Source organism: Psychrobacter sp. UBA3480, from assembly GCF_002377945.1.
Taxonomy (GTDB): Bacteria; Pseudomonadota; Gammaproteobacteria; order Pseudomonadales; family Moraxellaceae; genus Psychrobacter.
In genome coordinates this window covers 1-41,344 of record NZ_DFQV01000013.1, presented here as the reverse complement: position 1 = coordinate 41,344, position 41,344 = coordinate 1, and the positions used below count along the sequence as shown (strand labels likewise).

Sequence of the window (41,344 nt, the reverse complement as noted above, 5' to 3'; positions counted from 1 at the left end):
TTTTTGATACGTTTGCTGACAGCAGGCTGCGTGATAAACAGCTTTTCTGCGGCGCCTGAGATACTGCCAGTGTGCATAACGGTAACGAATGTCGTCAAGTTTGTGGTGTTCAAACGAATGTCCTTAGCTACTTTACGAGCTATAAATAAAAGTTGGCTGACCCAATCACAACGTATTAGAAATAAAAGTTTGCGTCTGGTTAAAAATCATCAATTATTATTATAGGATTTGCCTGCTATAATCACAAGACATCGAGGCGTATTGTGACATATTTATTCTAAAAAATTGGTTATTTACCTTTTAAAACGTATTTTAAGCGTTAATTTTAGGCATATGTTGGGTCTCATAAAGAAATAATATTTAAGTTTTAGATACGACAGTAATTATTAGACATTATAGATAGACATAGCATTTACATAGAATCTTAGCTTGGCAATTTGCAAGTAAGTAAAAATTAAGTAATTAGTAACCTATAAAGGATAGCAACATGGCTGGTCAAACGTTATATGACAAACTTTGGAACGCTCACGAAGTCACCAAGCGCGACGATGGTTCGAGCCTGATTTATATCGACCGCCATCTGTTGCACGAAGTGACGAGTCCACAAGCATTTGAAGGATTAGAGTTGGCAAATAGAGCGCCATGGCGTTTATCGGCTAACATTGCCAGTCCAGATCATAATGTGCCGACCGTCACTAAAGAGCGCCTAGAAGGGGTGCCTGGGATTAAAGACAAGGTATCACGCTTGCAGGTTGTCACTTTGGACGATAACTGCACCAAGTTTGATATTGCTGAATTTACTATCAATGATGCGCGTCAAGGTATTTTGCACGTGGTCGGTCCAGAGCAAGGTTTGGTCTTGCCGGGTATGACAGTTGTTTGCGGTGACTCGCATACAGCGACCCACGGAGCACTTGGCTGCTTGGCTCATGGTATCGGGACCTCTGAAGTTGAGCATGTATTGGCAACGCAGTGTTTGATTCAAAAGAAATCAAAAAATATGCAGATTCGCGTCACTGGTCAACTTGGTGCTGGCGTCACTTCAAAAGATGTGGTGTTAGCTATTATTGCAAAGATCGGCACAGCAGGTGGAACAGGACACGCGATTGAATTTGCAGGTCAAGTGTTCGAAGACATGAGTATGGAAGGTCGCATGACCGTCTGTAACATGGCGATTGAAGCAGGCGCGCGCGTCGGTATGGTTGCGGTCGATGACACGACGATTGATTATGTCAAAGGTCGTCCATATGCGCCAAGCGAAGCACAATGGGAACAAGCGGAAGCCTACTGGCGTACACTATATTCAGACGATGACGCGGTATTTGATACTGTGGTAGAAATCGACGGTAGTCAGATCGCACCACAGGTATCTTGGGGTACATCGCCTGAGATGGTGGTAGATATCACGCAATCTGTACCGACACCAGATCAAGCCATTGATGAAGCTCAAGAAGAAGGCTGGTTACGCGCTTATACTTATATGGGGCTAGAAGCTGGTCAGAAAATTACGGATATCCAACTTGATCGTATATTTATCGGTTCATGTACCAATTCACGAATCGAAGATTTACGTGATGCGGCAGCGGTAATCAAAGGTCGCAAAGTTGCTGATAACGTAAAAGAAGCGATCGTTGTTGCAGGTTCTGGACAGGTGAAGTTGCAAGCAGAGGCTGAAGGATTGGATACGTTATTTACCGAAGCTGGTTTTGAATGGCGTGAGCCGGGTTGCTCAATGTGTCTGGCAATGAATGCAGACAAACTTGAGCCGCAAGAGCACTGTGCCTCAACGTCGAATCGTAATTTTGAAGGTCGTCAGGGTAATGGTGGTCGTACGCATTTGGTAAGCCCAGCAATGGCAGCTGCCGCCGCGTTGGCAGGACATTTTGTGGATGTTCGTACGTTTTAAGACTGATAGTAAGTAGCTGACATCATGCTTGTATGAACGATAAATATATGAGCATGGTGTCAAAGATGGTAAAAAATTATTTACTGTTTAATACGCTTATCAAAATCATCAGCCAGCAAAAATATAATTGATAGGAAATTTTATGCAAGCTTATAACACCCAAACAGGTATCGTTTGCCCGTTAGATCGCGCAAACGTCGATACCGACCAAATTATCGCAAAACAGTTTTTAAAGTCTATTAAACGTACAGGTTTTGGCGTAAATCTATTTGATGATTGGCGCTATCTTGACGAAGGTTATCCTGGTCAAGACAACAGTACACGAGTCATCAATCCAGACTTTGTATTGAATAAGCCACGTTATCAAGGCGCTACTATCTTGTTGGCACGCAGAAACTTTGGCTGTGGCTCTAGTCGTGAGCATGCACCTTGGGCGTTATCAGAGTATGGTTTCCGTACGGTAATTGCGCCTAGCTTTGCAGATATTTTCTATAATAACTGTTTCAAAAATGGCATGTTGCCGATTGTGTTGGATGAAGCGATTGTAGATACGTTAATGAAAGCAACGTTCGATAACGAAGGCTATGAGTTGACCGCGGATCTTGAGCGTCAAGTCGTTATCACACCAACTGGCGAAGAGTATGCCTTTGAAGTAGATGCCTTTCGCAAACATTGCTTATTAAACGGACTTGATGATATTGGTCTAACCTTGCAACAAAGTGATGCTATCAAAGATTACGAGCAACAAATGATGCAAAAAACACCGTGGATATTTAACGACGTAAGAGCGTAGAAGGTCATTTTATAATCTACTGCTCATAAAACTATGAGTAGTCGCAACGCAGCGTTGAGTTATGGCGGTGAACTGTCTAAAATGAAGGGTAGTTTTTCACTACATTTTATTATCTCTCTTGAATAGTAGCCGCCATTATGAATACAAAACGTTATGCTCTATGGACAAGTACAATTGTTGCTGCAAGCTTATTATTGTCAGGCTGTCAGCTATTGACGGGCTATCAAAAAATAAATGAGGCAGAGAGTGCTGAAGCATGGGTGGGTAAAATCAAACCTATCGTTGGTGAAGTAAATATTGCATGTGTGGGTACATATCATTGCGAAATTGTGCAGATAGATAAAACGCTCATTATTGCGCCCAACAGTCACGAGCCAATCAATCCTCAGATTATGACAGCCTTACCACGTCAAGAAGGTATGGCAAAAACATCGATGAATATGGATATGACACCACTCGTCAATAAAAATGCCATAAAAGTTGTGCCGTTAGCACCTTCGAGTATGCCAGGATTGACCAACTATTATGCACGGGTCATGCCTGCCAAACACGAGGTACATGTGAATTTTTATCCAGAGAATAACATGGGCTATGTTGAGCGTTTTGCGATGATTCATGATTTCACTGAAGCAGGTACCTATCAGTTACGTGCTTATCAAAAGAAGAGCAGCGAAAAATCAGGCAGTCTATTGGACACAGCATCACCTGAGCCTTTATGTATTGAGCTATTGCAAGGTACTCAAGTACAGCGCCGATTCTGTAAGCAACTAGACGCTGAGCATCAAGGCGAGTTTGTAGAGACGGGTATGGCCAAAGCAGTGACATCAGCACCTAAAGTCAAAAAAATGGCAGTATAAAATATGAGTATAAAAAGCTCGAAAATATAATCAACCAATAAAAATATTTCCAAAAGGATCAGTATGGCAACGATTTTAACATTAGCGGGTGATGGTATTGGCCCTGAAATTATGACCCAAGCCATTGACGTGCTCAAGGCTGTCAATGATAAGTTTTCACTTGATTTAACGCTTGAGTCTGGATTGATTGGCGGTATAGCTATTGATGCAACTGGTGAGCCTTTGCCAGATGAGACATTGGCTCGTGCTCGCGCCGCAGATGCCGTATTGCTAGGTGCAGTTGGTGGTCCTAAATGGGATGCAATCGAGCGTAGTAAACGCCCTGAACGTGGTCTATTGAAAATCCGTGGTGAGCTTGGTTTATTTGCCAACCTACGCGTAGCCAAGCTCTATCCACAGTTGGCTAATGCCTCAAGTATCAAACCTGAAATTATCTCAGGTTTAGATCTATTGATCGTTCGTGAGCTAACAGGCGGTATCTATTTTGGTGAGCCTCGTGGTATCCGCACATTAGAAAACGGTGAGCAGCAGGGCTATAACACGATGGTGTATAGCACAAGTGAGATTCAGCGCATTGGTAAAGTTGCCTTTGAATTAGCAAAAACGCGTGCGCAAGCAGCAGGCACAGCAGCTAAGGTATGTTCAGTTGATAAAGCTAATGTGTTAGAAGTCACCGAGCTGTGGAAACAGACGATGATCGAGATGCAGCAAGCTGACTATAGCGATGTGGCGCTATCACATATGTATGCTGACAATGCTTGCATGCAGTTGATTAAAGATCCTAAGCAGTTCGATGTCATGGTGACGGGAAATATGTTTGGCGATATCCTATCTGATGAAGCTGCGATGTTAACAGGATCAATCGGGATGTTGCCATCAGCGAGCTTAGATGAGTCAGGTAATGGCATGTATGAGCCGTGTCATGGTTCAGCACCTGATATCGCAGGACAAGATAAAGCCAACCCATTAGCGACTATCTTATCTGTTGCTATGATGCTGCGTTATACCTTTAAGCAAGAAGATGTGGCACAAGCAATTGAGCAGGCAGTCAGTGATGTGCTTGATGATGGTTTACGTACGCTTGATATTTTAGATAGCAGTGAAGCTGGACTTAAGCAGGTAGGCTGCAAAGAAATGGGTCAAGCGGTCTTGGCCAAACTGATTTAAACTAACTTGCGCTTAAAGGCTATTCCTATATAGCATTCCACAGTCTTATTTTGCATGTTATATACCCATAAGCTATCAAGTGGCTTATGGGTTTTTTATCATTTATCTATTAGCAAAGCTTATCTACAAGCACCTTATTAACAGAGACGCTGTACAACGAAGCTCCTTTTAACACAAAGCTGTTATATGCTCACAAGGTAATATGACAATATTGATGACTCGTAAAAAACTCAAAATCTTTTGCTTTTAGCAGAAGCATAAGAGTAAACGTAAGATTAACGAAATCAAGTTATATAGAATTTAAAGACTGTAGTATTTGAAAACTGAAAATAAAAATAGAATTTCTTAAATTAGGAGCGTTACATGTATCAATTAACAAGAATCAGTAAAGCATTGACAGTGGTTAGTCTCTCTAGCTTACTATTCATGGGGCAAAGTATTGCAGCAGAACCAACGAACAGTGTGAGCGTAAGTAATAGCGTCAAGTCTCCGGCAGAAGTCAGTCCAGTGACTAATGGCGTAAGTCAAAAATTAACAGGAGATAGTAAAGCCGCGACTTCATTGAATAAGCTACTGCCTACTATTAAATACACAACTGAGAACCTATCTGACAATTCAAAAAAAGTAAACAATGTCACTTGGACGGCAGATGCAGAGATCGATCGTAATATAGGAACAAAGCTGCAGGCTCTATTAAACTGGCATCACAACGGAGTAGGGCCTGTTGATGGGTACTGGGGCAAAAATACTCGCAAAGCCATGCAGGCGTTCCAAAAAGTAAATGGTTTAGACGTAACCGATACGTTGAACAATGAGACGTGGCAAGCGCTGACCAAGAATGAGAAGCTCACAACTCAACCAGTGCTAGTCAGCTATCAGCTCACTGAAGCAGATGTGAATGTCAAAACCACAACCATACCTGCTGATTCTGTTGCCAAATCCAAACTTGAGGGGATGTACTACGAAAGCATTACTGAGGCGTTGGCAGAGAAGTTTCATATTAGTGAGAAATATTTAAAGTCGCTTAATCCTGATGCTAGTTTTACTGCTGGTGAAATTATCACGGTATATAACCCTGGCAATCCTAACACTAAGCCTGTGCATCGCGTTGTCGCTGATAAAGCCACTGAAACACTCTACGCATATGATGAGAACAACAATTTGATCGCTAGCTATCCGACGACAGTGGGCAGTACAGCGACACCATCCCCAACAGGTACGCATACTGTCAAGGTAAAGGTGCACGAGCCCAACTATACTTATACGGCCAATGACGGTAGCAAGTTGATCATTCCGCCAGGTCCTAACAATCCAGTGGGTTCGGTATGGATTGGGCTTAGCAAACCGACTTATGGCATTCATGGATCACCAGATCCTGCTCGTATCAGTCGTCAAGCATCAGCAGGTTGTGTGCGTTTGACCAACTGGGATGCGCTTAGTCTGCTTGGAGTAATAAAAAACAGCGCAACTGTCGAGTTTAGTTAGACACGGCAGTACTAAATCATAAAAAATGGACAAAAAAATACCGCTAAAATCTAGCGGTATTTTTTGTGGTAAGTAGAAACAGTCAATACTAAATAACTAAAATATTGATAGGCAATAATGAGCAGATTAGCATTTTCATTATTATTATCAGTTTCACTACCCAAGCGTCATATCAGCTATCAGCGATAACGTAGCTATTCGGCTATTGGCTGTATCTTACCAATGCTAATACTTTCATAACCATATTGGTCAGTCAGTATTTAGTTTTTACCACGGTAGGTGATACGGCCTTTAGATAGGTCATAAGGTGTCATTTCAACTTTAACCTTATCACCTGTCAAGATACGAATATAATGCTTACGCATCTTACCAGAAATATGCGCAATGATTTCGTGCCCGTTTTCTAAACGAACTTTGAACAAAGTATTAGGAAGGGTATCAATGACTTCGCCTTCAAATTCAATAATATCGTCTTTTGCCATAATTTGTATCAATCAATTAAAAAATAAGCCCATATTATACGTAAGTTAGTGGATTAAAGCAATACGAACCTGCTTTTGACTTGACAGCATGTAAGTGATATGTATGCCAAATGATATTGATTTAATCAGGTAGATTTAACCAGACAGGCGTTAATGGCGCATCTGGCAATAAGCTTTGAAAACGTTCAGGATAATAGGCATTGATAAAATATAATCCATCACCTGAAGCCGTAGGTGGTGCAATTGTTCGATCTTTTTTATGCAGAATATTCAAAAAATCTGCTGGTTCTAGCTCATGTCTACCAATGGCATACAATGTACCCATCAAATTGCGAACCATATGATGTAAAAACCCATCTGCTTGTATATCAAAAACGATAAATTGACCATGAGCAAAAAGGTTTGCATGGCTAATCGTACGCACTGGTTGATTGGATTGACAGGCTGCAGCACGGTAACTGCTAAAATCGTGTGTACCGACGATATCAGCTGCTGCTTGCTGCATGGCTTCTAAATCAAGCGGTTCATAGATATGAGTCACTTGATGATTTAGTATGGCAGGGCGCTGCGCTTGGTTGAGCGTAATATAACGATAGCGACGAGCAATGGCACCAAAACGTGCGTGAAAGTCAGCTGGCATGGGTTGTATCCAGCGTAGAGCAATATCATCAGGGAGTAGGCTGTTTACACCGCGCAACCAGTTATGAGTAGGGCGATACGCATGAGTTGTAAAATGGGCAATCATATTGCTCGCATGGACGCTGGCGTCAGTACGCCCAGCTGCGATGACTTCTACAGGCTCGTTAGCCACTTTGCCGATAGCTGTCTCTAAGGCTTCTTGTACACCCAAAACCTCTCGTTGTCGTTGCCAGCCATGATAATGAGTTCCTAAGAACTCAATGGCAATCGCTAAAGTGTAGGTTGGTTCAGTTTCAATAATTTCAGTCTCAGACATTAGGGTTTCTAAACTTATAAAATGGGAATTAATTAAAAGTCGCTTAGCGCTTCTTGATGCTAGTGCCAGTTTGATTGACATTATTCAACCAACGCTGTCTACGTCTTGCAGGACTATCATAGCGAAGTAGCAACCATAGTAATCGGGCATAAATAGCAGGTATGGTCAAACGCCCACCAGCAATAACATGATGCTCGTACTGCCAACTACCTGCTGCATAGCTATCGCTGACACCGCCAAACGGACATTGACTGGCTGATATCACCATATGTCCACGTTCATGAGCAAGGGTCAGTGTCTCTGCTAGTGCAGCTGAGTAAGGGATGTTACCGGCGCCAAATCCCAATAGAATAATGCCACATGGTGGCTGCGACAATAAAGCTTGTAGCTGGTTGTTTATCATCGAAACATCGTTAGGTAGGCAATATAGCGCATGAACACTCGCATTTTCAGCGCGTGTTTTAATACTGGATAGCAAGTCTTGTTGATCATCAAGCCAATGTTGCCTACGCGTGTCAGGTAGATTTTTTATATAGCTATTGGCTGGATAAGCGGCGCGGGAATGACCAGTAAATGCCATCAGATCATGGCTGTGAATTTTTTGTACCGTTTGAGCAGGCCATGATTCGCCGCCAAAACTAATTTTCACGCCTGATTCACCAGCAGTGGCTAGTTTTAATGAGTCGTTGAGATTGCCCCAAGCATCGCTATGTTCATCGATGTTATAGGAGTGCAATATTTCACTGTCTAATAATGGGCGCATACTTGCGGTCAGAACAATACAAATATCACTACCTGCAAACGCTTCTGCTAAAAATGCGCCTAAGTAACTCAACGTATCCGTGCCAGTAATGAGTACAAAGCGTCTATCACCTTTGGCATAAGCATTTAGTAGTAGTTGATAGAAATGGGTAAAGTCGCTAGGAGTAAGTTGGCTGCTGTCTTTGATCAGGGTGTTTTCTAACCATGAGATTGTTGGTAAATTATTCGTACTATCTTGTGCAGATAAAAGTTTTTGTAGAGTAGGCAAAAACACTTCTGCTGATAATGGCGCTAAAGGTCTGCCGTAGCTACCGAAGGTACCACCAGCATAAATCAGTTGAATAGGATCGGATAGATTTTTGAGCATAACAGAAGATGGCATAGTATCAACACAGTAAACAAGTATGGAAGAAAAGAGGTGCTGGAGAATTGAGCAACGATGGCTAAAGGGTTCAATAATAGATAGTATTAGAGTTAAATGCAAAAAAAATCAGCAAGCATCCCGTGATTAGGAAGTACTTGCTGATGAGAGACTAGACTGTTAACTACGCAGTACGTTCAAGTAGTAACTGTGCTTGCTGTTTCTGTTCACTATTACCTTGAGCTATCACCTCATTGAGTAGACGCTTTGCACTGTCATATTCACCCAGCTGTAAATATTGATCTGCTAAGTCTAACGTCACTTGATTACTGTCTAATGATTTTACGAAATCAAAATCTGCTGCGAAACGTGAAGAAAAATCTTCTGCTGATTCAGCCTCTTGAGGCGTGATAGAAGTGTCACTCTCAACTGGCGCAGCTGTAGAGACTGGGGTAGTGGCCGATGGAGCGCCAAATAGAGAATCAGCATCGTCAATATTAAAATCATCGTCTATCAGCGTATTGTCATCAAACCTCAATGATGCAGTAGGTGCGACATTCGATTCTTCAACATCATTAACCTTGATATCATTATTGAGTAACGGTTCCTCAAGGTTAATATCTGCAAAGCTGTTTTCTTTAAGAGTAGTGTTTTCGGAGGCATTGTCTTCAAAGTCAATATCCTCAAAAATAAAGTTATCGATATCACTATTTGTTTCAGTAGTAGGTAGTTCATCACTTAAGGTAGTATCTATATTATCCGATGTATCTAGGTTATCTAGAGATAAAGCAAAGTCATCCTCACTGTTTTGAATAGTATCGATAGAGTGTTCTTCTGTATTAGAATCTTCTTCACTAGTTACGGCTATATCTTCATCTACATCGGCTGATAGATCGTCGAAGTCTAAGATAAAATCATCTTCTTCTAGTACTGCTTTCTCATTGTCATTATGTGAGAGATTAGTGTCTATAGTTGATTCATTCGAAGTATCATCAAATGAATCAAAGTCAAACTCAAAGTCACTGAGTTCATCATCTTCATTATTACTAATATTATCGTTAGCAGAAGTCTCTAAACCTTTGTCGTTTACGTTATCCAATGGTATGACAGGCGTTTCATTTGTCGTATTAGGCGCATCGAAATCATTCTCTAAATCGCTAAGCGTCAGATCAAAGCTATCATTCGAAGTTTCGGTAGTAGGACTAATATTGTTAACTTCGTCTGACACTTCTAAGCTGTCGATAGGCTCACTTATTGCAATATCATTATTTTCTTCTTCTTCAATTGACTGATGGCTTGCTGCATCGATGTTATCAGTTTGACTAATAGGCAAATCGAAGTCGATACCACCAAAATCATTGTTAGCATTATCTGTTGCTAGCGTTTGCACAGCGGCAGGTTCTAATTCATCGAAAGATAAATTTCTTATCTCGTCTGCTTGAGCGATAGTCTTACTATCATTATGAGTTTTTATAGACTCATAAACATTATTAAAGTCTTTTGGCTGATCTATCGTAGCGTATATGCTTAGTAACTTAAGAGAAAGTGCTCCATCATTAGGTTTGTCACTTAAACCGCGTTTGAGAGTTTCAATTGCTTTATCATAACGTTGCTGATCCATAAAACGCTGAGCAATGGTAACGTGATCGAATTTATTCTCATCAATTGCAATATTTTGGGTAGGAGCACCATAATCTACTTTTGACGTTGGGGTAATTGTGTTTCTTTCTGAATTTGTAGGCAATTGTGCTGACGATTTTTGAGCTTTATTTTTGCGTAATAAAAAACCAGCTACTAATAAAATAAGTACCAATCCAGCGATGATATATAGCATATTGTCCATAGTTACTCCTACGCCTGTGATCACAATCTATTGTGTTGATCAACCAGACAATTATTGATTACGTAATTTTTTAAGACGAGCTTGTAGCTCAGCCAGTTTTTGATTCTGTAGTTGAAGCTTTTTAGTATAACTATTAAGAGCGTTACTAGTACTTGATAAACGCTGAGCTTGTGCTGCAGTTTTCTGCCTTGTGGCTTTCAGAGTTGCCAGTATATCGGTGCTCAAACCACTCCCAGTATTTGAAGCTGATTTCGTTTGAGTTCCATCTGCATTACCGTCTCGCCCGGGCGCAAGCACAGAAAACTGCGCTTTTGGTAATATTTGCGTTTTAGTAATCACTACTTTCTTAGGACGTTTAGCCTTGACTGTTTGAGTGCTTTTGGATGGTTTCTTAATAGGTTTTTGAGCTGTTTTTTGCATTGCAGCCGTATTTGCTCTACGAATATATTGTCTTTGTGCATCGATGGCCGCTTCTAGATTTTTCTGTGACGGTATGACATCGTAACTGGGTAGACTGAGCTTAGCATCTGCTTTTAATTGGTCCGCATCTCTATTGATAAAGGCATCAGGGTTTTGTGTTTGAATTTGCTTCATCACAGTTGAAGTATCTAGGTTATTTTCTTGCGCTATCTGTTGGGCAATGATCCATAGACTATCGTTACGTTGTACTTGGTATTGATTAACTGTCGAACTATCTATTGCTATGTCATTTGAAGACGTATTATTAATAGCGCTATTAGGAGTTTTCGAAGTTGTATTGTCAATAGAAGCTGCAATGACACTAGTATCATTGTTCTCAGTATTGCTTGCTATGATGCTAGTAGTTGGAGTAGGTACGGGTGATGTATCAGCATCTGTTTTCTTACGACTCGGCTGTATCTGCCGTATGACTTGAATATTTAGAGTGTCGAGTGGTTTATCAATTAATACTTTATCTAATATTGGAGTACTTTTTATACTTGCCTTATCGCTATCGTTGTCAATAGCTTTCGTAGGTTCAGTGCTGTTATTCGCACTCAAAGCACTGCTATCTAAACGGTTTGATGAACTAAGGCCGTTATCAGTATTCTTTGCATTACTGATAGTATTTTTTATATCAGAATCACTATTTAAACGCCCATTATCAAGCCGACTAGGTGCGTAAGTAAGATTGCTAGTCTGCGAAGTAGCTGTCACTGTCGGGGCTTGTATGTTAGATACTGATCTGGAAATAGAAGAATCAACTGCTGCTATGTTTGCTAGAGCTGGTTGGTTTTCAGCAGTGTTAGATACTGATATTAGTGGCGGTGGCGCACCTTTTCTTACGGTTAACGGTTTGACTGTGCTTGCAGAAACACTAGGTAAATTAGGTTTTTTTGTACCTTTGACCATGTTTTCTGGAGTCTTATTAATCGGTAGACTATCGTTTAACGGCATCAATAATGTTTTTGGTACAATATTTCGCTGTCCATTATCATTGATAGATAAAACTAAATCAGCAAAAGGCTTGGACACAGGCTGTGATGTGCTGATTAATACCTGACCACTGGTTGCTGAAGTTGCTTGAAAACGCACATTCATTGAATCAGTCGGCGTCAATCCCATCTGTTGATAGATAACTGGATTGGCCAAGCTTGCTGAAAAATCAGACGCTCGTATGTCGGTGACCACGATACTTGCGCTCAACGGTTCATGTTGAGCTGAGCTAACGACTGTCTTACCTATAGTTGCCGCTTGCACGCTTGGAATAATAGCGGCCAAACCTACAGAATAAAGTAATGCCATCGATACCGCGCGATGTACAGGAGTCAAGCGACGAGATAAATGACAAGACATGAGCAGTCCTTTACAAAATAAGTTATCTTTGCTGTTATAACAAAGTACGGTTTAGTTTACCAGTTTATTTCACAACTGTTGCGTCCAATGCATAAATGTTTATTTAATGTTCAGCTTATTTTCTTGTCAAGTAACATAGCATCACCATAACTAAAGAATCGATATTCTTTTTTAATAGCATGTTGATAGGCATGTTCAATCGATGCTTTGCCAGAAAAAGCTGATACCAACATTAGCAACGTCGATTTGGGTAAATGAAAGTTTGTTAACAGTCGATCAATGACACCGAATTTAAACCCTGGATAAATAAAGATGTCCGTGTCGCCTGACCAGCTAGAGAGTGCTTGCCCATTGATAGCCGTTTTTTGATACGCCGTTTCAAGGACGCGAGTCACTGTGGTACCAATCGCGATGACCTTATTACCATTTGCATGCGTTTTATTAATCAGCTCAGCAGTTGCTTGTGGTAGATGTGCATACTCACTGTGCATAGTATGATTGAGTAGGTTGTCTGTTTTAACTGGTGCAAAGGTACCAGCGCCAACATGCAATGTCACAAAAGCAGTATTGATGCCTTTTTCTGCCAACTTATTGAGCACCAAGTCATCGAAATGCAAACTTGCTGTCGGTGCAGCGACACTTGCAAGCTTAGCAGGATCATGAAACACCGTTTGATAACGAGTATTATCAGTATCGTCAGCATGACGTTCAAAGTAGGGCGGGATAGGTAGCTCACCATAAATTTCTAAATCAGGCAAAATTGGTGCATCAAAGGCTAAAATAAACAAGTTGTCCTGACGACCAATCATTGCGCCACTCATATGACCATCGGCCAGTTGAAAACGTTGACCAAGTTTTAGTGCTTTACTGGCTTTTACATGGCAAAGGGCAATATGTTCTTGGTTGACTGACTCATTATCTGAATCTTGTAAATGCAGTGTTGTTATATCTAAGTCTGAGACAGTAACCAATCGCTCAATCAAAACCTCAAGTTTACCGCCAGTATCTTTCTGACCGAATAGGCGTGCCTTCATCACCTTTGTATCATTAAATACAATCAGGTCTCCAGCATCTAATAATTCAGGCAACTCAGAAAACAAACAGTCTTCTACAGGCGTAGCATTTGTGTCAGTGTGAGCAGGCAAGTACAAAAGTTTTGAAGCAGAACGCTGCGCTAATGGATATCGCGCAATCAAACGATCTGGTAGGTCATAGTCGTAATCTTCCACGCTTAGATAATCTAAGACGTCACTATTGTTATTGGTATCAAGCGGAGTATTAGAATCGGAAGATGCAGTGTGAGCGTTGGTCATAATCAGTCTTTAAATGGATAGAGATTTTGGCATAATTGTAGCAGAAATACTGCTATAAAAGGTTGCTTTACTAAGTAGTCACCGTGCACAAAACATATTTGAATCACTTAAATAGCCTAAGCAAAAGTAATAGTTTTCAACTGTTCTAATGTATATTACGTTAGTCTTTGCTTATTTTACTCAAATAAATTTAATTGAGGCAATAGTTGGGCTGCAGGTATCAATGACGAAAAAGTGACCCCGACTAATCGGATAGGGAGCTGGCGCGGAATATCTAAGAATAACTTGTCTAACCAGTAATGTGCAGATTCAGCACTACTAAAAGCGGTGGTTAGCGTGTGCGTACGGGTAATCTGAGTAAAGTCGGCATACTTAACCTTGAGCGTTATAGTATGAGCGATGAGATTTTTTTTGTGCAGTTGCGCGAAGGCATCAGCATTTTGTTCATAGATTTGTACACGTAATGCCGTGTCATCACTTAGGTTTTCTCTAAAAGTAGTCTCCGAACCAACAGACTTATGCAGGCGCTCAGATTTGACAGCGCGTTCATCCCGACCATGAGCGATATCATGATAAAACTGTCCTCGCTTACCAAACTCATTAATCAATACATCGGCTGACATACGGCGTAGATCAGCACCATTAGTCACGCCCATCGCATGTAATCGTCTTGCCGTTGCTTTACCTATTCCATGAAATCGTTCAATAGGTAGTGTACTGATAAAAGCATCAGCGTCTTCTGGTGTGATAATAGCGGTGCCGTTAGGCTTGTTGATGTCAGAGGCAATCTTGGCCAGCATCTTGTTGAAAGACACGCCAGCAGAAGCGGTCAATTCTGTATGTTGTAATATTTGTGCTCTTAACCAGTTGGCCATCAATGTTGCTGAGCCTTTATGTACGGTAAGACCAGTGACATCAAGATAAGCTTCATCTAGCGATAATGGCTCAACATGAGGCGTTAAGCTGTACATGATATTGCGAATATCGCTGCTAACAGCTCGATATACTTCAAAACGTGGTCTGACAAATATGACTTCTGGACAACGTTTGCGAGCCTCATAACAAGACATGGCTGAGCGCACTCCAAACTGACGTACCTCATAGCTAGCCGCTGCTACAACACCGCGACCATTTGGATCTCCACCAACCACTAGTGGTTTGCCCCGTAATTCTGGGAAGTCACGTTGTTCTACACTGGCATAAAACGCATCCATGTCTATATGAATGATTTTACGTGGACTGGATGCTGTAGGAGTTTTCATTATTAATATTTTACATCACTCAATACTTTTATTTCAGTATCGATTATTAAACGGTAAAGGGGTTTTTCGGATATAGAACCATAAAAATATGGCAATATGCGAATAATTTATATATCAATAATTAAATATAGTGTAAGGTTAATAGTCAGATATATATGACGTTAAAATACTAATAAATTAAATATAGTTAACATATGTTTACTAATAGATGTTCTGTATGGTACATACCTTAAGTTTTTCAGATTTTCCATACCGCCTGTCTGAATATTATCGCCTTCCATCATGAATATTATAGTTGTATGTTACAGTTCTAATGCTATCGTTTTACAATATATTAACCACGATAATCAATAGTTATGAAAGTAATAAATGGTCTTTTATAGGAATTGTATTTACCTGATAAGACATTGTTTATAGCTCATACCAAACTTATAAATTGAGTACTGGTAAATTAACTTTCTAAAAAATAGTAATGAGAAAGTTCAAGATAATTAAGGAGCTGATGATGAGTCATGAATTAAAAGGGAGCGATTTAACACGAGCAATGCTAGCGCGGGGTGATAAAAAGATATGGTGCGCAGTGTGTGATGAAAGCGATGAACAAGCGATGATGGATCAGTGTGGTAATGATTTTACAGCCTATATTGTGTCATTTAATGATGGATGTTTTTATTGTAGTGCTGGCATGCCATGGAGTTATGCGGTACCGATTAAGATAAGCGCTGTCATGCCATTTGAAGTATCGATATAAACGAGCTAAGAATTTATTAAAAAAATATAAATAATAAGCACAAAAAAACCTCCGATAAAGGAGGTTAATTTGTACTAAATAATGGTACCAGTGGTCGGACTCGAACCGACACGCTTTTAAAGGCAACGGATTTTGAATCCGTCATGTCTACCAATTCCATCACACTGGCATGTTAGGTGATAATAGTTATTGACTAAATATTACCGAATTGGGTTACAGTGTTGACTGTATAGGCTGCGTATTATAGCAGCCTATTTACATGCGTCAAGTATTATTTTATACAATTTTTCATTTATTCTAATGATGCTAAATAGCATCATTCTAGCCGACAAAGGCACGCTCAACTGCGTAATCTGCCTGCACACCCATACGTGGGGAAACAGTGAGGCCGAAGTCATCTAAAATAGCAGAAACCTCAGCATTAAACGGCATGCTGCCACAAAGCATGACACGGTCGTCGTCTTTATTCATTGGCGGTAAACCAATATCTTCGAACAATTTGCCTGATTTCATCAAATCAGTGACACGTCCTTGGTTTCTGAATTCTTCACGTGTAACGGTTGGGTAATAGATGAATTTTTCGCGATACCATTCACCAAAAATTTCATCATTAGGCAGCTCGTTTTCAAACATCTCACGATAAGCCAAATCATGAACATGACGTACGCCATGTACTAAGATGATTTTGTCAAAACGCTCATACACTTCAGGATCACGTGCTAGTGACAAGAACGGAGCAAGACCAGTACCAGTAGAGAGCATGTAAAGGTTCTTACCTGGTAGCAGGTCGTCCAATACTAGTGTGCCCGTTGGTTTTTTACTGACTAACAGCTCATCACCTACTTTGATATGCTGTAAGCGCGAAGTTAATGGACCATCTTGAACTTTAATAGAAAAGAATTCTAAATGATCTTCATAGTTAGGGCTAGCAATTGAATAAGCGCGTAATAGTGGCTTGCCATCAACAACAAGTCCAATCATCGCAAATTCGCCATTACGAAAGCGCAAGCCATCGTCACGAGTGGTTTTGATACTAAATAGAGAGTCATTCCAGTGATGAACCTCTGTGACCGTTTCGGTGCGAAGTTTTGACATAAAGTCCTCGTTAATAAGTTGTTATTTGTGTGTTAAGTTTGAATAAGTATTAAATCAGAATTTTCAATGTTAAATTGAGCATTATAAAAACGTATCAGTCTTTTAATCGTTGTCGAAACTGCTATTTTTATGAACGAGTAAATGATGAGTAAGCGTAATACAGCTGGTTTATCAGCTTATATATAGCCAGCTATTACGTCATTAGACATAGTAAATTTGCGTCAACGATGACAGCATTACTGGTCATATCGCCCAAATGTAAATGACTCTCATCAAATTTCTTGCTCATAATACCAAACTTTAAAATAAAAATCCGTCTAGCAGTGATTGTCTAGCATGATAAAATGGAATATCGTTAGTGAGTAATTTTGTATCATTTGGCAAAACTGCTTTATTAGGCCAGTTTTGTATTACTGGAGTTGGTCTATGCTTGATGAGAATCCCCTGTTAGATAACTACCATCAAGCTCCTGTTGTTGGCTATCACCGTGCTCCGCTTTCACAAAAATTCGGTGCGCCGCGCCAGCCAAACCTGGTTGCTCTGACTAGTGTCATTGAGATGTTAGCGCCATATGATACGCCAGCTGCATTTGATGGTTTGGATAAGTTTAGTCATATATGGGTGAGTTGGCAGTTTCATTATAATTATCGATATAAAAATAACAATGAAACCAGTACTAGTTTTCGCGCTCAAGTACGACCACCAAGATTGGGCGGTAATCAAAAAATAGGGGTGTTTGCCAGTCGCAGTATGTATCGGCCTTCAGGGCTAGGCCTATCTGTCGTTAAGCTCGAGCAAGTCAAAATAGTTCAAGGTCGTGTATTATTAATTATCAAAGGCGCTGATATGATAGATGGCACGCCAATCATCGATATAAAGCCATATGTGGCCTATAGTGATGCACTGATTCAGACAGAGAGTGGATTTGCACCAACTGCTCCAGAAGTATTAACTGTGACCGTGACCGATGCCGCTAATGAACAGTTTATGATGCTAGTAAGCGCGGGCGAGCCTAGTAATGCTAATAATAATACAAGCAATAATGATACAAGTATCAAAGATGCAAACACTGGATCGAATAGTGCGACAGTTGCGTCTACGATTCATCGTATACAAAATCAATTGATAGCCTCAGATATGAGTATTATCAAAGAGCTAATTGCCCAAGACCCGCGTCCAGCTTATCGACGGACAGAGATCGCTACACCATTTGTTATGCGCTATAAATCGGTTGACGTGAGTTTTCAGTTGATAGAATCAGGACAGCTACAGATAATCGCTGTGGTTGCGGTGTAGCTGGCTTGCATTGATATTATTTTTGACAACACATTTTAAAACAATAGAAGAAGAGAGATATGTCTGCTCAACAGTACTCGATAGTGATTGATTTGCGTTGGTGTCTAGATGAGCTATTGGCAGATAAAGTGATTGACCAACGCGGCTATAATCTAGTCATTACTAGCCGTCGCGACAAAGCGCAGCACCCTTTACTAACGATTAGTGAATTTGGCTTGCCGAATGGCCATGCGACGGACAATAGCGCTGAAAACAAGTTGACTTTGGCTTGGCTCAACCAGTGGTTGGCGGCTAAAGCAGACATGTCTCTAGTTCGTATTGACCCTTTAAAAGTTGATGTCCCTGCGGTCACACAATTGATGTCATTTGAATATGCACGTTCACAGCATATTTTACCGATTGAGGTCGCTGTAGACGAAGTGATTATTGGAACGGATCAGCCTTTTTATACTGACTGGCACTCAAGTATTGAAAAACTGATTAAGTCAAAAAGCTATCGTACGGTCTATATCAATCCTGAGCAGATTAAACGCTATCGGCAAGAGTTCTATCAAGTCACCCAAGCGATTGCAGGCGCAAATAGTGTCCATAAGCGTGCAGCTGCCGATGTGACCAATGTCGAAGCATTATTGCAATTGGGTGACAATACCAACCCTGATGCCAATGACCAGCATATAGTTAGAGTGGTTGATTGGCTGTTGCAATATGCCTTTGAGCAACGAGCTAGTGATATCCATTTAGAGCCACGCCGTGAGACAGGTAAGGTGCGCTTCCGTATCGATGGTGTACTTCATACGGTGTATGAGATGCCATTGGCAATCATCGTCGCGGTGACCGCACGTATCAAAATTTTAGGGCGGCTAAATGTCGCAGAAAAGCGTAAACCACAAGACGGTCGTTTAAAGACGCGAACGCCGAAGGGACTAGAGACAGAACTTCGTTTGTCGACTATGCCAACCGCTTTTGGTGAAAAGTTGGTCATGCGGGTGTTCGATCCTGAAGTACTGGTGCGTTCCTTCGCTCAGCTTGGTCTATCCGGCAAGCAGCTTGAAACATGGCATGAATTGACTGCTCATCCAAACGGCATTATTTTGGTCACTGGGCCTACAGGTTCGGGTAAGACCACGACCTTATATAGTACCCTCAAGCAGTTAGCGACTGAACAAGTCAATGTCTGTACCATTGAAGATCCTATTGAAATGATTGAACCTGCATTTAACCAAATGCAAGTAAATCCAGGTGTCGATCTAAACTTTGCTGACGGCATTCGCTCTTTGATGCGTCAAGATCCTGATATTATTATGGTGGGGGAGATTCGTGATGCCGAAACAGCCAATATGGCAGTACAAGCTTCATTGACAGGGCATTTAGTGCTCTCGACACTACATACTAACGATGCGCCAAGTTCAATCACTCGTTTGCATGATTTAGGTATTCAGCCATTTTTGACATCAGCGACTATCTTAGGCGTAATGGCACAGCGCTTGTTACGTACGCTATGCCCGCATTGCAAAAAAGCGGTAGACGTTGTGCCAGACAGCGAGGTTGCCATTCAATGGCAGGAGTTGGTACAGCCTTGGCGTGCGCCTGCCCCAGCACAAATTTATATTGCTCAAGGCTGCGAGCATTGTCGACACACTGGTTATCAGGGACGAGTCGGCCTATACGAGATTATGCCGTTGTCTAACGAATTAAAAAAACTGGTTGCAGCCGATACAAACTTAGATGTGCTCAAACAACAAGCCTATCGTGAAGGTCTACAGCCATTACGTTTATCAGGTGCAAAACGTATTAGTGAAGGCGTGACAACCATAGAAGAGGTGATGCGAGTCGTGCCTCTTAATTAGTCTCATGTATTAGGACATGGATTGGTGAATAGGTTTTTAAAAGTAGGAAATATGATGTCACTTGAAAACAGCTTCCTTCACAGCAATCAATGCAAATAAGATTTAAATTTTAATTCCCAGACTTTTAATTGATAAGTTTTTAACAACGAGATTATTTATGTTTACAGATACTCATTGTCACCTTAACCGTTTAGATTTGACGAAATACGATGGTAAATTATCTGGCGCGATTGACGCCATGAAAACTGCTAATGTTACCCGTGCGATGGCGATGATGTGTGATTTTGCAGAATATGACGAGATTGCCAATATTGTGAGCACCTATGGTGACGAGACATTAAATCTAGGGATGAGTGTAGGGATTCATCCCTGTGAAGATATCGATGTACTGAAATCAGCGACGGTTGAGCGTCTAATAGAAACTGCTGATCAAGACCATGTATGGGCAATAGGCGAGACAGGGCTAGATTACTACTGGTCTACAGAAAATAAAAAAGAGCAGCAAGCCAGTCTTGCACGTCATATCCATGCCAGTCAGCAACTAGAAAAACCGCTTGTCATACATATGCGCGATGCAAAAGAAGATACGATCGATATCCTAAGAAGTGAAGGTGCTGAGCATGGTATTATCCATTGCTTCACTGAAGACTGGGAGACTGCGAAACGTGCTTTAGATTTAGGATTTTATATCTCTTTCTCAGGCATTGTCAGTTTTAAAAGTGCCCAAAATATCCAAGATGCTGCAAGGCACATGCCTAGAGACAGGATCTTGATTGAGACCGACAGTCCATATTTGGCGCCTGTGCCTAAGCGTGGTCGTCCCAATGAGCCTGCCTACGTACCTTATGTTGCCAGCTTTATCGCAGATATGTATGGTTGTGATAGTAACGAGGTTGGAGCATTAACCGCAAAAAACTTTGAAAATTTACTGGCACAGTATCGCTAAAATGGTTATGCTATGACCAGTCAGTCATTTATATGATAGTCGTATAGTTTAATCCCCTTTAGTATTTGAATTACTAAATCTAACTATATGATTATCAATGACTATTTGTAAATATAAGCATATCCCTTTTATGGTATTTCAGCAGTTCTTGTATAGTTTTATACGCTCATTGCCAAATGTACGCACATAATTGATGGTCATATGCTTAATCTTGTCATGTTTTAGGAGAGATTATGAGTCGTCAGCACCAGTTCAAGGCACGAGAAGAGAACATCTTAGCGATGGCAGAACAATTGCTACTTGAGTCAGGCGATGGTGATATCACTTTAGACAGTTTGGCAGATCAGCTCGATTTGGCTAAAGGCACCCTGTACAAGCATTTCTCCAGTAAAGATGAGCTTTATCTGCGTATTATTATTCGTTACGAAGAGCAATTGTTTGAGATTAACCGTATTGATGACTGCCCGTCGGCAGGCGTTGCCCGCATGATTTTCCAGCAATTATTCAATCCGCAAAAAGCCATGCTATTGAACCAAATTGAAGAGCGTCTGGCAGCATCAGTGACTGGTCTCAATCGTTTGTTTGGTGAGTTATATGATATCCGTCGCCAGCGCATGAAGCGTTTGATTGATATTATTAGCGCATACTTAAAAGACGAGCACAGTAATTTGAGTACTCGTGATTATCTATCGTCTATTTGGGCGATTGGTCAGGGCGGTGCAGGGCTACTAAACTCAAGCTTTTACCAACGCTATTTAGGTCGCCGTGATACGCTACGTTATGCTTTTGTTCAGCAAGTGCTAGAGTTGCCAAGCCATTATCCTGCTGATGATGAAGAGGTCATGGATGAGGACATGCAAGAGCTGGTAGAGCAAATCGATACTGAATCAGAAGAGCACCGCAATACCAACTACTAAAGTAGCTATTAATAAAGTAGCAAGTAATTTTTGGGTTATGAACCTTTCTTGGTTTTAATAAATCGTGTTGTAATGCTTACTATTGCAGCACGAATTGCAGTATGAATTCACGTATCTTCTAATATTCTTCAAAAACTCTTTCTCATTCTGCGACAATTAAAATTGGGCTTATAGGTGCAATATGCCGGTCAGTGTTAAGACGCAGTCCAGTTCAGCGGCTATTTGCTCTTTTACTCTAATTAGTCAAACGTCTCAGTCAATCTGCTTAGATACAAGACCTACAGACCATTGTCACAGCTGCGCCTCAATATCAAGTGATGCTTATCACTTATCATCAGTCTCACCAATAAACAGTCGGACACAGGCTGGTTTTACATTGGTAGAAATCGTGGTGGTAGTGGTTATCTTATCTATATTTGCTGGCATAATGAGTTTGTCTGTCGGTAGCAGTGAATCCCGAAAAAACCGCGCTTTTTATGAGCATCTGACTGATTCGTTGAGCTACGTTCGCCTATTGTCGGCTGAACGTATGCAGCCGATGGGTTTGCGTTTGCAAGCAGATAAGCAAGGTCAAGTAGAGCCAGTCATCGTTACCTTAACAAATCCATATGTTGCGTATCAGATAACAAAGATGACGTCAGATAGCACCGACAGTCAGTCTAAGAATGCTATGGAGCTGTCGGCAGAGGTTGCTGGTCTATCAGGCTCTACTGATGAGCAAAAACCAACGCCAAGTTGGGAAGTCGAGTCGGATATCAATTTGCCTGAACTGCCCATTGGCGTGAGTATTAGAGTTCAAAGTTTGGATTCTAGCGGTTTACAGAGTACGGGACGAACCCAAACGTTACAGCCTTGGTTTAGCGATCAAAACGTACCACAAGTATTGTGGTTTGGTACAGGACAAGCAACGCCCGTCACCATTGAAGTGCTTCATGATTCGCGTTTAGTGGGCGAGGTGATTACGATAATGCCAGATGGTAGCATGCGAATCGGACAGGGGTTATAGTGACTAAATTATATAAACCTCCTATGACAAATCAGCCTATGTCATCAAAATTTATATCACTCAAGTCTGGGCGCGAGAGCGGCTTTACCCTTATCGAAGTGATGGTTGCTCTGGCTATTTTAGCAGTGGTAGCCGTCGCGGCGAGCCGTGCCAGTAGTGCATACCTTGGTTCGGTTGATATATTGCGTACTCGTACGCTTGCTCACTTCGTCGCCCAAAATGCCGCCGCTGATTTGCGTATTCAAGAGACGTGGCTGACAGCCAACCGCACCCAAACCGTTAATGCTCAAGGGCATGATTGGCAAATAGTAATGACAGTCGGTGACGCCATCACACCTGCCCTAAAAGAAGTGAATATCGCAGTTGCGCCTATTATAGATGGACAGATACGCACATCGGTCACTGATATCACTGTGATGCTAAGTAATGCTGAGCAAGATACGGGCAGTTTGGATTTAAGTGTTCTAAGCACAACAGGTGATAGCGGGCAAGCAGGGGGCGGTCTGTGAGGCATCAGCGTGGTTTTACACTGCTTGAGCTAATGGTTGCGATGGCAATATTTGCGATGCTAGCCGTTGCAGGCTGGCAAGTGTTTGATGGGGTCAACCGTGCTCGTGAGCGCGCACAATTTCATGCTGGCAATCTGGCTGTCTTGCAGTACGCTTATTTACAGTTACAGCAAGACATGGGTCAAATTATCCCTTATCAAGAGATTACTACCCAGAGTGTTAGTGTAGCGAATAACAGTCCAAGCGATAGTACTAACGCGAACAACAAACCCCAATCAAGTGAACAAATAAACGAAATAGCGCCTGAGCCCTTTATGAGTTTAGATGGCGAGCATATCAGCTTTGTACGCTTTGCCGATCCTGATCCACGATATCAGAATAGCAATAGCCTCCAACGTATCGAATATATTTTTGCGGATGAGCGTTTGATACGTCGCCAGTATACCAGTATGGAAGGCGGGCGAGACAGCGTCAGCCTAGACAGCGTATTGCTCGAAGGTGTCACAGCAGGAAGCTGGCAAGCTTATCTACCAGAGCTAAGTACCAGATTTCCAAGCGATGACGCGAACAGTAGTACAAATACAGCGGTGAGACAATCAGCGAATCCAGCTAGTCCTAAGCCCACAGCTGTTTTATTACCGAAAGGAATCGCGGTTAGCTTTACATACCAAGACATGCCAATCACTTGGCAATGGGCACTTGCTCCGCAACCGATATCGTATAGCAATAGTCAAAGCACAGCCAATGATACAGATGGTGGTAGCAATGATAATGCCAATGCCAATGCCAATGCCAATAATGACAACAGCGGTAATGATGATAGTGACAATAATAGCAGTGCGGGAACGAATAATTGAGAAGGTAGTAGTTAAAATGCATCAATTGCTCAATAACAAAGGCTATGTATGTCGATGACTGCGAACTCTCAACGCGGTGTTGCACTGCTGACTATCTTATTACTGGTAGTAAGTATTACTGTGGTTGCAGGATCGATACTTGCTAGCCAAAAAATTGCAATTAGGCGTAGTGGGCTGTTATTCGATCAAAATCAGTTGCTGCAAGATATCGATGCAGGTCAACAGTTGGCAGTGACGATGATTCGCGCTGATAGCAACCTCAATGATACGGATAGTGCGCAAGATATCTGGGCGCAGCCTATACCACCTTATACATTGGCTAATCATAGTGTCAGCATCGAGCTACGCGATGAGTCTGGTCGTTTTAACATTAACAACTTGTATCAAGATGGGTCGGCCAATACCACTGCTTTAGCAGTATTCCAACGACTACTCACGCAACTAAATCTAGAGCCTGATATTGCTATTGCTATACTTGATTGGCAAGATGCAGACGGCGAGGTATATCAAGATGGCGGTGATGAAAGTACGGTATATGCGCAGCAGTCAAACGCTGTAGCAACAGATGCTTTGCCAAATCAGCCTTTTGTCAGTATCGATCAGCTTCTAGAAGTGAAAGGGGTGAGTGCTGAAACATTATCAGTATTACGGTCTTATCTTACCGCAGTGCCTTATTATGTGCCGATTAATATCAATACTGCCAGTCCTGTATTGTTAGCAGCACTAATTGATGGTGCTAACAGCCAACAGATGCAATCACTGGTAGATATGCGCGCACAGCAGGCGCTGACGTCTATTGATGCAGTATGGCAATTACCGATATTTGGCAGTGTGAATGATGAGCAACGAAAAGCCTTAACACCCATGCTCGCCGTTGATAGCCAAGCATTCATGGCGCTTATCACAGCGACTGATAATGCAACTGTCGGTCAAGCGAGAGAGCGTTTTGCTACTGTTTTGATTAGTAAAACTGTCGTTGATAATAATCAAGTAGTTAATAGTAGTGAGGCTGCTAGTAATAATCAGGCGAGTAACAGTAGTGAGGTAGACGGTAAAATGCCCAAGGAAGTCAAAGTAGTGACACAGCGACTATGGGCATTTCGTCCGAGCTTTTAGCAGATGGTATTTAGTCTTTGAGGCGTGTTTCTTCACTAGACTTCCAATTATATGCTCCGTAAAAAAGCATTTGTGCTTGACGAGTACAGTTATGTAGCATTAGCTGCTTGTTCTCTTCGATTTCGTTTAGATCAATTTCATCATCGTGATCTTCCGTGTAAGTCAGCTCTAGCCAATCAATAATCCAAGAGAAGAACATATTCACGCCAGCCTCCGCCAATAGGCGACGGTCATAAGCATTGATATGGGTAAACGCTGGCTGCAACGCTAAGTCGTCGGCCAACCCTTGAGCATGTATCTTAATCAACTCATTGATGGCTTTGCGTACTGCTTCTGATCCACCATAACGCTCACTGACCAAGAACTGCCAGTAGTAAGGCTGATCGCTGACCATATACAAGAATAGCTGAATACTTTTTGCGATTTGACGATCGAAGCTACGTTTGCGGCCAATCTGCAGGCTATCACTTAACGTGGCTAACGTACCGCCCAATTCCTCAATGACCAAAGCGCGCCCGAGTGACTCCATATCATCAAAATGGCGATAAAACGCCGTCGGCACAACGCCAACCTCGCGTGTTACTTGTCTGAGACTGATAGAGCTAAAAGATTGCCCTGTCATACATAAATCGAGCACAGCATTAAAAAAGGCGTGCCGAGTTTGAAGTTTCTTTTGTTCGCGACTGCTCATAATATTTCAAAATTGTCCGGTAGGTGTTTATCATACTCATTTCAACGCATAAATACGACTGAAATACGCCATTCGTGTTAATTTACTAAACCTGCACTGGTATTTTAAACCACTGTGCCCCAATGGCCTTGCAATTCTTGCGCCAGTCGATAAGCTTCATGGTCATTCATACCTGTAATAAAATCCAAAATATTTAAGACGTTATGATAGATATCGTCAGACAAGATGCGGCGATGTTCGTCAAGATGGGGCTGTAGCAATCTTAACAGACGTTGCTGCTCAAAAGACATCGGCGGCTGCATAGTAACAGATTGAGACCCTGTCCAAGCGAGCGGCATAAAGGCATTCAATAGGCTATGCAAGCATTGATTGGCCATTAACTCCATTCTTACTTTGCTCGGATGATTAAATATTTTTTCGCGTGCCAGCTGCTTAGCTTGATTGATACCATTTTGTACGCTGGTATCGCAATGGGCAAATAGGCTGCCTTGAAGTGTACCAGCTAGTAATGCATCACTATTGGCTACAAAAGCATCGGTAACTGTATTGACCAAACGCATCATGGCTCGTGCGCGCAGGGAGGCGAGGCTTTGTCTGACAGACATATGCGCTGGCAAGTTTACGCTACTCGGACGTTCACCAATTAGCTCATAAAATATCGTGGCAACTTCGCCATAGGTTAGCATATTCAGATTGATGCCATCTTCTAAATCGATTAGCGCATAACAGATGTCATCTGCCGCTTCTAGCAGATAAGCCAATGGATGGCGCGCAAAGCCATCGTGTTGCTCTGAGCGCGGTAAGTGCAAACACGCAGCTAACTCTTCTAGTTGAGACGCTTCGCTATAAAAGCAGCCAAATTTTTGCACATTATAATGGTTGTCATTGACATCGTTGCTGTGAGTCGCAAACCACGGATATTTCATAAACGCGCCTAGCGTGGCACAGGTAAGTCGCATGCCACCCTTGTCAGGATGATGCTCATTACGTGCCAATAGGCGAAACCCTTGAGCATTACCCTCGTATGCCAGTAAGTCTAATCGCTCGTTGCTGCTTAAATTTTGCAAAATTGCTTGCGGTTCAGGTTGTCTAAACCAATCACGAATCGCATACTCTCCAGCATGGCCAAAAGGCGGATTACCAATGTCATGAGCGAGACAAGCCGCTTGTACAATCACGCCGACATCTGCTGGTGAGACTCCTGCTGGTAGGCCGCTACCTAATGCGTCATGAATTTTTTCGGCGGCCATCATTCCCAAAGAGCGACCAATAGAAGACACTTCTAGCGAGTGAGTCAGGCGCGTATGAATACCAAGTTGATTGGTCAATGGATGGACTTGGGTTTTCTGATTTAACTGGCGAAAAGAGTGAGAAAATACCAGTCTGTCATAGTCTTTATGAAACTGAGAGCGAGTACTGGTATTGGCGTTAAATTTTTTGAAAGCACCAAGACGCTGTGAGTTGAGGAGATGTGACCATTGTGCGGTAGGGGACGACGAAGAGGTTGGAGTACTTAGCATATTAAACATCCGGAACCAAGGGAGCCTCTAGCATAGCAAAATAGCGCCCTTGGTACAGCTATATAGTCAGAGAACTACTAAACGGCTACGGCGTTACCCTCCTTAGAGGTACTATTTGTACAATCTGTAGTCGGCTACCTTGTACTCATTTTAGACTTCTTTGACTAGAGTTGATGCCCTATAAATTGGATACGGTGCCAGTTTTGCTTAGCCTACTATTTGTAGTAATTTCACTCGCCTTGCTTGTATTTAAATTATATTGAAACGACTATATTAAGACTTTTGACAGTTAAAAAGTACGTCTTCCTTATCGATAGCTACATCGCTGTCCAGTGTTTTATTAAGCAATGTGGCTTTGTCTCCATTTACTTGCCATATGATGCCGTGGGTATCGTCTAATCCGATATCACTGGTATAGATGCCCTTATCAGCATCAGTTTCACTATTAGCAGTAGCTGTTAAATCGTATTCGATACCATCGATGAGTAAATGTGCTGTCTGTGGTGTACTGTCGCTATGATAAGAAACGCCAATAGTAGCAGTAGGCTCACAAGAGAAAGGAGTGCTGTTGCTGGCGTGTGCTGCATGATCATGACCTGCGTGCGTATGTTCTTCGTGGCTATGACTCTCATGACTGTGATCTTCATGATCGTGTTCCATATCACTATGCTCTTCGTGGTCGTGATCTTCATGCTCTTTATCATCATGCATCTCATGACCTTGTTCATGCTCGGCGTGATTATCTACTGGTGCACCTTCAGATACCGCTGCATCGGAATCGTTGTTCGGCTGACAGCCCAATAGGGAGCCTGCCATCACACTACCTAGTATAGTCATACCTGCAAGTTTAGAGAAAGAGAAGTAATTAGCCACAGTATAAGTCCTCAAATAAGCAATATAAAGATATGTTATAATATAACAATATATAGGTAAAATAAAGCCGATGATGGAGAATATCCAACACCGGCTAATTAACTTTAAACAGGCTATACTATTTAAAATTACACGTTAAATCTAAAGTGCATCACGTCGCCATCTTGCACGATGTAAGTTTTACCTTCTAGACGTGACTTGCCAGCAGCAGCAGCACCTTTCTCACCGTTGTATTCGATAAAGTCGTCATACGCAATGACTTCAGCGCGAATAAAGCCGCGCTCAAAATCAGTATGGATCACGCCAGCTGCTTGCGGCGCTGTCGCACCAATAGCGACAGTCCAAGCACGTACTTCTTTTACACCAGCGGTAAAGTAAGTCTGCATATCAAGCAAGTCATAACCACCGCGGATTACTTGATCAAGGCCGGCTTCTTCCATATCCATCTCAGCTAGGAAGTCTTTTTTGTCGTCTTCATCGAGCTGCGCAATTTCAGATTCGATCTGGTTACATAGCGCGATAACGATAGAGTCTTCACCAGTGGCATAGTCACGAACAGCGTCAAGGTATGGGTTATTTTCAAAACCATCTTCAGAAACGTTAGCGATATACATGGTTGGCTTTAGCGTAATTAAACCATAACTTCTGATCAGCTTTTTCTCATCAGCATCTAGGTTAGCTGCACGAGCCGCTTTACCTTCTGCTAATAATGGTTCAACTTTTTTGAACACATCAAGCAATGCTTGCGCGTCCTTATCACCACCTTTAGCCTTTTTGGTTTGGTTGTGGATTGCGCGCTCAACAGCTTCTAAATCTGCAAGTGCCAGTTCAGTGTTGATGGTTTCGATATCATCAATCGGGCTAACACGGCCATCAACGTGTACGACGTTGTCATCATCAAAACAGCGTACAACATGAGCAATTGCATCGGTCTCACGGATGTTGGCTAGGAACTGGTTACCCATACCTTCGCCTTTCGATGCGCCTGCCACCAAACCTGCGATATCGACAAACTCCATCGTCGTTGGTAATACGCGTTCAGGATTGACGATATCAGCCAGTTGCTTTAGGCGTGGATCTGGTACTGGCACGATACCCGTGTTGGGATCTTTGGTACAAAATGGAAAGTTTTCAGCGGCGATACCCGCTTTGGTCAACGCATTAAACAAGGTGGATTTACCCACGTTTGGTAGGCCGACGATGCCGCAATTAAAACCCATAACATTCTCTCAATGTATTAATAAAATCAGTTGGTATAAAGTTTGGTTAAATGATAAATCAAAATTGGGCACATTGTAGCAAATTTACCTGAATAGGGGTGAGGTTGTTACGGTATATGCTCAGGTTTTTACCTGATAATGATAAGCAGCTTTATGATAAAAGCAGGTCATATTAGGAGCTTAAAAATGAATAAGGCGAATCAATAAGAGTGACGCATAGCTTATGTGGGCTGATAAACCCTATTTTTTAATATGGTAAACTGTCACGTATGAATAAGGGCTTAAAGTTCACATAAATTCAGCACATATATTCTGCTAGGTTTAGCAAATAATACTTATTCTAAAGCTATAAACAGTCAGATATAAGCTGATAATATCGCCAAAATAAAATGTAAGGCAATTTTAGACAATGACAACCTCGATTTTTGACACACGCCACTATAAATACCCGCAGAACTTCCTTGAGATTAAGCCCAAGCTGGCACGTCTGGAAAAGGCGATTAAAAAGCTAGAGGCAAATTTAATCGATGCTAATGACGATGCAAATATTGAGCTGTTAGAAGAAAGGTTGAATAATGAATTAGGATTAAAAATAGACTATGCCCGTGAGTTAAATCTTGACCAGTTATTAGCAGCCACAACTATCGAAGGCAAAGTGTTGGTCATTGCAGGTGCAGGCTCTGGTAAGACCAAAACGCTCACGTACCGGACCAGTTATTTGTTAGAGAACGGGGTCACGCCCAAAAGCATCTTGCTACTGACTTTTACGCGTAAAGCCGCCAATGAAATCAAGAATCGTGCAAAGACTTTATTGACTAATAGTTTATCTGATGAGGATTTGGCCAAGGATAAACTGCCAACTGATAAGCGGCTCAACGATATCACTAGTGGTACTTTTCACTCGTTTTGTAATATGTTGCTGCGTCAATATTCAGGGCTGCTTGGTATCAATCCGCGATTTACGATTTTGGATACGGGTGATAGTGAGGATGCTATCGACTTGGTGCATAAAGAAAAAAAGTATCCTAATCAGACCAAGTCACAAGCCTTTCCGCGCAAAAAAACGCTGCAAAATATCATCTCGACGTCTAGAAACAGACGTATACATATTCGCGACTTAATCGAAAGTAACTACCCAGATATTGCCGTACATATTCCTATTATCGAGCAGCTGGCAGTTGATTTCCATGAGTATAAGCGCGCCAATCACTTATATGATTTTGATGACATCATCAGCCAAGTCGTACGTCATTTGAAGACCAATGATACCTTTCGACAGCTGCTGCAAAGCCAGTATCGCTATATTATGGTTGATGAATACCAAGATACCAATATTCCGCAGAAGCAGCTAATTGATTTAATATGTGAGCCTGAGTCGGTATCGCTGATGGTAGTTGGTGACGACAATCAAAGTATTTACGCGTTTCGCGGTGCCAATTATGAAAACATTCTTCTGTTCGGTGAGACTTATCCTCAAGCCAAACTTATTAAGCTTGAACAAAATTATCGCAGCTTGCCGTCCGTTTTAAACTATATCAATGCTTTGTCAGCGCAAATCACGCTAGGCTATCAAAAGCAGCTATATTCTGATGCGCCGATAGAAGGACACAAACCAGTATTTCGACGACTCAGTGATGAGCCAAAAGAAGCGGGCTATATCACTGATAAGATTGTCGCGCTAAAGCCAGAGTATGACTACAACGACTTTGCAGTATTATGCCGTACGTCTTTTCAGTCCAATTACGTACAGCTAGAGTTTATGGCGCGCAATATTCCCTTTATCGTCGTGGGTGGTATCAAGTTCATTGAAAGACGTCATATCAAAGACGTATTGGCCTTTGTCAAAATACTCTATAACCCAAATGACACAATTGCTTGGCATCGAATTTTAACCTTGTTTAAAGGGGTGGGTGCAGTGACGGCGACGCGCTTAACCCAAGCTATTACTGCTGACAACAATGCGTTTGAATCTTTACTGGCAGCGCCCTTTGCGAAAAAAAGCGAGCAGCTAGAACCTCTATATCATGCGCTTACCAAGGCACAGCAAGCTGAATTAGTCGAGACAGCTATTGAACATATTCTTGAGTTTTATCTTCCAGTGTTAAAGCTTATCGAAGACAATTGGCGTGAGCGTACCGAAGACTTTCGGGTATTAAAGAACTTAGCGACAGAGCACACAAGCCTTGATAGTTTTTTAGAAAATCTCGCTTTAGACCCGCCTAATGATTCAGTTGCCGTGATGGGCAATTCGGATAATGGACAAGACAGTAGCAATGACAAAGTCACTATCTCGACCATTCATAGTGCTAAAGGGCTTGAGTGGCCAGTAGTGTTTGTTAACTCATTGGTAGATGGTATCACGCCGCATCATCGTTCTTTGGATGACTTTGAAGCATTAGAAGAAGAGCGTAAGCTGTTTTATGTTGCCTGTAGTCGTGCCAAAACGCAGTTATATCTGACCGCACCAAACTACTTCTCTAGTTATTCTGGATACTTTGACAAACCGTCACGTTTTATCGCTGAGCTATCTGCAGAAGAGGTAACGGTTGAGACGACAAGGCGAACCATGATAGAAGACGATGATCCCATTTGGTGGTAATATTCTATGTTTAGTTGATTATCTAATCAATTAAACATAAGCTGATAAGGCTATGCAGTAATATCGATAAGTGAGCTTTCGAATAGTCGAAAGTTTCATGGTCAAAAAAATGGGATAATTTGACGCTATTTTCATCAAATTTGTTGCTAGATTATTGCTCAGAGCTAGTATTATTCCTATCAAAAATACCTTCTCAAAAACCCCATAACCAAAAGTATGTGACGCGAAAATATTTCTCAGATAAGGGTTTCAAATTTATCCTAATGCGTTACTATTACCACCTAATTCTGTTAGACCCTTATATTTGATACTCTGTATTAACACCCTAAGAAAAGGATAGGTTATGCGCTACGAAGTTATCGTTATCGGTGCAGGTATGGTTGGCACGTCAATCGCGTGGCATCTACAAAAAAATAACTCAAATGTATTATTGTTAGACAAGAAATTGCCAGGGTCAGAGACCTCATATGGCAATGCAGGATTGATTCAGCGCGAAGCCATTCATACACATCCTTTTCCTCGTCAGCTGACAGAAATGATCAGAGTGTTGCCAAACCAAGGTACAGATATTCGCTATCGTATTCCAGCCATTTTGCGTTATCACCAAGCCCTGCTTCAGTACTGGAAATACTCTACACCTGCTTCAGTCAAAAAGATTGAATCAGAGTGGCAGACGTTGATTGAGCATTGTACTAGTGAGCATCAAACCATGATTAGCGCCTCTGATGCTGACGAGCTCATTACTCGTGATGGTTGGTTGCAATTGCATCGCTCGGAAGAGACGTTCAAAGAAGCTCAAGTATCAGCTATCGACGCGCGTAACCAAGGTGTTGAGCATAACGTACTAAACCTTGAAGAGCTCAAAGCAATGGAGCCTAGTGCCAATTTTGAAGGTTTTGTTGGTGCAATTCATTGGAAAAACTCTTGGCAAGTATCGAACCCAAGCTCGCTCGTGAAAGCTTATGCAAAAAACTTCCAAGATATGCAGGGTACGATCAAAGAGAGCGATGTAAAAGAAATCGTTCAAGATGGCGAAGGCTGGAAAGTTATCACTGATAACGATACCTACTATAGTGACAAATTGGTTATCGCAGCAGGCCCATGGTCTAATGATTTGATCAGACCACTTGGCTATAACTTGCCACTATTCCCAATGCGCGGTTATCATCAGCATTTCAAAGTGACAGAAAAGAACACCATCAATCACAGTATGTTTGATATGGACAAAGGCTTTGTGATGGGGCCGATGCAGCAGGGTATCCGTATCACTACTGGTGCTGAGATGACCACGATGAATGCGCCAAAGAACTTTGGTCAGTTAAAAACCGTATTGAAGCTGGCTAAAAAAATCTTGCCATTAGAAGATGCGGTTGAGAGTGAAGCATGGGCAGGGTCACGTCCTTGTATGCCTGATATGAAGCCAGTAATCGGTCCTGCTGACAAGCATGACAAACTATGGTTTGCATTTGGTCACAGCCATCAAGGCTTTACCTTAGGTCCAATGACAGGTCGTCTGGTTGAAGAGATGATCCACGATAAGCCTACATTGGTCAATCTTGCACCATTTAGTGCCCAGCGTTTTTCTAACTAAGCGCGCATCTGATATATAGTTGATCCAATTTAAGAGCGGTACAAGGCAACCGAGTGCAGATGTATATGTCATACTTCAAGCGAGGTCAACGCTGTAACGCTTTTATAGTGGATTGACTATAGTTAGTACAGACTTAAATTAATAAATGAAAGGTATAGACATGATTAAGAAGCTACACAGCAATCAACGTATGAGCAAAACCGTAATCCATAACCAAACTATCTATTTGTGTGGTCAGGTAGGTAACGCAGAAGACGATATCAAAGCGCAAACATTGACTTGTCTAGAAAAAATCCAAACGTTGCTAGAAGAAGTTGGCAGTGATAAATCAAAGCTACTATCAGTCACGGTTTGGATCAAAGACATGGCTGATTTTGCCGCTATGAATGAAGTTTATGACCAGTGGTTTGAAGGTATTCAGCCACCGGCTCGCGCTTGTGGTGAGTCAGCTTTAGCACGTTCTGAGCTATTGGTTGAGATGATCGCCATCGCTGCTGAGTAATAAACGGCTCGCAGTATCTATAGTACCTGTATCAAATAGAAATGAAAAAGGCCATGATAATGATATCGTGGCCTTTTTTGTGCTTGGTAATAAGCAAATTTAATTATTAAAAAAGGGCGTGCTAGCTTACTAGATAAAGCCTGCGCTATGTGACGTCAGCTAAACAATACAATGATTAGTATAATAAGGGTTAGCACCCTTTCCATACTGCTTGACGCTTCTCAATAAATGCATCAATCCCTTCACCCACATCGTCTGCCATCATATTGCCCGTCATTACTTCACTAGCATAGTCATACGCATCTTCAACGCTCATACCCAGCTGCTTATAAAACATATCTTTGCCAGTTTTTACTGCTACCGGAGACTTGGCAGTGATTGATGTTATCAGTGACTGTAGTGTTTGATCGAGTTGCTCTGCTGGTGCTACTCGATTAATCAATCCATATTGTAAGGCAGTGTGCGCGTCGATAAATTCACCCGTAATCAGCATCTCAAATGCTTGCTTACGAGGTAGATTACGGCTGACGGCTACAGCAGGTGTAGAGCAGAACAGTCCCACATTTATCCCAGAAGTAGCAAATTTTGCATTATCAGCGGCAACGGCTAAGTCACAAACTGCGACTAGCTGACATCCTGCGGCGGTGGCAATGCCTTGTACTTTTGCGATAACAACTTGCGGCATACGATTGATGGTAAGCATCATTTTGCTACATTGCTGGAATAGGGCACGGTGAAATGCTGCATCTGTATGCGTGCGCATTTGCTTTAGGTTATGACCAGCACAGAATGCCTTGCCTGTCGCTTGAATAACCACGACTCTGATCGTATCGTCTTGAGCGATACTGTCTAGCTCTGTTTGCATGGCAGACAGCACTTCAACGGACAACGCATTGAATTGCTTGGGTTGGTTTAAAGTGAGCGTGACGACGCCACTTTCTTTATTGTCTTCTCTAATAACCAAAAGGTCGTCTAGGTCTAGAGTAATGTCAGATTGAGTCATTTATCATCCTTGATAATCGGTTGTTTGATTTGGCAAAGGCTACTATTTATAAAGTTATATAAAGCGTTTTAAATAGTAGCATGGCTCGTATTCTATACGATAGATGAAGCACATAGAAAGCGCACGAAAAAAATAGCGCACTCAGATGATGAGTACGCTATTGGTTTTTCAATCAGATATAATTCTAAGACAAATCTGTACTGAACTTAATACGCACCTTCGCTATAGATAAGCTCATAGCTATGGCTATAGATTTCAACGATGTTGCCAAACGGGTCTTCCATATAGATCATGCGGTAAGGTTTTTCGCCAGGGTAGTAGTAGCGTGGTTTTTCCATACGCTTTTTGCCGCCTGCTGCAACCATACGCTCCGCCAGTTCTTCAACGTTTGGATCTTGAACACAGAAGTGAAAGATACCTGTTTTCCAATATTCAAAGTTGTTTTCAGGGTTTTCTTGATTTTTGAATTCAAAAATCTCAACACCGATACGGTCGCCAGTAGATAGGTGAGCGATACGGAAACTGCCCCAACCAGAACCAAATACTTCAGTACACATCTCACCAATCGGGCTGTCATCTTCGACAATCTCAGTTGGTTCCATGATGGTGTACCAACCCATCACTTCGGTATAAAATTTTACGGCGGCATCTAAGTCAGGGACTGACAGACCGATGTGCGAAAAGCTTCTTGGAAATCGGGCTGTCATCTTCGACAATCTCAGTTGGTTCCATGATGGTGTACCAACCCATCACTTCGGTATAAAATTTTACGGCGGCATCTAAGTCAGGGACTGACAGACCGATGTGCGAAAAGCTTCTTGGATAAACGTTGTTCATAGCTTGTGCTCCTGTTTGCTGTACTCTTGTTTAACGTGAGGCCAGTATACAAACGCACTGTCATTATGTAAAATTATCAAATATTATATAAATAAGTATGAAAAGTAATGATAAATATCATATGGCTACGAACTTTCTGTACGCTTGCTGAAGTTGGGCACTTTACTCGTACGGCTGAACGTCTATATATGACGCAGTCTGGTGTGAGCCAACACATAAGCAAGTTAGAAGAGCAACTAGATACAGACTTGTTGATTCGACAAGGAAAGCAGTTTTCATTGACCAATGCAGGTGAGGAGCTTTATAAAGAAGCAGGCGAGATATTGCAGCGATTATCAAATTTAGAACAGCGTATCGGTGAAGATCAACCTTACGAAGGATTTGTAAGGTTGATGTCACCGGGTAGTGTGGGACTTAAACTATATCCGCAGCTTTTGACACTACAGCAGCAGCATCCAAAACTAGTAATTGATTACCGCTTTGCACCCAATTCTGACATTGAGCGGGCGTTGGCAAATCACGAGATTGATATCGGCTTTATGACAGATGTATCAGACGATGAAACGGTTAGCTGCAAACCTATGGCACAAGAAGCATTGATACTAGTAACCCCTGCGGCTACAGTAGAGCCTAGCTGGGAGCAGCTTATGGCACTTGGATTTATCGATCATCCGGATGGCGCCCATCATGCAGGCATGCTACTGACTGCCAATTATGAGCAATTTCAGCATATCAATGATTTTGAGAAAAAAGGATTTTCGAATCAGATAGGGTTAATCTTAGAGCCAGTCAGCAGAGGATTAGGCTTTACTGTTTTGCCAGCACATGCCGTGGCTGCTTATTCAAAGCCTGAGCTGATTAACAGTCATCATTTACCAGTTGCCGTTAGTGAGACGCTATATCTGGCAGTCAGACGACAGCAAGCACTTTCTAATAGAATGCATACGGTCATTGACGAAGTAAAAAAATGGCTATAGACATGTTAAGAATGATAAATGCACAGCTAACGAAGGGTTAATCGAAAGTTCAATAGCTGTGCGTTTAGTGGAGGAGGTTCATTGATAGATTGCGACTATGAAAGATTGCGTCTATCTTAAAGTCTGCCCAAGTTTGATACTTGCAGCGATATTAGCAGCAGTCGTCTCAATATTGTTGTAAGCAGAACCCAACACATTATCAATCGTGTCTACTTTTTGGATACTCGGCATGACCACATTGAACTGACTGGTCTGGGCAGGTTTTAGTCCATCGACGCTGCCGCAGATAGCAATGACAGGTGTACGGCTAGCCTTAGCGATTTGGCTGATACCGCCTGCCACTTTACCCATGGCTGTTTGCGCATCGAGCTTGCCTTCGCCAGTGATGACGAGATCAGCCTCTGCAATATGCTGTGACAGGTGAGCCACTTCGGCAACCGTATCAAAGCCTGACTTTAGCTGAGCTTGAAAGAACGTCATCATCGCATAACCAAGACCGCCAGCAGCGCCAGCGCCTTCGACATGTTGACAGTCTTCATAGCCATGCTGTCCACATATGGTCGCAAAGTGACTGAGTGCCTTGTCCAAGGTATTGACTTGCTCTGGACAGGCGCCTTTTTGTGGCCCAAATACTGCGCTTGCACCTAGCAGACCGCATAATGGATTGGTCACATCACAAGCAACCTCGAATACCGTGTCTGATATCTTTGTATGAAGGCTAGTATTATCGAGCTTATGTAGGCTGGCAAGTGCGCCACCACCATGAGTGAGCAGGCTATCATTGATGTCATGAAATGTTATGCCTAGCGCCATTAGCATGCCAAGGCCTGCATCGTTGGTCGCGCTACCACCTAAACCAATGACGATACGCTTAGCACCTTCTGCTAACGCATCTTCGATCAGCTCCCCAACACCATAGCTACTCGCCATAACAGGATTACGCTCATCAACTGTCAGTAGATGCAATCCGCACGCTTGAGCCACTTCGATAACAGCAGTCGCGTCAGGCAATAACAGATACTTTGCGGTAATCGGTCTCATCAATGGGTCATGTACTCTGACTTCTTTCCAGCGCCCGCCCAATACATAAGACAATACCGCTGAGGTACCTTCACCACCATCTGCCATTGGCAGTAGCTTATAGTCAGCATCTGGAAACACTTGACTAAAGCCAGATTGAATGGCGTGGCATACGTCCAGTGCTTCTAAACTTTCTTTAAACGAGTCAGGGGCGATTAAAATTTTCATACGGCTCTCTTTGAATATCTTAATGACACGATCATTGCGATAGTGTCATGTTTTAAAACATTTATTTAACAATCATCAAATAAACGTATGTAGAAATACCCAATTTTATGAACTAGATAAACACTAGGGTCAATAACCAGATAAATACGATGCTAGTCACACCTTGGATACCAGTGGCCATTGAATGAGCCTTGTACGCCTGCGCGACGCTCATGCGACTAAACTGGCTAACAATCCAAAAGAAGCTGTCATTGGCATGTGAGATGGTCATGGCACCAGCACCAATTGCCATCACGCAGAACACGCGTCCAAGCTCGCTGTCTAGGCCAATCTGGCTCAATAGTGGGGCAACCATAGCAGAAGTCGTAACCAATGCGACTGTGGTTGAGCCTTGTGCTGTTTTTAGCGCAGCAGAGACGATGAATGGCATGAAGATGCCTAAACCCAAGGCCGATAGCGTCGAACCTAAGTAGTCACCGATTGGCGTCACTTTCAGCATGGCACCAAATGCACCACCAGCACCAGTAATCAATAGGATAGGGGCTGCTACTACCAAGCCTTGCGAGATACTGTCGCTGATTTCTTGCGTTTTTTGGCTTGATTTAATCAGGAAAAACGATAAGAACAAACCGATAAGTAACGCAGTCAATGGGTTACCAATGAATATTAAAATTTCCGCTACCATGCTACTGCCAAATGGTGCGCTTGGGAAGTTAGCAACCGAAGACAGGCAGATTAATATGATAGGAACGATAATCGGTAAAAACGCCATTGTTGCTGAAGGCAAGTGACTATAATCATCACGAGTCTTCATTCCTTCAAGCATTGCTGCTGGAGCATCTGCCGCATTGATATTGTCAGGAGTGGCGTTAAGAAAGCGATTAGACCACCACCAACCAGCTAGTACCGCAACTGCTGTCACGACCACACCGACCATAATGACCAAACCTAGGTTTGACTCTAGACCTAAGTTACCTGCCGCTGCGATTGGGCCTGGCGTAGGTGGGACAAAGGTATGGGTAGCGTATAGACCAGTGGCCAAGGCAATGCTCATCGCGACACTTGATACATGTAGGCGCTCAGCTAAAGATTCTTTTAGAGAGTTCAAGATAATATAGCCAGAGTCACAAAATACAGGTATAGAAACGACTGCACCGACGATAGACATGGTCAAAGTAGGGAAGCGTGGCCCCAGTACTTTGATGACTGACTCTGCCATTACGATAGCAGCACCCGTTTTTTCAAGAATTAAGCCAATAATCGTACCAAATACAATCACAAGACCGATATAGCCTAAGATACCACCGAAACCATCAGAGATTGTCTTGGCGACCGTATTAAGTGGTACTTGATAAAATAGCGCGACCAAGAAAGCGGACAAGATCAATACTAAAAAAGGATGCCACTTTAGTTTTGCGGTAGCGAAAATAATAAAAAGAATGGTCAGCACAAGCCAAAATACAATCATCACTGTCTCAATATGGTTTATATCTTAATTGATTACCAATGCAAATATAGTCAATTATATCGAGATTAAATACGGTATATAGCGTGCTAAGTCTACTCTGCGTAGTGCTTTCACACGCTTTTACCATGCCTACATTTAAACGATATCTGACTAACTATCTGCATCACTAACGATACGAAATTTTAAAGGGGCATATTTTATAGCAAATAGACGCCGCTAGGAAATAGATTCGTTAAATAGTTGGCGCTGTTGACAAAAAATTGAGAGATACTTAATTTTGAAATGAGAGAAGTTAGTAATAAAACGTCGAAGACGTGTGTGGAAATACTTTTATAACTAGCAATTGCTAATACTTCAAACCAAAAAAACTGGCCATTTATAATGACCAGTTCTTGTATAAGCAATATTTACCTACCTGAGTAATAATTATTTTTAAGATAAGTATTCTAAGAAGTGACATTATTTACAGTTAGGCAATCTTATCAAAAAAAGCTTTGTTATTGGTAGCAGTTGCAGTATCAAAGCTGACGTAAATGTCCTGATCATCCAATGTGGCATACCAATGATCATCGTTGCCACTGGTCAACAGCTGAAAATATTTGTCATTGACTATTCTGCCAACTGTATATACTTCACCTTCGGAATAGTATGCATTACCTTGGATACAGATAAGCTTGTCATCGGTATGGATGTTATTATTTTCTTTCATGTTCTTGCGCCCTATTAGTACATTAAATAGCAGTAGATTATCAATTCTGCTAATAGTAATAAAGATGATTATATAGGCAGTATCTTGTTGTTTGGTATAGCGTTTTTGAGGTAGTTGTTGCATTTAGTTACTACAACATTGCATAGCTAACACCGCTATCATAGCAATAGATTTCTTGAGAATTCTAAGCTGTTTAGGAATATATAAAATCCTAATTTATCGAGATAAAGAGGTGTAAGTTAGCGATATAGATTGTCTAAATACATAAACTCTAATATCAAAAATGACGCACGTAAAAAAGCCAGCAACCTAAGTTGCTGGCTTTTTGCAGACTGAGTCTAACTAGATAGAAGATTACTCTTCAGAATAGTCTTCTTCAGCAGCTTCTTCGTCAGCTGAATCTTCGTTGTTACCATCTTCAGAAAGAATAGTAACTAAGATGCTAGCAGTAACGTCATGGTGTAGCTGAATATCAACATTGTATTCGCCAACTTGACGTAGAGTGCCTTCAGGTAGCTTGATTTCAGCACGGTCTACTTCTAGACCTGAGTTAGTCAATGCTTCAGCGATATCGCGAGTACCGATAGAGCCGAATAGCTTGCCTTCGTCACCTGATTTAGCACGCATGATAACATTAACGTCAGTCAATGCATCAGCACGCTCTTGAGCAACAGCGATCTCTTTTGCTTCTTCAGCTTCAAGTTCAGCACGACGTGCTTCGAACTTTTCAATGTTAGCTTTAGTAGCAGGTAGCGCTTTGCCCTG

Annotated in this window: 38 protein-coding genes and 1 tRNA gene; 18 read left to right on the top strand and 21 right to left on the bottom strand. The window is 41.9% G+C overall.

Features of this window, described 5'->3' with window-relative positions; all coding sequences use genetic code 11:
* The coding region (locus B2863_RS04905) for a LysR family transcriptional regulator (protein WP_414706888.1) at positions 1-77 on the bottom strand (77 nt) is incomplete at its 3' end.
* A gap of 410 nt (positions 78-487) precedes the next feature.
* Here B2863_RS04905 and leuC point away from each other — a divergent pair.
* From leuC to B2863_RS04880, 5 genes are all read left to right on the top strand, one after another.
* On the top strand, positions 488-1,906 hold the full coding sequence (gene leuC, locus B2863_RS04900) for a 3-isopropylmalate dehydratase large subunit (RefSeq protein WP_057759320.1): 1,419 nt from the start codon (positions 488-490) through the stop codon (positions 1,904-1,906).
* A 142-nt stretch (positions 1,907-2,048) separates the two neighbouring features.
* Positions 2,049-2,699: a 3-isopropylmalate dehydratase small subunit gene (gene leuD / locus B2863_RS04895; RefSeq protein ID WP_057759322.1), complete on the top strand. Its 651-nt coding sequence runs from the start codon at positions 2,049-2,051 to the stop codon at positions 2,697-2,699.
* A gap of 137 nt (positions 2,700-2,836) precedes the next feature.
* Positions 2,837-3,556, top strand: a complete 720-nt coding sequence (locus B2863_RS04890) for a hypothetical protein (RefSeq protein ID WP_296207943.1) — start codon at positions 2,837-2,839, stop codon at positions 3,554-3,556.
* A gap of 63 nt (positions 3,557-3,619) precedes the next feature.
* On the top strand, positions 3,620-4,723 hold the full coding sequence (gene leuB / locus B2863_RS04885) for a 3-isopropylmalate dehydrogenase (protein WP_296207942.1): 1,104 nt from the start codon (positions 3,620-3,622) through the stop codon (positions 4,721-4,723).
* A gap of 363 nt (positions 4,724-5,086) precedes the next feature.
* On the top strand, positions 5,087-6,208 hold the full coding sequence (locus tag B2863_RS04880) for a L,D-transpeptidase family protein (RefSeq protein ID WP_296207941.1): 1,122 nt from the start codon (positions 5,087-5,089) through the stop codon (positions 6,206-6,208).
* A gap of 260 nt (positions 6,209-6,468) precedes the next feature.
* On the opposite strand, the gene infA is transcribed toward B2863_RS04880, so the two are convergent.
* The 7 genes from infA to dinB form a co-directional block, all read right to left on the bottom strand.
* Positions 6,469-6,690 (bottom strand): translation initiation factor IF-1, encoded by a 222-nt coding sequence (gene infA, locus B2863_RS04875; RefSeq protein WP_021814850.1) that lies wholly within the window; start codon positions 6,688-6,690, stop codon positions 6,469-6,471.
* 121 nt (positions 6,691-6,811) lie between these two features.
* Complete coding sequence (gene truA, locus B2863_RS04870; protein ID WP_296207940.1) at positions 6,812-7,645, bottom strand: tRNA pseudouridine(38-40) synthase TruA; 834 nt, start codon at positions 7,643-7,645, stop codon at positions 6,812-6,814.
* A 43-nt stretch (positions 7,646-7,688) separates the two neighbouring features.
* Positions 7,689-8,789: an asparaginase gene (locus B2863_RS04865; protein WP_296207939.1), complete on the bottom strand. Its 1,101-nt coding sequence runs from the start codon at positions 8,787-8,789 to the stop codon at positions 7,689-7,691.
* 163 nt (positions 8,790-8,952) lie between these two features.
* A complete protein-coding gene (locus B2863_RS04860) occupies positions 8,953-10,611 on the bottom strand; it encodes a FimV/HubP family polar landmark protein (protein ID WP_296207938.1) in 1,659 nt (552 codons plus the stop codon).
* A gap of 51 nt (positions 10,612-10,662) precedes the next feature.
* Entirely contained in the window at positions 10,663-12,426 is a 1,764-nt protein-coding gene (locus B2863_RS04855; protein WP_296207937.1) for a peptigoglycan-binding protein LysM, read from the bottom strand.
* Positions 12,427-12,536: 110 nt separating this feature from the next.
* Positions 12,537-13,739, bottom strand: coding sequence for a tRNA preQ1(34) S-adenosylmethionine ribosyltransferase-isomerase QueA (gene queA, locus B2863_RS04850; RefSeq protein ID WP_296207935.1), 1,203 nt, complete (start codon positions 13,737-13,739; stop codon positions 12,537-12,539).
* Between the two features lie 176 nt (positions 13,740-13,915).
* A complete protein-coding gene (gene dinB, locus B2863_RS04845; RefSeq protein ID WP_296207933.1) occupies positions 13,916-15,001 on the bottom strand; it encodes a DNA polymerase IV in 1,086 nt (361 codons plus the stop codon).
* 505 nt (positions 15,002-15,506) lie between these two features.
* Between dinB and B2863_RS04840 the strand changes: the two genes are divergently transcribed.
* Entirely contained in the window at positions 15,507-15,752 is a 246-nt protein-coding gene (locus tag B2863_RS04840) for a hypothetical protein (protein ID WP_296207932.1), read from the top strand.
* Between the two features lie 82 nt (positions 15,753-15,834).
* Here B2863_RS04840 and B2863_RS04835 read toward each other — a convergent pair.
* Together B2863_RS04835 and B2863_RS04830 are read right to left on the bottom strand one after the other, a co-directional pair.
* Positions 15,835-15,921, bottom strand: a tRNA-Leu gene (locus B2863_RS04835).
* A 152-nt stretch (positions 15,922-16,073) separates the two neighbouring features.
* Entirely contained in the window at positions 16,074-16,847 is a 774-nt protein-coding gene (locus tag B2863_RS04830) for a ferredoxin--NADP reductase (RefSeq protein ID WP_101205461.1), read from the bottom strand.
* A gap of 426 nt (positions 16,848-17,273) precedes the next feature.
* Here B2863_RS04830 and tsaA point away from each other — a divergent pair, with 426 nt between their 5' ends.
* The 8 genes from tsaA to gspK all read left to right on the top strand — a co-directional run bounded on the left by tsaA (position 17,274) and on the right by gspK (position 25,341).
* Complete coding sequence (gene tsaA, locus B2863_RS04825; RefSeq protein WP_296207931.1) at positions 17,274-18,143, top strand: tRNA (N6-threonylcarbamoyladenosine(37)-N6)-methyltransferase TrmO; 870 nt, start codon at positions 17,274-17,276, stop codon at positions 18,141-18,143.
* Positions 18,144-18,202: 59 nt separating this feature from the next.
* A complete protein-coding gene (locus B2863_RS04820) occupies positions 18,203-19,990 on the top strand; it encodes a GspE/PulE family protein (RefSeq protein WP_296207930.1) in 1,788 nt (595 codons plus the stop codon).
* Positions 19,991-20,147: 157 nt separating this feature from the next.
* Positions 20,148-20,936, top strand: a complete 789-nt coding sequence (locus B2863_RS04815; protein WP_296207929.1) for a TatD family hydrolase — start codon at positions 20,148-20,150, stop codon at positions 20,934-20,936.
* A 233-nt stretch (positions 20,937-21,169) separates the two neighbouring features.
* Complete coding sequence (locus B2863_RS04810; protein ID WP_057759351.1) at positions 21,170-21,853, top strand: TetR/AcrR family transcriptional regulator; 684 nt, start codon at positions 21,170-21,172, stop codon at positions 21,851-21,853.
* Between the two features lie 376 nt (positions 21,854-22,229).
* Positions 22,230-22,859 carry a prepilin-type cleavage/methylation domain-containing protein gene (locus tag B2863_RS04805; RefSeq protein ID WP_414706885.1) on the top strand — a complete coding sequence of 210 codons (630 nt, stop codon included), beginning with the start codon at positions 22,230-22,232 and terminating at the stop codon, positions 22,857-22,859.
* Between the two features lie 38 nt (positions 22,860-22,897).
* Positions 22,898-23,368, top strand: coding sequence for a type II secretion system minor pseudopilin GspI (gspI, locus tag B2863_RS04800; protein WP_296207928.1), 471 nt, complete (start codon positions 22,898-22,900; stop codon positions 23,366-23,368).
* Positions 23,365-24,225, top strand: a complete 861-nt coding sequence (gspJ, locus tag B2863_RS04795) for a type II secretion system minor pseudopilin GspJ (RefSeq protein WP_296207926.1) — start codon at positions 23,365-23,367, stop codon at positions 24,223-24,225. Before gspI ends, gspJ begins: the two co-directional genes overlap by 4 nt.
* Before the next feature lie 48 nt (positions 24,226-24,273).
* A complete protein-coding gene (gene gspK, locus B2863_RS04790; RefSeq protein WP_296207925.1) occupies positions 24,274-25,341 on the top strand; it encodes a type II secretion system minor pseudopilin GspK in 1,068 nt (355 codons plus the stop codon).
* A 10-nt stretch (positions 25,342-25,351) separates the two neighbouring features.
* Here gspK and B2863_RS04785 read toward each other — a convergent pair whose 3' ends face one another.
* The 4 genes from B2863_RS04785 to ychF form a co-directional block, all read right to left on the bottom strand.
* The gene (locus B2863_RS04785) at positions 25,352-26,032 is read right to left on the bottom strand and encodes a TetR family transcriptional regulator (RefSeq protein ID WP_057759356.1); all 681 of its coding nucleotides are present in this window, start codon (positions 26,030-26,032) and stop codon (positions 25,352-25,354) included.
* 104 nt (positions 26,033-26,136) lie between these two features.
* Entirely contained in the window at positions 26,137-27,552 is a 1,416-nt protein-coding gene (locus B2863_RS04780; RefSeq protein WP_296207923.1) for a deoxyguanosinetriphosphate triphosphohydrolase, read from the bottom strand.
* A 273-nt stretch (positions 27,553-27,825) separates the two neighbouring features.
* Positions 27,826-28,425, bottom strand: coding sequence for a hypothetical protein (locus B2863_RS04775; RefSeq protein ID WP_296207921.1), 600 nt, complete (start codon positions 28,423-28,425; stop codon positions 27,826-27,828).
* Between the two features lie 128 nt (positions 28,426-28,553).
* Positions 28,554-29,645 carry a redox-regulated ATPase YchF gene (gene ychF, locus B2863_RS04770; RefSeq protein WP_201547425.1) on the bottom strand — a complete coding sequence of 364 codons (1,092 nt, stop codon included), beginning with the start codon at positions 29,643-29,645 and terminating at the stop codon, positions 28,554-28,556.
* Positions 29,646-30,054: 409 nt separating this feature from the next.
* On the opposite strand from ychF, the gene B2863_RS04765 reads away from it, so the two are divergent.
* The 3 genes from B2863_RS04765 to B2863_RS04755 all read left to right on the top strand — a co-directional run bounded on the left by B2863_RS04765 (position 30,055) and on the right by B2863_RS04755 (position 34,337).
* Positions 30,055-32,244: an ATP-dependent helicase gene (locus B2863_RS04765; protein ID WP_296207917.1), complete on the top strand. Its 2,190-nt coding sequence runs from the start codon at positions 30,055-30,057 to the stop codon at positions 32,242-32,244.
* A 343-nt stretch (positions 32,245-32,587) separates the two neighbouring features.
* Positions 32,588-33,835 carry an NAD(P)/FAD-dependent oxidoreductase gene (locus B2863_RS04760; protein ID WP_296207914.1) on the top strand — a complete coding sequence of 416 codons (1,248 nt, stop codon included), beginning with the start codon at positions 32,588-32,590 and terminating at the stop codon, positions 33,833-33,835.
* 163 nt (positions 33,836-33,998) lie between these two features.
* Positions 33,999-34,337: a RidA family protein gene (locus tag B2863_RS04755; protein ID WP_339343188.1), complete on the top strand. Its 339-nt coding sequence runs from the start codon at positions 33,999-34,001 to the stop codon at positions 34,335-34,337.
* A gap of 190 nt (positions 34,338-34,527) precedes the next feature.
* Here the strand turns inward: B2863_RS04755 and B2863_RS04750 are convergent, their stop codons facing one another.
* The 3 genes from B2863_RS04750 to B2863_RS14680 all read right to left on the bottom strand — a co-directional run bounded on the left by B2863_RS04750 (position 34,528) and on the right by B2863_RS14680 (position 36,177).
* Entirely contained in the window at positions 34,528-35,340 is an 813-nt protein-coding gene (locus tag B2863_RS04750) for an enoyl-CoA hydratase (RefSeq protein WP_296207912.1), read from the bottom strand.
* A gap of 206 nt (positions 35,341-35,546) precedes the next feature.
* Entirely contained in the window at positions 35,547-36,047 is a 501-nt protein-coding gene (locus B2863_RS04745) for a lactoylglutathione lyase family protein (protein WP_296207911.1), read from the bottom strand.
* Positions 35,995-36,177, bottom strand: coding sequence for a VOC family protein (locus B2863_RS14680; RefSeq protein ID WP_414706884.1), 183 nt, complete (start codon positions 36,175-36,177; stop codon positions 35,995-35,997). The genes B2863_RS04745 and B2863_RS14680 overlap by 53 nt, the downstream gene beginning before the upstream one ends.
* A 107-nt stretch (positions 36,178-36,284) precedes the next feature.
* On the opposite strand from B2863_RS14680, the gene B2863_RS04740 reads away from it, so the two are divergent.
* On the top strand, positions 36,285-37,154 hold the full coding sequence (locus B2863_RS04740) for a LysR family transcriptional regulator (RefSeq protein WP_296207909.1): 870 nt from the start codon (positions 36,285-36,287) through the stop codon (positions 37,152-37,154).
* Positions 37,155-37,265: 111 nt separating this feature from the next.
* Here the strand turns inward: B2863_RS04740 and B2863_RS04735 are convergent, their stop codons facing one another.
* From B2863_RS04735 to rplI, 4 genes are all read right to left on the bottom strand, one after another.
* The gene (locus B2863_RS04735) at positions 37,266-38,402 is read right to left on the bottom strand and encodes a glycerate kinase (protein ID WP_296207907.1); all 1,137 of its coding nucleotides are present in this window, start codon (positions 38,400-38,402) and stop codon (positions 37,266-37,268) included.
* Between the two features lie 112 nt (positions 38,403-38,514).
* The gene (locus B2863_RS04730; protein ID WP_296207906.1) at positions 38,515-39,870 is read right to left on the bottom strand and encodes a GntP family permease; all 1,356 of its coding nucleotides are present in this window, start codon (positions 39,868-39,870) and stop codon (positions 38,515-38,517) included.
* Between the two features lie 469 nt (positions 39,871-40,339).
* Complete coding sequence (locus tag B2863_RS04725) at positions 40,340-40,579, bottom strand: hypothetical protein (protein ID WP_296207903.1); 240 nt, start codon at positions 40,577-40,579, stop codon at positions 40,340-40,342.
* A gap of 354 nt (positions 40,580-40,933) precedes the next feature.
* A partial coding sequence (gene rplI / locus B2863_RS04720; protein ID WP_296207902.1) for a 50S ribosomal protein L9 occupies positions 40,934-41,344 on the bottom strand: 411 nt, incomplete at its 5' end.

Excerpts from the sequence above, each read along its gene's own strand:
- leuC (WP_057759320.1), top strand. The coding sequence starts at position 488 with ATGGCTGGTCAAACGTTATATGACAAACTTTGGAACGCTCACGAAGTC.
- leuD (WP_057759322.1), top strand. The coding sequence starts at position 2,049 with ATGCAAGCTTATAACACCCAAACAGGTATCGTTTGCCCGTTAGATCGC.
- B2863_RS04890 (WP_296207943.1), top strand. The coding sequence starts at position 2,837 with ATGAATACAAAACGTTATGCTCTATGGACAAGTACAATTGTTGCTGCA.
- leuB (WP_296207942.1), top strand. The coding sequence starts at position 3,620 with ATGGCAACGATTTTAACATTAGCGGGTGATGGTATTGGCCCTGAAATT.
- B2863_RS04880 (WP_296207941.1), top strand. The coding sequence starts at position 5,087 with ATGTATCAATTAACAAGAATCAGTAAAGCATTGACAGTGGTTAGTCTC.
- infA (WP_021814850.1), bottom strand. The coding sequence starts at position 6,690 with ATGGCAAAAGACGATATTATTGAATTTGAAGGCGAAGTCATTGATACC.
- truA (WP_296207940.1), bottom strand. The coding sequence starts at position 7,645 with ATGTCTGAGACTGAAATTATTGAAACTGAACCAACCTACACTTTAGCG.
- B2863_RS04865 (WP_296207939.1), bottom strand. The coding sequence starts at position 8,789 with ATGCCATCTTCTGTTATGCTCAAAAATCTATCCGATCCTATTCAACTG.
- B2863_RS04860 (WP_296207938.1), bottom strand. The coding sequence starts at position 10,611 with ATGGACAATATGCTATATATCATCGCTGGATTGGTACTTATTTTATTA.
- B2863_RS04855 (WP_296207937.1), bottom strand. The coding sequence starts at position 12,426 with ATGTCTTGTCATTTATCTCGTCGCTTGACTCCTGTACATCGCGCGGTA.
- queA (WP_296207935.1), bottom strand. The coding sequence starts at position 13,739 with ATGACCAACGCTCACACTGCATCTTCCGATTCTAATACTCCGCTTGAT.
- dinB (WP_296207933.1), bottom strand. The coding sequence starts at position 15,001 with ATGAAAACTCCTACAGCATCCAGTCCACGTAAAATCATTCATATAGAC.
- B2863_RS04840 (WP_296207932.1), top strand. The coding sequence starts at position 15,507 with ATGAGTCATGAATTAAAAGGGAGCGATTTAACACGAGCAATGCTAGCG.
- B2863_RS04830 (WP_101205461.1), bottom strand. The coding sequence starts at position 16,847 with ATGTCAAAACTTCGCACCGAAACGGTCACAGAGGTTCATCACTGGAAT.
- tsaA (WP_296207931.1), top strand. The coding sequence starts at position 17,274 with ATGCTTGATGAGAATCCCCTGTTAGATAACTACCATCAAGCTCCTGTT.
- B2863_RS04820 (WP_296207930.1), top strand. The coding sequence starts at position 18,203 with ATGTCTGCTCAACAGTACTCGATAGTGATTGATTTGCGTTGGTGTCTA.
- B2863_RS04815 (WP_296207929.1), top strand. The coding sequence starts at position 20,148 with ATGTTTACAGATACTCATTGTCACCTTAACCGTTTAGATTTGACGAAA.
- B2863_RS04810 (WP_057759351.1), top strand. The coding sequence starts at position 21,170 with ATGAGTCGTCAGCACCAGTTCAAGGCACGAGAAGAGAACATCTTAGCG.
- gspI (WP_296207928.1), top strand. The coding sequence starts at position 22,898 with ATGTCATCAAAATTTATATCACTCAAGTCTGGGCGCGAGAGCGGCTTT.
- gspK (WP_296207925.1), top strand. The coding sequence starts at position 24,274 with ATGTCGATGACTGCGAACTCTCAACGCGGTGTTGCACTGCTGACTATC.
- B2863_RS04785 (WP_057759356.1), bottom strand. The coding sequence starts at position 26,032 with ATGAGCAGTCGCGAACAAAAGAAACTTCAAACTCGGCACGCCTTTTTT.
- B2863_RS04780 (WP_296207923.1), bottom strand. The coding sequence starts at position 27,552 with ATGCTAAGTACTCCAACCTCTTCGTCGTCCCCTACCGCACAATGGTCA.
- ychF (WP_201547425.1), bottom strand. The coding sequence starts at position 29,645 with ATGGGTTTTAATTGCGGCATCGTCGGCCTACCAAACGTGGGTAAATCC.
- B2863_RS04765 (WP_296207917.1), top strand. The coding sequence starts at position 30,055 with ATGACAACCTCGATTTTTGACACACGCCACTATAAATACCCGCAGAAC.
- B2863_RS04760 (WP_296207914.1), top strand. The coding sequence starts at position 32,588 with ATGCGCTACGAAGTTATCGTTATCGGTGCAGGTATGGTTGGCACGTCA.
- B2863_RS04750 (WP_296207912.1), bottom strand. The coding sequence starts at position 35,340 with ATGACTCAATCTGACATTACTCTAGACCTAGACGACCTTTTGGTTATT.
- B2863_RS04745 (WP_296207911.1), bottom strand. The coding sequence starts at position 36,047 with ATGACAGCCCGATTTCCAAGAAGCTTTTCGCACATCGGTCTGTCAGTC.
- B2863_RS14680 (WP_414706884.1), bottom strand. The coding sequence starts at position 36,177 with ATGAACAACGTTTATCCAAGAAGCTTTTCGCACATCGGTCTGTCAGTC.
- B2863_RS04740 (WP_296207909.1), top strand. The coding sequence starts at position 36,285 with ATGATAAATATCATATGGCTACGAACTTTCTGTACGCTTGCTGAAGTT.
- B2863_RS04735 (WP_296207907.1), bottom strand. The coding sequence starts at position 38,402 with ATGAAAATTTTAATCGCCCCTGACTCGTTTAAAGAAAGTTTAGAAGCA.
- B2863_RS04730 (WP_296207906.1), bottom strand. The coding sequence starts at position 39,870 with ATGATTGTATTTTGGCTTGTGCTGACCATTCTTTTTATTATTTTCGCT.
- B2863_RS04725 (WP_296207903.1), bottom strand. The coding sequence starts at position 40,579 with ATGAAAGAAAATAATAACATCCATACCGATGACAAGCTTATCTGTATC.